At 73.7% G+C, this 49,706-nt stretch carries 42 protein-coding genes and 1 pseudogene (1 of these 43 cut by a window edge); 16 read left to right on the top strand and 27 right to left on the bottom strand.

The features are described 5' to 3' along the window. Together ACZ6O5_RS26320 and ACZ6O5_RS26325 are read left to right on the top strand one after the other, a co-directional pair. A protein-coding gene (locus tag ACZ6O5_RS26320) for a vWA domain-containing protein (RefSeq protein WP_465980395.1) crosses the window boundary here: on the top strand, positions 1 to 396 show its end. It extends 765 nt beyond the left edge of the window; the window shows 396 of its 1,161 coding nt (coding positions 766-1,161); its start codon lies beyond the left edge, outside the window; it ends in the stop codon at positions 394 to 396. Beyond that, a complete protein-coding gene (locus ACZ6O5_RS26325) occupies positions 393 to 2,702 on the top strand; it encodes a CHAT domain-containing protein (RefSeq protein WP_465980396.1) in 2,310 nt (769 codons plus the stop codon). Before ACZ6O5_RS26320 ends, ACZ6O5_RS26325 begins: the two co-directional genes overlap by 4 nt. Here the strand turns inward: ACZ6O5_RS26325 and ACZ6O5_RS26330 are convergent. The 7 genes from ACZ6O5_RS26330 to murD all read right to left on the bottom strand — a co-directional run bounded on the left by ACZ6O5_RS26330 (position 2,695) and on the right by murD (position 9,859). After that, positions 2,695 to 4,068: a hypothetical protein gene (locus ACZ6O5_RS26330; RefSeq protein WP_465980397.1), complete on the bottom strand. Its 1,374-nt coding sequence runs from the start codon at positions 4,066 to 4,068 to the stop codon at positions 2,695 to 2,697. The genes ACZ6O5_RS26325 and ACZ6O5_RS26330 overlap by 8 nt on opposite strands. A gap of 37 nt (positions 4,069 to 4,105) precedes the next feature. After that, positions 4,106 to 5,566, bottom strand: coding sequence for a CATRA conflict system CASPASE/TPR repeat-associated protein (locus ACZ6O5_RS26335; protein WP_465980398.1), 1,461 nt, complete (start codon positions 5,564 to 5,566; stop codon positions 4,106 to 4,108). Beyond that, positions 5,563 to 5,898 carry a CATRA system-associated protein gene (locus ACZ6O5_RS26340; RefSeq protein ID WP_465980399.1) on the bottom strand — a complete coding sequence of 112 codons (336 nt, stop codon included), beginning with the start codon at positions 5,896 to 5,898 and terminating at the stop codon, positions 5,563 to 5,565. The genes ACZ6O5_RS26335 and ACZ6O5_RS26340 overlap by 4 nt, the downstream gene beginning before the upstream one ends. 204 nt (positions 5,899 to 6,102) lie before the next feature. After that, entirely contained in the window at positions 6,103 to 7,116 is a 1,014-nt protein-coding gene (locus ACZ6O5_RS26345; RefSeq protein ID WP_465980400.1) for a UDP-N-acetylmuramate dehydrogenase, read from the bottom strand. Positions 7,117 to 7,175: 59 nt separating this feature from the next. Then, entirely contained in the window at positions 7,176 to 7,556 is a 381-nt protein-coding gene (locus ACZ6O5_RS26350; protein ID WP_465980401.1) for a hypothetical protein, read from the bottom strand. Positions 7,557 to 7,731: 175 nt separating this feature from the next. After that, positions 7,732 to 8,496: a protein phosphatase 2C domain-containing protein gene (locus tag ACZ6O5_RS26355; RefSeq protein ID WP_465980402.1), complete on the bottom strand. Its 765-nt coding sequence runs from the start codon at positions 8,494 to 8,496 to the stop codon at positions 7,732 to 7,734. Between the two features lie 13 nt (positions 8,497 to 8,509). After that, on the bottom strand, positions 8,510 to 9,859 hold the full coding sequence (gene murD, locus ACZ6O5_RS26360) for a UDP-N-acetylmuramoyl-L-alanine--D-glutamate ligase (RefSeq protein ID WP_465980403.1): 1,350 nt from the start codon (positions 9,857 to 9,859) through the stop codon (positions 8,510 to 8,512). A gap of 48 nt (positions 9,860 to 9,907) precedes the next feature. On the opposite strand from murD, the gene ACZ6O5_RS26365 reads away from it, so the two are divergent. Next, positions 9,908 to 11,257, top strand: coding sequence for a MurL-like N-terminal domain-containing (locus ACZ6O5_RS26365; protein WP_465980404.1), 1,350 nt, complete (start codon positions 9,908 to 9,910; stop codon positions 11,255 to 11,257). A 76-nt stretch (positions 11,258 to 11,333) separates the two neighbouring features. Here ACZ6O5_RS26365 and ACZ6O5_RS26370 read toward each other — a convergent pair whose 3' ends face one another. Genes ACZ6O5_RS26370 through ACZ6O5_RS26380 form a run of 3 tightly spaced genes read right to left on the bottom strand, consistent with a single transcriptional unit; the run spans position 11,334 to position 15,532 of the window. After that, the gene (locus ACZ6O5_RS26370) at positions 11,334 to 13,169 is read right to left on the bottom strand and encodes a PucR family transcriptional regulator (RefSeq protein ID WP_465980405.1); all 1,836 of its coding nucleotides are present in this window, start codon (positions 13,167 to 13,169) and stop codon (positions 11,334 to 11,336) included. A 59-nt stretch (positions 13,170 to 13,228) separates the two neighbouring features. Continuing rightward, on the bottom strand, positions 13,229 to 14,680 hold the full coding sequence (gene argG / locus ACZ6O5_RS26375; protein ID WP_465980406.1) for an argininosuccinate synthase: 1,452 nt from the start codon (positions 14,678 to 14,680) through the stop codon (positions 13,229 to 13,231). Between the two features lie 42 nt (positions 14,681 to 14,722). Next, positions 14,723 to 15,532, bottom strand: coding sequence for a TrmH family RNA methyltransferase (locus tag ACZ6O5_RS26380; protein WP_405090325.1), 810 nt, complete (start codon positions 15,530 to 15,532; stop codon positions 14,723 to 14,725). A gap of 111 nt (positions 15,533 to 15,643) precedes the next feature. Here ACZ6O5_RS26380 and ACZ6O5_RS26385 point away from each other — a divergent pair, with 111 nt between their 5' ends. Further along, complete coding sequence (locus tag ACZ6O5_RS26385) at positions 15,644 to 17,482, top strand: thiamine pyrophosphate-requiring protein (protein WP_465980407.1); 1,839 nt, start codon at positions 15,644 to 15,646, stop codon at positions 17,480 to 17,482. Between the two features lie 19 nt (positions 17,483 to 17,501). On the opposite strand, the gene ACZ6O5_RS26390 is transcribed toward ACZ6O5_RS26385, so the two are convergent. Together ACZ6O5_RS26390 and ACZ6O5_RS26395 are read right to left on the bottom strand one after the other, a co-directional pair. Then, the gene (locus ACZ6O5_RS26390; protein ID WP_465980408.1) at positions 17,502 to 18,062 is read right to left on the bottom strand and encodes a dihydrofolate reductase family protein; all 561 of its coding nucleotides are present in this window, start codon (positions 18,060 to 18,062) and stop codon (positions 17,502 to 17,504) included. Positions 18,063 to 18,225: 163 nt separating this feature from the next. Beyond that, positions 18,226 to 20,421, bottom strand: a complete 2,196-nt coding sequence (locus tag ACZ6O5_RS26395) for a transglycosylase domain-containing protein (RefSeq protein WP_465980409.1) — start codon at positions 20,419 to 20,421, stop codon at positions 18,226 to 18,228. Positions 20,422 to 20,652: 231 nt separating this feature from the next. Between ACZ6O5_RS26395 and ACZ6O5_RS26400 the strand changes: the two genes are divergently transcribed. Beyond that, positions 20,653 to 22,353, top strand: a complete 1,701-nt coding sequence (locus tag ACZ6O5_RS26400; RefSeq protein ID WP_465980410.1) for a glycoside hydrolase family 27 protein — start codon at positions 20,653 to 20,655, stop codon at positions 22,351 to 22,353. An 11-nt stretch (positions 22,354 to 22,364) separates the two neighbouring features. Here ACZ6O5_RS26400 and ACZ6O5_RS26405 read toward each other — a convergent pair whose 3' ends face one another. The 3 genes from ACZ6O5_RS26405 to ACZ6O5_RS26415 all read right to left on the bottom strand — a co-directional run bounded on the left by ACZ6O5_RS26405 (position 22,365) and on the right by ACZ6O5_RS26415 (position 24,901). Further along, positions 22,365 to 23,186 (bottom strand): hypothetical protein, encoded by an 822-nt coding sequence (locus tag ACZ6O5_RS26405; RefSeq protein WP_465980411.1) that lies wholly within the window; start codon positions 23,184 to 23,186, stop codon positions 22,365 to 22,367. A 130-nt stretch (positions 23,187 to 23,316) separates the two neighbouring features. Next, positions 23,317 to 24,423, bottom strand: coding sequence for an SPFH domain-containing protein (locus ACZ6O5_RS26410; RefSeq protein WP_465980412.1), 1,107 nt, complete (start codon positions 24,421 to 24,423; stop codon positions 23,317 to 23,319). A gap of 4 nt (positions 24,424 to 24,427) precedes the next feature. Then, positions 24,428 to 24,901, bottom strand: coding sequence for an NfeD family protein (locus ACZ6O5_RS26415; protein ID WP_465980413.1), 474 nt, complete (start codon positions 24,899 to 24,901; stop codon positions 24,428 to 24,430). Between the two features lie 88 nt (positions 24,902 to 24,989). Here ACZ6O5_RS26415 and ACZ6O5_RS26420 point away from each other — a divergent pair, with 88 nt between their 5' ends. Further along, positions 24,990 to 26,300, top strand: coding sequence for a serine hydrolase domain-containing protein (locus ACZ6O5_RS26420; RefSeq protein WP_465980436.1), 1,311 nt, complete (start codon positions 24,990 to 24,992; stop codon positions 26,298 to 26,300). Between the two features lie 214 nt (positions 26,301 to 26,514). On the opposite strand, the gene ACZ6O5_RS26425 is transcribed toward ACZ6O5_RS26420, so the two are convergent. Further along, positions 26,515 to 27,327 (bottom strand): DUF3097 domain-containing protein, encoded by an 813-nt coding sequence (locus ACZ6O5_RS26425; RefSeq protein ID WP_465980414.1) that lies wholly within the window; start codon positions 27,325 to 27,327, stop codon positions 26,515 to 26,517. A gap of 163 nt (positions 27,328 to 27,490) precedes the next feature. Here ACZ6O5_RS26425 and ACZ6O5_RS26430 point away from each other — a divergent pair, with 163 nt between their 5' ends. Further along, the gene (locus ACZ6O5_RS26430; RefSeq protein WP_107156861.1) at positions 27,491 to 28,285 is read left to right on the top strand and encodes a hypothetical protein; all 795 of its coding nucleotides are present in this window, start codon (positions 27,491 to 27,493) and stop codon (positions 28,283 to 28,285) included. A gap of 10 nt (positions 28,286 to 28,295) precedes the next feature. On the opposite strand, the gene ACZ6O5_RS26435 is transcribed toward ACZ6O5_RS26430, so the two are convergent. The 7 genes from ACZ6O5_RS26435 to ACZ6O5_RS26465 form a co-directional block, all read right to left on the bottom strand. Beyond that, a complete protein-coding gene (locus ACZ6O5_RS26435; RefSeq protein WP_405090332.1) occupies positions 28,296 to 29,075 on the bottom strand; it encodes an HAD-IIA family hydrolase in 780 nt (259 codons plus the stop codon). Between the two features lie 38 nt (positions 29,076 to 29,113). Continuing rightward, positions 29,114 to 30,145, bottom strand: coding sequence for a ferrochelatase (locus ACZ6O5_RS26440; RefSeq protein WP_465980415.1), 1,032 nt, complete (start codon positions 30,143 to 30,145; stop codon positions 29,114 to 29,116). A gap of 122 nt (positions 30,146 to 30,267) precedes the next feature. Beyond that, a complete protein-coding gene (gene fabI, locus ACZ6O5_RS26445; RefSeq protein ID WP_465980416.1) occupies positions 30,268 to 31,035 on the bottom strand; it encodes an enoyl-ACP reductase FabI in 768 nt (255 codons plus the stop codon). A 26-nt stretch (positions 31,036 to 31,061) separates the two neighbouring features. Next, positions 31,062 to 31,766 carry a 3-oxoacyl-ACP reductase FabG gene (gene fabG, locus ACZ6O5_RS26450; RefSeq protein WP_465980417.1) on the bottom strand — a complete coding sequence of 235 codons (705 nt, stop codon included), beginning with the start codon at positions 31,764 to 31,766 and terminating at the stop codon, positions 31,062 to 31,064. A 559-nt stretch (positions 31,767 to 32,325) separates the two neighbouring features. Then, the gene (locus ACZ6O5_RS26455) at positions 32,326 to 33,276 is read right to left on the bottom strand and encodes a VWA domain-containing protein (RefSeq protein WP_107156857.1); all 951 of its coding nucleotides are present in this window, start codon (positions 33,274 to 33,276) and stop codon (positions 32,326 to 32,328) included. After that, positions 33,273 to 34,232 carry a DUF58 domain-containing protein gene (locus ACZ6O5_RS26460; RefSeq protein ID WP_465980418.1) on the bottom strand — a complete coding sequence of 320 codons (960 nt, stop codon included), beginning with the start codon at positions 34,230 to 34,232 and terminating at the stop codon, positions 33,273 to 33,275. The genes ACZ6O5_RS26455 and ACZ6O5_RS26460 overlap by 4 nt, the downstream gene beginning before the upstream one ends. Continuing rightward, on the bottom strand, positions 34,211 to 35,317 hold the full coding sequence (locus tag ACZ6O5_RS26465; protein ID WP_465980419.1) for an AAA family ATPase: 1,107 nt from the start codon (positions 35,315 to 35,317) through the stop codon (positions 34,211 to 34,213). The genes ACZ6O5_RS26460 and ACZ6O5_RS26465 overlap by 22 nt, the downstream gene beginning before the upstream one ends. Positions 35,318 to 35,559: 242 nt before the next feature. Here ACZ6O5_RS26465 and ACZ6O5_RS26470 point away from each other — a divergent pair, with 242 nt between their 5' ends. From ACZ6O5_RS26470 to ACZ6O5_RS26480, 3 genes are all read left to right on the top strand, one after another. Then, on the top strand, positions 35,560 to 35,787 hold the full coding sequence (locus tag ACZ6O5_RS26470; RefSeq protein WP_107156855.1) for a hypothetical protein: 228 nt from the start codon (positions 35,560 to 35,562) through the stop codon (positions 35,785 to 35,787). A 52-nt stretch (positions 35,788 to 35,839) separates the two neighbouring features. Continuing rightward, on the top strand, positions 35,840 to 36,367 hold the full coding sequence (locus ACZ6O5_RS26475) for a PH domain-containing protein (RefSeq protein ID WP_396771825.1): 528 nt from the start codon (positions 35,840 to 35,842) through the stop codon (positions 36,365 to 36,367). 136 nt (positions 36,368 to 36,503) lie between these two features. Continuing rightward, positions 36,504 to 37,967 carry a PH domain-containing protein gene (locus tag ACZ6O5_RS26480; protein ID WP_465980420.1) on the top strand — a complete coding sequence of 488 codons (1,464 nt, stop codon included), beginning with the start codon at positions 36,504 to 36,506 and terminating at the stop codon, positions 37,965 to 37,967. Between the two features lie 11 nt (positions 37,968 to 37,978). Here the strand turns inward: ACZ6O5_RS26480 and ACZ6O5_RS26485 are convergent, their stop codons facing one another. After that, positions 37,979 to 39,028, bottom strand: a complete 1,050-nt coding sequence (locus ACZ6O5_RS26485) for a phosphatase PAP2 family protein (protein WP_465980421.1) — start codon at positions 39,026 to 39,028, stop codon at positions 37,979 to 37,981. 116 nt (positions 39,029 to 39,144) lie between these two features. On the opposite strand from ACZ6O5_RS26485, the gene ACZ6O5_RS26490 reads away from it, so the two are divergent. Together ACZ6O5_RS26490 and ACZ6O5_RS26495 are read left to right on the top strand one after the other, a co-directional pair. Then, positions 39,145 to 39,549, top strand: coding sequence for a thioesterase family protein (locus ACZ6O5_RS26490; protein WP_357306580.1), 405 nt, complete (start codon positions 39,145 to 39,147; stop codon positions 39,547 to 39,549). After that, the gene (locus ACZ6O5_RS26495) at positions 39,546 to 40,376 is read left to right on the top strand and encodes an MBL fold metallo-hydrolase (protein ID WP_465980422.1); all 831 of its coding nucleotides are present in this window, start codon (positions 39,546 to 39,548) and stop codon (positions 40,374 to 40,376) included. Before ACZ6O5_RS26490 ends, ACZ6O5_RS26495 begins: the two co-directional genes overlap by 4 nt. A 111-nt stretch (positions 40,377 to 40,487) precedes the next feature. Here the strand turns inward: ACZ6O5_RS26495 and ACZ6O5_RS26500 are convergent, their stop codons facing one another. After that, positions 40,488 to 40,934 (bottom strand): MarR family winged helix-turn-helix transcriptional regulator, encoded by a 447-nt coding sequence (locus ACZ6O5_RS26500; RefSeq protein WP_465980423.1) that lies wholly within the window; start codon positions 40,932 to 40,934, stop codon positions 40,488 to 40,490. Positions 40,935 to 41,014: 80 nt separating this feature from the next. Between ACZ6O5_RS26500 and ACZ6O5_RS26505 the strand changes: the two genes are divergently transcribed. Then, on the top strand, positions 41,015 to 42,238 hold the full coding sequence (locus ACZ6O5_RS26505; protein ID WP_465980424.1) for a multidrug effflux MFS transporter: 1,224 nt from the start codon (positions 41,015 to 41,017) through the stop codon (positions 42,236 to 42,238). Between the two features lie 79 nt (positions 42,239 to 42,317). Here the strand turns inward: ACZ6O5_RS26505 and ACZ6O5_RS26510 are convergent, their stop codons facing one another. Next, positions 42,318 to 43,247, bottom strand: coding sequence for a carbohydrate kinase family protein (locus ACZ6O5_RS26510; RefSeq protein WP_465980425.1), 930 nt, complete (start codon positions 43,245 to 43,247; stop codon positions 42,318 to 42,320). A gap of 329 nt (positions 43,248 to 43,576) precedes the next feature. Here ACZ6O5_RS26510 and ACZ6O5_RS26515 point away from each other — a divergent pair, with 329 nt between their 5' ends. After that, the gene (locus tag ACZ6O5_RS26515; RefSeq protein WP_465980426.1) at positions 43,577 to 44,707 is read left to right on the top strand and encodes a lytic polysaccharide monooxygenase auxiliary activity family 9 protein; all 1,131 of its coding nucleotides are present in this window, start codon (positions 43,577 to 43,579) and stop codon (positions 44,705 to 44,707) included. A 57-nt stretch (positions 44,708 to 44,764) separates the two neighbouring features. Here ACZ6O5_RS26515 and asnB read toward each other — a convergent pair whose 3' ends face one another. After that, on the bottom strand, positions 44,765 to 46,726 hold the full coding sequence (asnB, locus tag ACZ6O5_RS26520; protein ID WP_281938697.1) for an asparagine synthase (glutamine-hydrolyzing): 1,962 nt from the start codon (positions 46,724 to 46,726) through the stop codon (positions 44,765 to 44,767). A gap of 113 nt (positions 46,727 to 46,839) precedes the next feature. Between asnB and ACZ6O5_RS26525 the strand changes: the two genes are divergently transcribed. Together ACZ6O5_RS26525 and ACZ6O5_RS26530 are read left to right on the top strand one after the other, a co-directional pair. After that, entirely contained in the window at positions 46,840 to 48,315 is a 1,476-nt protein-coding gene (locus ACZ6O5_RS26525) for an aminopeptidase P family protein (protein WP_465980427.1), read from the top strand. A 235-nt stretch (positions 48,316 to 48,550) separates the two neighbouring features. Beyond that, positions 48,551 to 49,706: pseudogene (locus ACZ6O5_RS26530) on the top strand (hypothetical protein); the annotation flags it as partial.

A 49,706-nucleotide genomic window follows, 5' to 3' on the forward strand; every position in this document is an offset into this window, starting at 1 on the left:
CTGGCCGCCCGCCGCACGGACTGGGACGCCGGCACCCGGCTCGGGAGCGCCGTCACCGCCTTCGGCCGGGTGTGGGGCGGCCACCGCATCGTGCGCTCAGCGCACCTGGTGATCGTCTCCGACGGGTGGGAGCTGGCCGATCCGACGCCCCTGGTGGCCCAGGTCAGCCGACTGTCCCGGCTGGCCCACACGGTGGTCTGGGGACACCCGAAGGCCGGCGATCCCGGGTTCACCCCGTACGCGCCGGCGCTGGTGGGCAGCCTGCCGTACGTCCACCTGGTCGCCACGCCCGACGCGGCGGCCCTGCGCACCCTCGCCGGCATGCTGGCCTGTCCGAACTGCGGGCCGCGCTGCCGACGTCATCGCGACCACCGGAAGTGGAGTGTCCCGACGTGACCCAGGCCCTCGCCGACGCGGTACGCCGCGCCCTGGCCCGCGACACCATGCTGCGGCTCGCCCACGACGCCGAGCAGGCGTTGGTCATCGTGCGCAAGGACGACCACAAGGCCCGGGTGTTCGACAACGAGGAGGCGTTGCTCCGGATCGCGGTCGAGCGGTACCTGGTGGAGGCGACCACCCGCCGCGAATGGACGGGACAGGTCGACCACGACTGGTCCTTCCGCAGCGACGGCAACGCGAACGCGGCCACCATCCTGCGGTTCTGCGCCTACCTGGGTCATCCGCTGGCCGCGACGCCCGCCGTCGAGGAGCTGTACGGGACGGCGCTCGCCGAGATCCGTCCGGCCGACGGGCCGGTGCGCGACAGGTGGACCGAGGTCACCGTGACCTACCGGCTGATCCGCAGCCTCCGGGCGTCGGGGCGGCCCGCGGACGCGTTGGCCCTGGCGGCGGCCCTGGACCGCGAGTTCTTCTTCGCCAGCGGCGCGGAGCCGTGCGCCGGCGACGTCGACTTCGAGACCGGCGCCTGCCTGCTGGAGCTGGGCCAGGCCGCCGAGGTGCACAGCGCGCTCGGCGAGCTGGCCCAGAGCTACTGGGAGTCGACCGAGGCCAGCTCCTACTCGACCCGGCACCGCTACGGCTTCATCCTGGCGCTGGCCGACCAGGCCGCCGGCGACACCGACGAAGCCGTCACCCGGATGACCGCGGCGCTGGCGCATCTGGAGGAGTTCCGGATCGCCGACCCCCAGCACGACGTCTACGAGTTGTCGCTGGCGCTCACGCTCGCCGAGCTGCTCGCGCTGACCGGGCACGGGAACGATCGCGCGGTCGGGCTCGCGGGGCGGGCGCTGACGGTCGCCGAGGGGATCCGCAGCCGATGGGGGGTGATCTCCCGGGCCCGTACCCCGTTGTCGACGGCGTTCCGCCGGGTCTACGGCGACATCGCGCTGCTGGCCGCGGCCCTGCCCGGTCCGGCCGCCGCCGAGCTGGGGCTGCGCATGTGCCTGGCGGCCAAGCAGACCGGGCTGGCCGCGCAGATGCGGGCCGAGGTGTCGTTGCTGCCCAACCAGCTTCAGGGCCTGATCGACGACGTGCTGAAGGCCGAACGGGACGACCCCCTCGACCACCGGGCGGACGCGGGTGCGGTGCAGGTTCAGCGGGAGGAGCAGAACCGGGAGATCGACGCCCTGCACCGGCGGATCGAGAAGCGGGTGAACCCGATCTTCGCGGAGATGACGCTGCCCACCCCGACGGACCTGACCACCCTGCGCCGCGCGTTGGACGACAGGTACGCGCTCGACTTCGCCGCCCTGCCGGACAGCCTCGCCACGGGGACGAACTGGTTCCGCGCGCTGATCACCCCGGGCGACGGTGTCTTCTTCGAACGGTTCACCCCGGGTGCGCAGCTCGCCGCCTACGTCGCCGGTCGACGGGCCCGGGACCCGCAGGCGCCGATCGACCTCGACCTGGGTGACCCGGACTGGCACCGGCTGGCCCTCGACCTGCTCCCCGCCGAGCTGCGCGGCCGGCTCAACGTGGTGGCCGGGGACCCACTGGAACTGGTGATCTCGGCGCACCAGGAGCTGTGCCTGGTGCCCTGGGCGGCGCTGGTGCTCGACAGCGGGGGCACCCGGCTGGTGCGCCGGGCCGTGCTCACCCACACCCCGGTGCTGACCTGCCTGTCCGGCTCGCCGCCCCCGGTGGTCACCGGCCCGGCGCTGGTCCGGCTGGTGCCGCTGGCCCACGACGGCCCGTCGGACAACCTGGAACGCAGAGCCTGGAACCTGAACCGGGGGGACGTCCCGCTGAGCCGCTGCCCGTTCGACGACCAGGAACCGACGGCCCACGCGTCCCCGCGGATCAGCGTGGCCCTCCGCCGGGGAACGGAGTGCGGACTGCTCCACGTCAAGGCGCACGGCACCGGCCACGGCCTCGGGCAGCACCTGATCCTGCCGGAGGAGACCGACACCGGGGCGCAGTTGTCCGCCGCGTACGCGTTGGCCCTGCGCTGGCCGGCGTCGACGCTGATGGTGTCCTGTCAGGTCGGCGCGGTGACCAACGTGGCGGACATCGAGCCGGTCGGCCTCGTGGTGGCGGTGCTGGCCGGAGGGGGGCGGTCCGTCGCCGCCGCGATCGAGGAGGTGGCGAAACTCCCGGCCAGCCGGATGGCCGCCCATCTCGTGGGGCTCGTCCGGCGGTCCGGGATCCGCCTGGACCACGCGCTCCGGCTCGCCCAACTGCACTACCTGCGGTTGGGCGAGCCGGTGGCGAACTGGGCGCTGTTCAACGCCTACATCAGATAGGGCGGGTCCGGTTCACCGGCCGGCCCAGCACGGCCGACACCCGCCCGGCCCGGCCCGGCTCGTTGGCGTACTTGTCGAGGATGAACCAGCGTGCGCGCCACGCGCGGTAGCCGGGCCGGCCGCCGAACGCGACGCGGCACTCCTCGACGCCGTCGAAGAAGTTGGGCATGACCGAGCCGCCGAACCCGCGCAGGTGGCTGCGCTGCGCCTCGCGGCCCTTCGCGTCGGTGACCGGCTCCGTCAGCCAGGCGGACATGGCTTCCACGGCGTCGTCGTCGAGCACCTCGTGCGCGAGGCACGGCGCGAAGGACAGCGTGCTGGGCAGTCGGTGGCCCGGCATCAGCAGCCCGGCGGCCAACCGGATCTGCACCACGGCGAGCCGGAGGCCGTGCCGCAACTCCTGCGGCTCGCCCCCGCTGGTCAGGATCGGCCTCTCGATCTTGGAGTACGCGTGGTCGAAGCGGGCCGCCAGGGCCTTCCGACTGTCGTCCCAGGACTCGTCGTCGCCGAGCGGGAAGTAGCCGAGCCGCTGCATCTCCGGATACAACCCCAGCATCAGCAGGATGGCCCGGGCGGTCATGATGCCCGGGTTGACGAAGCTGGTGGGCAGCGCCAGCCGCTCCTTCGTCGGCCTGTCGACGAAGCCGTGCTCCGCGACGCGCTCGGCCGCCGTGAGCGCCTCCTCGCCCCGGGTCGCGCCCTCCGCCAGATCACTGAAGATCATCTGTACGCGTTCCTCGCGGCGCTGCCGGTCCGCGTCGTCACCCTCGGCCGCGAACTCCTCCGCCCACCTGTCGATCACCCGCTCGGCGATCCGGCACGCGGTCCCGGTCTCCGCCAGCACCAACTGGAGCAGCATCTCGTCGTAGTGCAGCTCGAACCCGGCGAACGGGGAGGGGACGTTCTTCGGATCCCGGTGGTAGGAGAGACAACTGGCGTGCCGGTTGCGGGCCTTCTGGTGAAAGGACTGCGCGCGGTCGTAGGACGCCTGCGTGTCCTCCTTCGACTCGGCGAGCGCCAACGACCGCAACGCGCCCAACGACCGCGGGGCGTACTCCGGCCACGGCAGGTCGAGGGCGGCGTTCGCGATCCGCAGGATCCACTCGTGATTCCTGTCCCGGTCGCCGTCGCTCCCCCGCCGGTTCGGGATCCGCTCCAGCGCCGACCAGGTCGCCTCGTACATCAGCCAGCCCATCAGCGGCAACAGCTCGGCGACGTCGTCGGGCGGCACCTGGGTACGCGGGTCACGGTCGTACGCCACCACGTCGGCCTCGATGGCGGCCACCAGGTCGTCGTCGCAGGTGATCTCGCCCCGGCGCAGGGCAAGGCAGCGTTCCTCGAGGCGCTCGGCGCTCATCACGGTCACGGATCCTCCTGCGGTCGTCGCACACGGTCGGGATGGGTCATCGCAGTTCACGTCGGGACCGGATCGCCCGGCGGACCAGCCAGCCGGCGAGCGCCACCGCCGCGGCGGCGGCCGACCAGCCGCGGGTGAGCGGTGCGGCGGGCGGATGCGCGGTCTGCCACCGGACCAGCCAGGTCACCACGAACCAGGTCACCGAGGCGGCGAAGCCGGCGGCGGCCAGGCCGACCCAGCGCCGGCGGGTCGACCGGAGCGCCGCGGCGAGCAGCAGGAACAGCCCACCGGCGGCCACCGAGACGATGAACGGCGCCCGCAGCGACGCGTACATCGGCCAGTCGTAGCTGAGCGACTGGGACGCGGCCAGCAGCAGGCCGACGGCGGCGAGGACCGACGTGTGCAGCGCGGTCAGGAACTCGTTGCGTTCGGCGAGGGCACGCAACCGCCGTTCCAGGTCGGCGGCGCCGATCTGCGCCATCGGCTCCGCGTAGGCCACCGTGTCGCGCGCCGTGTCCGCCGCGTCGTCGATCTCGGTCAGCAGCCAGGCCACGTACGCCAGGTCCGCGGCCACCGGCCCGGCCAGGCCCTCGCTCCAGGCGTGGCGGTCCGGCCCCGCGAGGGTGTCCGCCCAGTCCCGCAGCCAGATCCGGGCGTTGTGCTCCTCGGCCGTGACCGTCCGGGACATGATGCGCAGGTCGGCCTCGTCGGCGGCGCCCAACGCCGTCTCCCGCCGGAGTTTCCGGAGCCGCTCCTCCCGCGCCTCGGTCGGTTCGGGGTCGGCCCGCTCGCTGTCCTCGACGCGGGACGCGAGGTCGTACAACCGGGCCTGTCGGTCCTGCGAGCGGCGCTCCGCGAACCGGCGGGCCTCGTGGCGGACCTTGGCCATCTCCCAGAGGTAGCCGGGCAGCGGCCGGAGTCGCGCGTCACCGTCCGGCCACACCCAGGCGTCGCTCAGCGACTCGCCGGCGGTGGGCGCCAGCAGCACGAGGACGCGTTCCAGGCGATCCGGGTCGGGCGACGGCACCTCCCACAGCCAGGTGCCGGGCACCGGCTCGGCCGGTTCCGCCCCGCGCAGGTCCGCGCCGGCCGGCAGCGCGGCCTCCGCGGCGGCGGCGAGCCGGTCGGTGTCGCCGTCGCCGTCGCCGTCGTACAGCGCGTAGAACAGCCGCACCCGACCGGTGCAGTCCTCGTCGGCCGTCGCGCCCACCGCCGTCCGCCACGTCCGGTCGAGGTCGCGCCAGTCCGCGGTGCCGTCGACCGGCGCCAGGCAGACCAGGAACGCGTCGAGGCGGGCCGTGGTGTACCGCAGCGCCTGCCGGGTGCCCTCGCCCGGGGCGGTAAGGAACTGCCGGGCCCGCAGGCCGTCGCCGCGCACGAGCGGCACCCGGTCGGGCTCCCGCATGCCGAGGCCGCGGCAGGCGGCGGTGATCCGGGTCGCGATGCCGGTGTCCCGGAGGCCGTCGAAATAGGTGTACGCGTTGAGCGCGTACGCGTGCAGTCTCATCGGCCCCGGCCGTCCGGTTTCGACCCGTCCCCCTTCTCCCGGCGCAGCCGGTCGGTCAGCCGATCGGCCTGCCCCCGCAGCGGCACCGACTGCCGAACGTCCCTGGTGAGGTCCGCCTTGGCGCCCAACAGATTCTCGAGCGCCTCGATCCGTTGCCGGCACCGGTTGACGGCGACCAGGTCGCGCCGATCCAGTGCCTCATTCATCAGCACCAGACAACTGCGGAACTGTTCCCATTTCTCCGTCGGGAGCGTCGCCTCACGGATGTCGGCCAACGCGTCGATGGCGTATTGCAGGATGTCGTCGGGGTCGGGCGCACCGGTCTCGTTCATCGACAGTCACCATAGGCGAGGACACCTGTGGGGAAGTCGCCCGTCGGAGGCGTACCGACACCGGAACGGTCGCCCGACGCTCATCCGATCCGGTCGCGAATTGCCGGACGTTCAGCCCTTCGACCAGTTCGACCGCAATCACCGCGGCCACTTCGCATCGATGCCGGCACATTGTCGGCTAACCGACACGCCGAGAAAGGCCGATCAGAAGGAACAGTTGACCAGGTCGCATTCGGGACCCAGCCGGATACCGAAACGCGCCTCGACGCCCGCGCGGATGTGCGCCGCGAACTTCATCACCTCGGCCGTGGTGGCGCCCCCCCGGTTGGTCACCGCGAGCGCGTGCCGGCTGGACAGCGCCACCGTGCCGTTGCCCCAGTCGTGACCGTAGCCCCGGGGGAAGCCGGCCCGCTCGATCAACCAGGCGGCCGGCAGCTTGGTGCCCTTGACGTCCGGATAGCGGGGGCACTCCCGGGCCTGCTCCGGCACCTCGGCGAGGACCGGGTTGATGAAGAACGACCCGACGCTCCAGGTGTCGTGATCGTCCGGATCGAGGACCATGGCGCGGCTGCGCCGCAGCGCGAGCACGGCCTCGCGGACGTCCGCCGGCGCGGCGGTGCCGCCGACGTCGATGCCCAGCCGCTTCGCCAGTTCCACGTACTCGATCGGCCGCGACTGGTCACTGCGGCGCAGCCGGTACGTCACCTCCACCACGACCCACCTGTCGCTGTGCTTGAAGACGGACTGCCGGTGGCTGCCGAAGCCGCAGCGCTCCGGCGTCCACCGTTCCAGACCGCCGGTCCGCCGGTCGTAGACGGCGAGCGAGTCGAGCACGTCCGAGGTCACCGTGCCGAACGCGCCGACGTTCTGCACCGGCGTGCCGCCCACCAGGCCGGGGATGCCGGACAACGCCTCCAGGCCGGCGAGCCCCGCGTCGACGGTGGCCGCCACCAGGCGGTCCCACTCGACGCCGGCCGCCGCGGTCACCAACTCCCCGTCGACGCGGAACTCCGAGGTCGCCAACCTGACGACCGTCCCGTCCCAGCCGACGTCGCCCACCACCAGGTTGGAACCGCCGCCCATGACCAGCAACGGATCCCCGGCGGCGGTGGTCCGGCGCAGCAGGTCGAGCAGATCGGGGGTGGTCTCCGGCACGTACAGGCGACCGATCGGACCACCGACCCGCATCGTGGTCAGGTCAGCAAACGTGGTTGTCACCGTGCCAGCCTACTGACCGGCTCCCCGCCGCCCGCGGCTTCCTCGGCGCGACCCGTCGGTCAGCCGCCGGCGGTCGACCGGAGCCGCCGGGCCGCGATCTGCACCGCGCGCTCGCAGATCGCGTGCCGGTCGGCGGCCGGGGTCCGGCGCAGGACGAGGCCCGCCAGGATGTTCACCGGCCAGGCGGCGAGATCCTCCGGCGGCCGGCCGTTGACCTCGAGGAACAGCTCCACGTCGTGCTCGCCCGAGGTCTGCGCCAGGTAGTCCTGCACCACGGCGAGGAGGGCGTCGGCGAGGGCCTGGGCCGGCGCGCGGCCGTCACTGACGTCGACGCCGGGACCGGCCGCCGTGAGGATCCGGTCCTGCAACGTCTTGGCGTCCATGGCCGCCGTCCGGTACAGGTCCTCGGAGGACATCGGACCGCCCGTCTCCTCGATCACGGCTGGCACCTTCCGTCGAACCGGCCGCCCGTCCGTGGAACCGGTGCGGTGACGCCTGGCGATGCGTCCTCGGCGCGGGCGAGAACGGCAGTATTGAACAGTCGCCCGTCCGGCGGGACAAGACCACCGTCGGGATTCCGTCACCGCGCGGCGCCCCGGGGCCCCGGTGGCCGGCTCAGGGGCGGGCAAGCAGCACGGCGAGCGTCGCGTCGTCGTGCTGCTTGACCGGGCCCCGCCCCGGCCGCGCCAACAGCTCCGGCCGGCCGGTCTCGTGGCGGCGGACGGTGTCGATGACGGCGCCGGGCCCGGACCGCTCGGCGATCCCGAACACCTCCGCCCAGTCGAGCGCGAAGAACTCGGTCAGCCGGGAGACGCCGTCGGTGCAGAGCAGCAGCCGACGCAGCCCGGACCGGGCCACCCGGCCGGTCACCGCCTCGGCCGCCGCCGCCGGATCGGTCGACGCCACCCAGAAGCCGCCCGGCCGGTTGCGCAGCCGGGCCACCGTGTGCCGGTCGTACGCCGGCAGGGTGTCGGTGCGGTCGTCGTGCACGACCGTGCGGCCGTCCGCGTTCTCGAACACCACCGACGAGTCGCACAGCACCAGATAGTCCACCTGGTCGTCCGCGGCCCGGACCACGGCGACTGTCGACGACGGACTGTGCGGGTTGGACAGGTCGCAGCGGCCCCCGTGGCGGCCCCGCAACCGGCCGATGGCGGTGGCCAGGACCCGGTCGAGCGGTGCCGCCGGAGCGGCCGTCAGCGCGCCCACCAGGCAGTCGCCCAACTGCCGCACCAGCCAGGCCGGACCGTGTACGCAGCCGGTGTCGAGCCCGGGCGGCCGGGTGACGCCGTCCAGCACGAACGCCCAGTCGGCCGACACCACGACGTGGTCCTCGTTGGGCCGGTCCGATCCGGGCGCGGTGGCGAAGGCGAAGTCCACTGTCGCGGCCGGCTCAGCCGGCCATGGTCTCCGCGATGGCCTCGCGGAACGCCTCCGACCGGTGCTCGAAGTTGCGGAACCGGCCGTAGCTGGGCGCGGCCGGCGACAACAGCACGACCCCGCCGGTCGGGGTGATCTTGCGGGCCCGGCGCACCGCGTCGGACAGGTCGTCGACGATCTCGCACCGCACGCCCGGCAGCCCGGTCAGCGCCTCGATGATCCGCGGTCCGCTGTCCGGAATGCCGATCACGGTGATCTCCCGCTCGGCCAGGTGGTCGCGGAGCGGCGCGTAGTCCACCCCCCGGTCGGTGCCGCCCAGGATGACCGTCAACGGCCGCCCGTCGTACGCGTCGATGGCGTGCATGGCCGCGTACGGGCTGGTGGCGAGCGTGTCGTCGACGAAGGTCAGCCCGGACGGGTCGGGGATCTCGGTGAGCCGGTGGGCCAGCCCCTGGAACTCCGCGACCGCGACGGCCAGCGTGTCCTTGTGCGCCGCCACATCCACGCCGAGCACGTCGAGCACGGCGAGCGCGACGCAGAGGTTACCCTCGTTGTGCCGGCCGACGAGCGGCAGCACCGCGCGGGGGAAGAGCGGCGTGTCCCGCAGGTGGAACCAGGGTGCGCCGTCCGGGCCGGTCGCCACGTGGGTGGTGTCAGGCGAGCCGGCGCGGACCGCCGCCCGGTCGCCGAGCTCCACGGCGAGCCGGGGGTCCGCCCCGTTGACCACCACGGCGTGCGGGCCGTGCGCCAGCAGGTTCAGCTTGTCCCGGTAGTACTCCCGCTCCCCGCCGTGCGCGTCCAGGTGCTCCGGGAACAACGCGGTGACCACGGAGATCCGCGGCGAGTCGGTCAGGTCGCTGCACTGGTAGCTGGAGAGTTCCAGCACGTACAGCTCCGCGTCGGGCAGCTCCAGCGTGGGCACGCCGATGTTGCCGCCGAACACGTTCGGCCGGCCGACGGCGACCAGCAGATGGCTGATCAGGCTGGAGGTGGTGCTCTTGCCCTTGCTGCCGGTCACCCCGATGGTCCGGTCGGCGTGGTCGGCCATCCACAGCGCGGTGCCCTGCGTCACCGGGACGCCGCGCTGCCGCAGCTCGATCATCCACGTGTGGGTCTGCGGCACGCCCGGCGAACGGACCACCACGTCGGCGGCGGCGAGCGCGTGCAACCCCTGCTCGCCGGTGACCAGCGGGGCGGCCTCGGCCAGCGCGCCCTCCCAGGGCAGCGACAGGAAGTTCGCCCGGTCGTCCACCGCGACGAGACCGGCCGGACCGTGCGCGGCGACCGCTCGGGCGGCGGCCATGCCCTCACGCCCCGTGCCCCAGATCGCCACAGAGCGTCCGCGCAGGTCAGACAGGCGCACGTTGGATCTCCTCGCTCGCGTCCCGGTGGGTCCGGACTAGTATGACCTGTGCTTAACGGACAGCTCGGACGGATGGCCGCCTTCACCTTCCCGTCCTACTCGATCGACTTCGCCACCGGTGAGGTTCTGTTCGACTACGCCCTGACCGGCCCCGACGGCGACCAGCGGTTCACCGAGGTGATCACGCTTCCGCTGCCGGCGGAGCCGGTCTCCGACGCCACCGCGACGCGGCTGGCCCGGGTCCTGGAGCTGCTGCACGTGGTCGCCGGCGTCAGCTACTACAAGGCCGCCGCGCCGCCCCGGCTGGTGCTGCCGGCGCCGCTGGGGTCCGCCGCCGTCGAGCTGGTCACCGCCGTCTACACCAAGGGCCTCGCCGAGTACGCGTACCGCAACGCGCTGCCGCACGTGTTGACGCTGCGCCCGGAGGTCCCGGCCGGTTCCGTCGAGACGGCGGCGCCGTGGGACAACTCCGACCGGCGTCCGCTGTCGGCAGTGGGCGGCGGCAAGGACTCCATCGTCACGCTGGAGGCGCTGCGCCGGGCCGGCCTCGACCCGGTGCCGTTCTCGGTCAACCCGAACCACGTGATCGTCTCGGTGAACGAGGCGTCCGACCTGGTGCCGCTCGCCGCCCGGCGGCGACTCGACCCGGTGCTGTTCGAGCTGAACCGGGCCGGGGCCCGCAACGGGCACATCCCGGTCACCGCGATCAACTCGCTGATCGCGGTCGCCACCGCCGTGCTGCACGACCTCGGGCCGGTGGTGATGTCGAACGAGCGCTCCGCGTCCGACCCGAACCTGGTCTGGCAGGGCCACGAGATCAACCACCAGTGGTCCAAGGGCGTCGAGGCGGAGGGGCTGCTGCGGGCCGCGCTGGCCGAGCACGCCGGGCTCACCGAGCCGTACTTCTCGCTCCTGCGTTCCCTGTCCGAGCTGCACATCGCCCGGCTGTTCGCCGAGATCGACAGGTATGACGCGGTGGTGACGAGCTGCAACGCCGCGTTCAAGCTGCACGACCCGAGCGAGCGCTGGTGCCGGAACTGCCCGAAGTGCCGCTTCGTGTTCCTGGCCATGGCCCCGTTCATGCCCCGCGAGCGGCTCACCGGCATCTTCGGCGGTGACCTGCTGGCCGACGAGTCCCAGGTTCCCGGCTACCGGGAGCTGCTCGGCGTGGACGGGCACAAGCCGTTCGAGTGCGTCGGCGAGGTGGAGGAGTCGGTGGTGGCGCTGAGCCTGCTCGCGCAGCAGGACCAGTGGCGGGACGCCCCCGTGGTGCGCGCCCTGGTCGCGGCGCTGCCGGACACCGCCTGGCAGGCCGCCACCACCTCCGACGTCTTCACCCCCGCCGGTCCGAACTTCGTCCCCACCCCCTACGCCAAAACCCTCCAGTCCCTCACCTGACCTCAACTGCCGTTGATCAAGGAGTTTGCGTCATCACGGCGCGAATATCTGACGCAAACTCCTTGATCAACTCGGGCTAGGGGGTGCGGACGGCGTCCAGGGCCAGCAGGGCCACGTGCAGGGAGAGGCACTGGTCGACCGAGTCGAGGTCGGCGTCGAGGATGCGGCCGATGCGGGCCAGCCGCTCGTAGAACGCCGGCCGGGACAGGTGCGCGGCCACCGCGCCCGCCGACTTGTTGCGGCCCTGCTCCAGGTACGCCCGCAAGGTGCCGAGCAGCTGCTCCCGGGGATGCTGCGCGTCGTACGTCAGCAGCGGGCCGAGTTCCCGCTCCACGAACGTCTGCAACCGGGGTTCGTCCCGCAGCAGGTGCAGCAGGCCGGCCAGCCCGACGTGCGGCAGCCGGAAGCAGGGCAGGTCGCGCGGGTCCCGCCGGGCCGCCTCGGCGATCTGCCGCGCCTCGACCAGCGACCGGCGTGCCTCGCGCAGGCTGCTCACCCCCGAGCCGGCCGCCACGACGACCGCCGGACGGGCCGACACGTCGACCGGCCGCACGACCCCCGGGGCACCGCCCCGGCCGGTCCCGTCGACCGGGCGCACGCCCCCGGTGGCCGCAGGCCGGCCGGCCCCGTCCGTCGGGCGGCCCGGGCGGGGGGCCGGCGGGCGGGGCGGGGCGGCGTCGAGGCGTACCCGACGCAACGCGGCGGCGAACGCGGCGAGCGCCCTCTCCTCGGCGGCCGGGTCGGGCAGCGCCAGCAGCGCGCCGACCGCGTGGTCGTCGACGGCGCTGGTCAGCGCCGTCAGGTTGGCCTCGCGCACGGCCTGGCCGACCGCCTCGGCGAGATCGCGGAGCCGGGCCGGACCGGCCTCCGGGCCGACGGACTCCGGATCACGGCGACGCGCCGCACCGGGATCGTCGTGGCCGTCCGGTCCGGCGTCCCCGGCCGGGTCGTCGCTGCGGTGCCGGACCACCACGCCGACCAGGTGCCGGCGGTCCAGGGTGACGCCGAGCGCCTTGGCCCGCAGCGCCACCTCGTCCACCGGGCGGGAGTGGTCGATGAGCGCGGTCAGCAGCGTCCGGTGGATCTGTCGTTCCAGGCCCTCGGCGTCGCGGCGGATCAGCCGGCCCAGGGCGAGCGTGGAGGCGGCCCGCTCGATCAGGATGGTGAGCCGGGTGGGCGGCGCGGCCTCGGCCGCCGGCCAGCGCAGCAGCAGCCGACCCCAGTCCTGCCCCCGCGCGCCGACGGTGGTGACCAGCCAGCCGCTGTCCGGGTCGTACGCGGTCCGCCCGGCCGGCCGGATCCGGCGGGAGTGCTGCTCCCAGCCGTCCAGCAGCAGTTCCGCGTTCTCCCCCGCCGGGTCGTACGCGAGCACCTGCCGGGACAGGTTCTCCAGCACCACCGGGCAGCCGGCCAGCTCGGCGGCCTGCCGCAGCACCTCGGCCGGCTCGGCGCCCTCCACGGACAGCTCGGTGAACCGCTGGTGGATCTCCTCGGTGGCCCGCAGTTCGGTGAGCTGGGCGTCGACGATCAGCGCGTGCACCGCCTCGGTGATCCGCACGAACGGGGTGGCCCGGCGCAGCTCGACCAGCGGCAGTCCGCGCCGTTCGGCGGCGGCGGCCATCACCCGGGGCACGCCGCCGACGTAGCGGCGGCCCAGCTCGACGACCAGCCCGGAGACCCCGACGTCGGCCAGGTCGCCGACGAACGCGCGCAGCCCGGCGTCGTCGGCGGGCAGCCCGATGCCGGTGGTCAGCACCAGCTCGCCGCCGCCGAGCAGGGTGGCGATGTCCGGCACCTCGGTGACGTGCACCCACCGCACCGGGCGGTCCAGCCCGGCGTCGCCGGCGACCAGGCGCGGCGCGCCGTGGCGCACCGGCACCAGGCCGAGCACCTCACGCACGGTAGGGAACACGGGCGACACGCTACCCTGCGTCACCACCGGAACCGAAGCCCCGTCCGTGCGGTCCCGGTTCAGTCGACGCCGAACTCCATCGCGGCGCGGTCGAGCCACTCGTCCTCCGCGGAGGGGACGCCCCGGGAGGCGATGGCCTCCGCGCCGCCCTCGGGCATCGCGCCGATCAGGCCGGTCGAGGCCGCCTGCGCGGCGCCGACCATCCGCTGCGGGGCGGTGCCGCCGACCATGCCGAGCGAGGCGTACTGCTCCAGCTTGGCCCGCGAGTCGGCGATGTCCAGGTTGCGCATGGTGAGCTGGCCGATCCGGTCCGACGGGCCGAACGCCGAGTCCTCGGTGCGTTCCATGGACAGCTTGTCCGGGTGGTAGCTGAACGCCGGGCCGGTGGTGTCCAGGATCGAGTAGTCCTCGCCCCGGCGCAGCCGCATCGTCACCTCGCCGGTGACCGCCGTGCCGACCCAGCGCTGCAACGACTCGCGCAGCATCAGCGCCTGCGGGTCGAGCCAGCGGCCCTCGTACATCAGCCGGCCGAGGCGGCGGCCCTCGGTGTGGTAGTTGGCCAGGGTGTCCTCGTTGTGGATGGCGTTGACCAGCCGCTCGTACGCGGCGTGCAGCAGCGCCATGCCGGGCGCCTCGTAGATGCCCCGGCTCTTCGCCTCGATGATCCGGTTCTCGATCTGGTCGGACATGCCCAGGCCGTGCCGGCCGCCGATGGCGTTGGCCTCCAGCACCAGGTCGACCGGGCTGCCGAACTCCTTGCCGTTGATGGTCACCGGGCGACCCTGGTCGAAGCCGATCGTGACGTCCTCGGTGGGGATCTCCACCGTCGGGTCCCAGAACCGGACGCCCATGATCGGGCTGACCGTCTCGATGCCGGTGTCCAGGTGCTCAAGCGTCTTCGCCTCGTGGGTGGCGCCCCAGATGTTGGCGTCGGTGGAGTACGCCTTCTCGGTGCTGTCCCGGTAGGGCAGGTCGCGGTCGAGCAGCCACTCCGACATCTCCTTGCGCCCACCGAGTTCGGTGACGAAGGCGGTGTCGAGCCACGGCTTGTAGATGCGCAACTGCGGGTTGGCCAGCAGGCCGTACCGGTAGAACCGCTCGATGTCGTTGCCCTTGAACGTCGAGCCGTCGCCCCAGATCTGGACGTCGTCGGCGACCATCGCCCGCACCAGCAGCGTGCCGGTGACGGCCCGGCCGAGCGGGGTGGTGTTGAAGTAGGCCCGCCCGCCCGAGCGGATGTGGAACGCCCCGCAGGTCAGCGCCGCGAGACCTTCCTCGACCAGGGCGGCTCGGCAGTCGACCAGCCGGGCGATCTCGGCGCCGTAGCTGAGCGCGCGGCCGGGCACCGAGGCGATGTCGGGCTCGTCGTACTGGCCGATGTCGGCGGTGTAGGCGCAGGGCACGGCGCCCTTGTCGCGCATCCACGCGACCGCGACCGAGGTGTCGAGGCCGCCGGAGAAGGCGATGCCGACACGTTCGCCGGTGGGCAGGGAGGTGAGGACCTTGGACACAGGAAGATTATGCACCAAGCCGCATGGTCATGCAAGCGACAGTCACAGTGGGTCGTCGCGGCCGAGTTCCCAGCAGGCCACCGCGGTTGCGGCGGCGACGTTCAGCGAATCCACGCCCCGACGCATCGGGATCACCACGCGTACGTCGCTGGCGGCCATCGCCGCCGCCGTCAGCCCGGCGCCCTCCGCGCCCAGCAGCAGCGCCGCGCGGGCCCGCTGGTCGCCGGTCAGCCGCTGGATCGGCACCGCGTCCGGCGCCGGCGTCAGGGCCAGCACCGTGAAGCCGGCCGCGCGGACCCGGTCCAGCCCGCCCGGCCAGGGCTCCAGCTTCGCGTACGGCACCGCGAACACCTCGCCCATGCTGACCCGGACGCTGCGCCGGTAGAGCGGGTCGGCGCAGGTCGGCGACAGCAGCACGGCGTCCACCCCGAGCGCCGCCACGGCCCGGAAGATCGCGCCCAGGTTGGTGTGGTTGTTGACGTCCTCCAGCACCACCACCCGCCGGGCGGCGGCCAGCACCTCGTCCGTCGACGGCAGCGGCTTGCGGTGGAATGAGGCCAGCACGCCCCGGTGCACGTGGAAGCCGGTGGCCCGCTGGAGCACCGCCGGCGTGGCCGCGTACACCGGCGCGTCGCCGGTGTCGAGGTCGGCGAGCTGGTCCGCCCGCTTCGCGTCGACCAGGTACGACCGGGCCGGGTAACCGGCCCGCAGCGCCCGCCGCAGCACCAGCTCCCCCTCGGCGATGAACAGTCCGTGCGGGGGCTCCCAACGGGTCCGCAGCTCCACGTCGGTCAACGCGCGGTAGTCGGCGATCCGGTCGTCGTCGGGGTCGGTGATCTCGTGGACGGGCACCCGACGATTCTGCCCGGTGCCCCGACCCGTCCCCCGGCGCGGGCCGGGTTTCCGCCGCCCGAGGCGGGGAACGGAGCCGGGGAAGCGGACACCGACGGAGGGACCACCACGATGGGCGCGGACCACCCCGACGACGGCCGGCTGCCCCGCGGCGCCACCGTGGCCGATCACATCGTGGCCCGGCTCGCCGAGTGGGGCGTGCACCGCTACTACGGCTATCCCGGGGACGGCATCAACGGCCTGACGTCGGCGCTACAACGCGCCGAGGGGCGCGCCCGGTTCATCCAGGTACGCCACGAGGAGACCGCCGGCTTCGCCGCCGGCGCGCACGTCAAGTACGGCGGCGGCCCGCTCGGCTGCGTGGTGGTGACAAGCGGTCCGGGGGCGATCCACGCGCTCAACGGCCTCTACGACGCCAAGCTCGACCACCAGCCGGTGGTGGCGTTGCTCGGGCACACCGCGCTGCCCGCCGAGGGCGGCGGCTACTACCAGGAGGTGGACCTGCTCTCGCTCTACAAGGACGTGGCCGGTGGCTTCCTGGCCCAGCTCGACGACCCGTCCCAGGTCCGGCACCTGGTGGACCGGGCCTGCCGCACGGCGCTCGCACGGCGTACCGTGACCGCCCTGGTCCTCCCCTCCGACGTGCAGGACGAGCCGGCGGTGCCGCAGCCGCCGCACGCGCACGGCTACTACCACACCAGCGCGGTGCCGAGCAGCCCGCCGACCGTGCCGCCGGAGGCCGACGTACGCCTCGCGGCCGAGACGCTGCGCGGCGGCGAGCGGGTGGCCATGCTGGTCGGGCAGGGCGCGCTCGGCGCGGAGAACGAGGTACGCCGGATCGCCGACCGGCTCGGCGCCGGGGTGGCCACCGCGCTGCTCGGCTTCGCCGCCGTGGACCACCGGCAGCCCTGGGTGACCGGCGCGATCGGCCTGCTCGGCACGCGTCCGAGCTGGCAGCTCATGCAGGAGTGCGACCGGCTGCTGATCGTCGGCAGCCAGATGCCGTACTCGGAGTTCTATCCGCCCGAGGGGCAGGCCCGGGCGGTGCAGATCGACCTCGACGGCAGCCGGATGGGGCTGCGCTACCCGACCGAGGTGAACCTGACCGGCGACGCCGGGCCGACGCTGCGGGCCCTCCTGGACGAGCTGGGCCCCGGCCCGGCGCCGACCGCCTGGCGGGCCACCATCGCCGACGCCACGGGCAAGTGGCGGGCCGCCCAGCGGGAGCTGGCCGGGCAGCCGGCCGACCCGGTCAACCCGCAGTCGCTGTTCGCCACGCTCGACGACGCGCTGCCCGACGACGCCATGCTCGCCGTGGACTGCGGCACGGCCACCGCCTGGTACGCCCGGCACCTGCGGGTCCGGCCCGGCATGCTGGCCAGCCTCTCCGGCACGCTGCTGTCCATGGGCGGCGGCCTGCCGTACGCGCTGGCGGCGAAGTTCGCCCACCCGGACCGCCCGGTCATCGCGCTGCTCGGCGACGGTGCGATGCAGATGAACGGCGTCAACGAGCTGATCACGGTGGCGAAGTACTGGCGGGAGTGGGCGGACCCCCGGTTCGTGGTGCTGGTGCTCAACAACCGGGACCTGTCGTTCGTGAGCTGGGAGCAGCGCTCCGGCGAGGGCACGCCGCGGTTCCCGGACAGCCAGGACCTGCCGGACGTGGCGTACCACAGGTGGGCGGAGGTGCTGGGGCTCGGCGGCGAGCTGGTCGACGCGCCCGAGCAGGTGCCCGACCTGTGGCCACGGGTGCTCGGCGCGGACCGGCCGGTGGTGGTCAACGCGGTGGTCGACCCGGCGGAGCTGATGCTGCCGCCGCACTTCACCGCCGAGCAGGCCCGCAAGACGGCCGCCGCGCTGCTGCGCAGCGACAGCGACCGGGCGGGCATCCTCCGGCGTGGCCTGCCCGCCACCGTGGCCACCTACCGACCCCGCCGGCGCGGTCGCTGACCGGCCGGGACCCTGCCCGTCACGCCCGCTCGTAGCGCAGCAGCACCGCGCGGCCGTCGAACGGGCGCGTCCCGACCAGCCGGAGTTCCTGGCGGGCGAGGTCGGGCAGCACCTGCTTCCCGCCGCCGAGCACCACCGGATGCACAATCACCTGGTACTCGTCGACCAGGCCGCGCGCGGCCAGCGCCGTCGCTGCGCCGGTCCCGCCGGTGACCAGCAGGTCACCGTCGTACCGCGTCCGCACCCCACCCAGGTCCTCGGCCAAGTCGCCGCCGCCGATCACCAGCGCGCCGTGGCCGGCGTCGGCGAGCGTGCGGGAGACGACCACCTTCGGGGTACGCCGCCAGATCGGCGCGAACGCCAGGTCGTGCGGGTGGTCCGAGATCGACTCGACCTGCGGCCAGTAGCCGGCCATCAGCTCCCACACCCGCCGTCCGTAGACGAACGCCGCGGCACGCTCGGACAACCCGATCGAGTACGCGGACAGCTCCGCCCCCATCGCCGGCCAGTCGAACTCGCCCTTCGGCCCCTCGATGAAGCCGTCGACCGACTGGTGCACCCAGTAAATGACCTTGCCCATAGCGGGTTCCTCGCCTCACCGGTGCGCCCGGGTCCGGGCGCGCTCACCGACAGGTCGGAGCCGCTGCGCCGGATCCGACACACCGCTCCCGATCTCCCGGGGTGAGTGTTAACAGGGGCCCCCTCCTCTACCGGGGGCGTTAAGCGGGGGCCCCTCCTTGCACCTAGTTGCGGTTCTGGAGCCAGCGGAGGATGTCCGCGGGGAGGTTGTCCCGGGTGTCGGGGCGGGGCTGGGTGGGCTGCGGGCGCGGCTGGGGGCGCTGCGGGTCGCCGGCCAGCTCGCGGCTCGGGGCGGTGAAGTCCTTCACCGGCTTGCCGGCGACCGCCGCCTTGATGGTCCGGGCCACCGCGTCGATCACCTTCGCCTGCACCGCGGAGCCGACCAGGTCGGTCGCGTCGTCCGGGTTGGCCGCGATGCCGGCCACGGCCACCTGCGGGGTGAACCCGACGAACGTCTCGGTGGCGTTCCGCTCCGAGCTGCCCGTCTTGCCGGCCACCGGCCGGTCGACGATCCCGTCGACGCCGGTGGCGGTGCCGCCGTTGCACTGCCCGTACGCCGACTGCTGGCCCACCGGGCAGCGGGCCGCGTCGGTGGCCGCCCGCGCCACGTCGGGTTCGAGCACCTGCTTGCAGTTCGGCTGTCCCACGTCGACCGCGTCGCCGTCGGGCGCGGTGACCGAGACCACCGGCAGCGGCGTGCAGTACGTGCCCTCGGCGGCCACCGTCGCGTACGCGTTGGCCAGGTCGAGCGGGGTGGTGGCGGCCACGCCGAGCGTGAACGCGCCCCAGTTGGCGGCGTCGTTCCGGGCGAACGCGGCGTCGGAGTCGGCCCGGAACGTGATGCCCAGGCGCTGCGCCATCTCCACCACCTTGTCCTCGCCGACCTGCTCGGCCAGCCAGACGAAGTACGTGTTGACGGAGCGGCCGAAGCCGTCCCACATCATCCGGTAGCCGTCCATCCACTCCGGGTTGGCGTTGCTCGGGCACCACATGCCGGCGCAGTTGCCCTCGGCGTCGGAGGCGTACCGGGTGGGCAGCTTGGCCGGCGCGTCGAAGCCGGTGGCGAGCGGCTTGCCGGCCTCCAGCGCGGCCAGCATGGTGAACAGCTTGAACGTCGAGCCGGCCTGGTAGCCGTCCACGCTCGCGCCGCCGGAGATCAGCGGGTTGACCGTGTTCGGGTGGTTGGCCTGCCCGTCCGGGTTGTCGGCGAGGCTGTAGTGCCGGTTGACCGCCATGGCGAGCACCCGACCGGTGCCGGGCTCGACCGCCGCGATCGGCAGCGCGCGCTTGTCGTCGTACCCGTAGACCTTGGTGGCCTGCGCCTGCGCGGTCTGCTGGACCTTCGGGTCGAGCGTGGTGACGACCCGGTAGCCGCCGCGGCGCAGCGCCTGCTCGCGCTCGTCGGCGGTGTCCCCGAACGCCGGCTGGGCGAGCCACCACTGGCGCAGGTAGTCGCAGAAGAAGCCCCAGTCGTCGTGGCCCTGCGCGGTCGCCGTGCAGCCGTTGGGCTGGGCGGTCGGGCGCAGCCTCAGCGGTTCGGCCTTGGCCGTCGCCGCCTGCGCGGCGGTGACCGCGCCGGTCTCGGCCATCGAGTCGAGCACGTACGCCCGGCGGGCCAGCGCCGCGTCCTTGTCGCCGTCGATCGGGCTGTACTCGTCGGGCGACTGGACCAGGCCGGCGAGCAGCGCCGCCTCGCCGAGCGTCAGGTCCGCCGGCGCCGTGCCGAAGTAGCGCTGGCTCGCGGCGGCGACGCCGTACGCGCCGGAGCCGAAGTACGCGATGTTGAGGTAGCGGTTGAGGATCTCGTCCTTGGACAGCGACTGCTCCAGCGCGTTCGCGTACCGGATCTCCTGGAGCTTGCGCCCGACGGTCTGCTCGGTGGCGGCCTGCCGTTCCTCGGCGGTGCGGGTGGGGTCGGTCTTGAGCACGTTGCGGACGTACTGCATGGTCAGCGTGGAGCCGCCCTGCTCGGTGCCGCCGCCCTTCACGTTGGCCACCAGCGCGCGGGCGATGCCGCGCAGGTCGGCGCCGCCGTGCGAGTAGAACCGCCGGTCCTCGGCCGAGATGATCGCCTGGCGCATCACCGGCGCGATCTCGGCCAGCGGCACGTCGGTGCGGTTCACGTCGTAGAACGTGGTGATAAGCGTCTTGCCGTCGTTGGCGTAGAGGTAGGAGCGCTGCGGCTGCGCGGGGGTGCGCAGCGCGTCGGGCAGCTCCGCGTACGCGCCGAGGCTCGCCTTGGCGACGAACCCGCCGAGCAGGCCGGTCGGGAGCGCGGCGAGCGCCAGGACGAGCCCGGCGAGCAGGCCCGCGAGCAGCACGGTGAACAGCCGCGACAGTGGCGACCGGGGAGACGGCATGGAGCCAAGGATTGCCACGAAAGTCGCGATCCGACCACCTCCGGTGACGGGTTGTCAGCTAATTCACCGGGGACTGCCAGCGGGTTCGCGGCGTCGGGTGGGCCTCTGGGGGGCGTTGTCCGGTCCGGGACCGGACAACGCGGACAGCAATTGACAGACAGCGATGTTAACGCTAACACTGACGGGGTGCGCACCGGACGGCAACATCCCCGAAACGGAAGGCGACATCAGATGAGAGCAGTCAGCGGGCCGGCCGTACGGGCGGTGGTGGCCGTGGCCCTGGCGCTGGCCTCGACGGTGGCCGGCGGGACCACGCCGGCCAGCGCCTCGGCGGGCGCGACCCGGGCGACGACCGACGAGACCCCGGCGGCGGAAGCCGCGGCGGACCCGGTGGTCAGCCGGCCACCCATGGGGTGGGCGTCGTGGAACACGTTCGCCGCGAAGATCAATTACAACGTGATCAAGGCGCAGGTCGACAGCCTCGTGTCCAGCGGCCTGGCCGCCGCCGGCTACCAGTACGTGAACATCGACGAGGGCTGGTGGCAGGGCACCCGGGACGCGGCCGGGAACATCACCGTGGACACCGCCGAGTGGCCCGGCGGCATGACGGCCATCGCGGACTACATCCACAGCAAGGGACTGAAAGCGGGCATCTACACCGACGCCGGCCGGGACGGCTGCGGGTACTACTACCCCACCGGCCGGCCCGCCGCCCCCGGATCGGGCAGCGAGGGACACTACGACCAGGACTTCCTGGCGTTCTCCCGGTGGGGCTTCGACTTCGTCAAGGTCGACTGGTGCGGCGGCGCCGCCGAAGGGCTCAACCCCCGGACCGCGTACCAGGCCATCAGCGACTCGATCAGCCGGGCCACCGCGCAGACCGGCCGGCCGATGGTGCTGTCGGTCTGCAACTGGGGCGTGCAGAACCCGTGGGACTGGGCCCCCGGCATGTCCACCATGTGGCGCACCAGCGGGGACATCATCTACTACGGCCAGCAGCCGTCGATGGACCGCGTGCTGGCCAACTTCGACTCCGCGCAGCACCCCGCCGCCCAGAGCGTCGGCCACTACAACGACCCGGACATGCTGGTCGCCGGGATGCCCGGATTCAGCGCGGCCCAGAACCGCACCCACCTGAGCCTGTGGGCGATCTCCGGCGCCCCGCTGCTCGCCGGCAACAACCTCACCACCATGTCCGCGGAGACCCGGGCCATCCTGGGCAACCCGGAGGTCGTCGCCATCGACCAGGACCCGCTGAGCCGGCAGGGCGTCAAGGTCGCCGAGGAGGCCGCCGGCCTCCAGGTCTACAGCAAGGTGCTCGCCGGCACCGGCCGGCGGGCGGTCCTGCTGCTCAACCGCACCGGCGCCGCCGCCAACGTCACGACCCGCTTCGCCGACCTCGGGCTCGGCGCCAGCGCGACCGTGCGCAACGTGTGGAGCGCCGCCGACCTGGGGACCCGGACGACCAGCTACACCGCGAGCGTGCCCGCCCGCGAGGCCGTCCTGCTCGTCGTCACCGGCACCGAGAACCCCGGCGGCGGCAACCGCACCGGAACGCTCGTCGGCCGGCAGTCCGGCCGCTGCCTGGACGTCAACAACTTCGCCACCGCCAACGGCACCCAGGCCCAACTGTGGGACTGCACCGGCGCGAACAACCAGACCTGGACGTACACCACCGGCCGGCAGCTCATGGTCTACGGCAACAAGTGCCTGGACGCGTACGGCGCCGGCACCGCGAACGGCACGAGGGTGGTCATCTGGGACTGCAACGGTCAGGCGAACCAGCAGTGGACCGTCAACAGCGACGGAACGATCCGGGGCGTGCAGTCCGGTCTCTGCGTCGACGCGTCGGGGGCGGCCACCGCCAACGGCACGAAGATCGTGCTCTGGGCCTGCGGCTCCGCCGACAACCAGCGGTGGAACTGGCGCTAGGCAGCGCCCGGTCAGCCGGCGGCGAGCGGGCCGCCGCCGGCCCCGGGGGCCGCGCCGCCCCCACCCGGCCCGGCGGGCGTGGCGACGCTGGCGCTGGCGGCGTCGCGGGCGATGGTCTCCGGGACCAACCGGCCGCTGCGGTAGCCGATGCCGATGCCGGCGACCAGCACGAAGATCGCGCCGAACGTCTGCAACGAGCCGATCAGCGCGCCGCCCAGGCCGAGCAGCGGCGCGGCGATCATCAGCATGGTGCCGTCGCCGTAGGAGAACATCCCGGAGCGGGCCACCGACCAACCGGTGAGCAACCAGCCCGCGCTGTAGCAGGTGGCCCCGAACAGCACGATGCCGCGCGCGGTCAGGCCGAACACCGGTGTCTGCTCGGCAAGCCCGGCGAACGGCAGCATCAGCACCATGCCGCCGATGCTGGCCAGCAGCCCGGCCAACGCGACGCGGCGGCAGCGGGTGGCCGCGAGCAGGCCGGTGAGCGCGAGCAGGGCCAGCAACCCCAGCCAGACCGCCAGCACCCAGCCCACCAGGTAGAGCGGCTGGCCGTCGGCCGGGTAGGGGTCGTTGCCCACCCCGCCGTCACTGGCCATCGCCACCACGCCGTAGAGGACCGCGTACGCCGGGAGCAGCCAGACCGCCGCGCGGGCGAACCGCCGGACGGACCAGGCCCAGCTCGCGTCCGTGGCCGGGGCCCCCGGCCCCGGTTCGGAGACGAACGGCAGCACCCGGAACCCCCCACCGGTGCGCCGGGAGCCGAGCGGTCCGCCGGGGTCGTGCGCGCCGGGGACCGGGGTACGGGAGAAGATCCGGTTCGCCGGTTCCGTCATGCGCCACCTCGCTCGCGCCACGGGTGGCCCGGTACGCGCAACGACGCCCCGGCCCTGGTCACCACCCGTCCCTGAGACCGATGGTGGCAGGCGCCGGGGCGCCGGATGAGCGATTCTCGGATTTGCCGGGTCAGCCCCGTTCGCGCTGGTCCACCGGATCGTTGAGCAGGGATTCCGGGGCCACCGGCTCCGGGGCCGGCAGGCCCTTCGCCGTGGTGCCGCCGGTGGCCTGCGCCTCCGCCACGCGTACCTCGTCGTGGATCTCCTGGGCGGCGACGGCCGCGGCCTGGGCCGCCTCGGCGGCCTCGCGCTCGACCTCGCCGGCGGTCCGGGCGGCCTCCGGGGACGGCTGGTCGCCGACCATGTTCGCCAGCCCGCCCAACGCGCCGCCCATGCCCTCCAGGGCCCGGGTCAGCTCGGTCGGCACGATCCAGACCTTGTTGGCGGTGCCGTTGGCGATCTGCGGCAGCGCCTGGAGGTACTGGTAGGCCAGCACCTTCTGGCTCGGGTTGGCGGTGTGGATCGCGTCGAAGACGGTGCGGATCGCCTTCGCCTGACCCTCCGCCTGGAGGATCCGGGCCTGCCGGTCACCGTCGGCGCGCAGCACCGCGGCCTGCTTCTCACCCTCGGCGGTGAGGATCTGGGACTGCTTGTGCCCCTCGGCGTTGAGGATGGCGGCGCGGCGGTCCCGCTCGGCGCGCATCTGCTTCTCCATCGAGTCGCGGATGCTCGGCGGCGGCTCGATCGCCTTGATCTCGACCCGGGTCACCTTGATGCCCCAGCGGCCGGTGGTCTCGTCCAGCACGCCGGACAGGTGCCGGTTGATCTCCTCGCGGCTGGTCAGCGCGCGCTCCAGGTCCAGCGAACCGATCACGTTACGCAACGTGGTGACGGTGAGCTGCTCGATCGCCTGGAGGAAGTTGGAGATCTCGTAGGTGGCCCGGACCGAGTCGACCACCTTGAAGTAGAGGACCGTGTCGATCGAGACGACCAGGTTGTCCGAGGTGATCACCGGCTGCGGCGGGAAGCTGACCACCTGCTCGCGCATGTCGACCTTGGTGCGCACCGCGTCGACGAACGGCACCAGCAGGTTCAGGCCGGGGCTCAGGGTGCGCTTGTACTTGCCGAGCCGCTCCACCACGTCCTGGCGCTGCTGCGGCACGATCCGCACCGCCTTGGCCAGCGTGACCACCACGATCAGCGCCACGGCGATCAACAGGACCGCTGCAAACTCCATATCTTCACCCTCTCGCTTCGGGCAGCTCGCCCGGGGCGGAAATGTCGTCCTGCCAGACCAGGGCGGTCGCGCCCCGGACCTTTATCACCTGCACCCGCTGCCCCACGGCGTACGTCTGCGTCGCGTCGAACGAGCGGGCCGTCCACAGCTCACCATCGATCTTGACCATGCCGCGGTCGGCGTCCACCGGCTCCAGCACCACCGCACTGGACCCCTCGATGGCCTCGACGCCGAACGGCTGCTCACCGTTCTCCAGCGCCGACCGGGCGTTGCGGCGGATCGCCGGCCGGGCCAGCGCCAGGGACAGCGCCGACACCACCGCGAAGATCACCGCCTGGAGCGCCACCGGCGCGCCGAGCGCGGCGGCGCCGGCCGCGGCGAACGCCCCGACCCCGAACATGATCAGGAAGAGCGTCGTCGTGAAGATCTCGGCGACCGCCAATACCACACCCAGAACGATCCAGAACACGGCGTCCACGTGGCCAATCGTGACACGTCGGAGCACGTGTCATCGAACTGTCATGATCGCTAGGCTGGCCGGGCCGGACGGCGACGAGGAGGACGAGATGGCTCTGCTGCCCGAGACCGCACGCCAGGTGGACCTGCTGGTCGCCCACGCCCAGGCGGACGGACGCGGGCCGTCGGTCGCCCTCGGCGTGGTCCGCGACGGCGAGCTGGCACACGTGTCGCTCGCCGGCGAACAGCCCCGCCCCCACGTCGACACGCAGTACCGGATCGGCTCGATCACCAAGACCATGACCGCCGTGCTGGTGATGCAGCAGCGCGACGCCGGGCGGCTGACCCTCGACGACCCGCTCGACAAGCACCTGCCCGGCACCCCGGTCGGCGCGCTCACCGTGCGCCAGCTCCTCGGGCACGCCAGCGGGCTGCAACGCGAGCCGGACGGCGGATGGTGGGAACGCGCCGACGGCACCGACCTCGACACACTGCTCGCCGGGCTGACCCCGGCCAAGATCGCCTACCCGCCGCACCGGGTCTACCACTACTCCAACCTGGCGTACGGGCTGCTCGGCGGCGTGCTGGAACGGATCACCGGCACCCCGTGGCGCGCGTTGCTGACCGAGCGGCTGCTGACGCCGCTCGGCATGCGTCGCACCACCGTGCTGCCGACCGAGCCGTACGCCCGCGGCTTCGTCGTGCACCCGTGGCACCAGACGCTGCGGGAGGAGCCGCTGACCGACACCGGGGCGATGGCGCCGGCCGGGCAGCTCTGGTCGACGGTCGAGGACCTGGCCCGCTGGGCGGCGTTCCTCGCCGACCCGGACCCGGCGCTGCTCGACCCGGCCACGCTGACCGAGATGTGCGTCCCGGTGGCGATCAGCGACCTGGACTCGTGGACCGGCGGCCACGGCCTCGGTGTGGAGCTCTACCGGGTCGGCGACCGGGTGTACGTGGGCCACGGCGGGTCGATGCCCGGCTTCGTCGCCGGCCTGGTGGTGCACCGCCCCACCCGGACCGCGGTGGTGGACTTCGCCAACGCGTACGGGCTGCGCGGGCACCACATCGTGGGGATGGCCCGCGACGTGCTCACCCGGGTGCTGGACGCCGAGCCGCCCGCGCCCGCCCCGTGGCGTCCGGCCGCTCCCCCCGCCGCCGACGCGGCCGAGCTGACCGGCCGCTGGTGGTGGATGGGCATCGAGTACGAGTTCCGCGCCGATCCGGCCGGTGACCTGGTGGGTGGGCCGATGGGCGGCCCGCCGCTCCGCTTCACCCCGCAGGGGCCGGACCACTGGCGGGGCCGGTCCGGCCCGCAGGACGGGGAGGTCCTCACCGTCGTCCGCGACTCCGCCGGCACGCCGGTCGCGCTCGACATCGCCACCTTCGTCCTGACCCGCTCCCCCGACCAGGCCCCCTGACCCCGAGCGCCTACCAACTTGAGGGCGTGGACGACTCACCCCCCGACCCGTCCACGCCATCAACTTCGTAGCGCCCCGACAGCCCCACCCCCGCACCGGAACCGAGCCACGAATCCGGCGCACGACGGGGCCGGGGGCGACCGTGACCGGCGCAGGGATCAAGCCTGACCGCCCGGAGCCGGGCACGGTCGCCCCCGGCCCCGACCGCAACCACTCACACGGGCGAGGTGACGAAATCGATCAACCGCTCCATCGCGTTGATCAACGGCGTCTCCACGTCCGCGAAACTGTCCACCCGGGACAGGATGTGCCGCCACATGTCGGCCGGCTCGGCCACCCCGAGCGCGGCGCAGACGCCCTCCTTCCAGGGCTGCCCCGGCGGCACCACCGGCCACGCCGCGATGCCCAGCGCCGCCGGCCGCACCGCCTGCCACACGTCCACGTAGGGGTGACCGGTGACCAGCACGTGGGGTGAGGTCACCCGGGCCACGATCCGGCTCTCCTTCGAACCGGGGACGAGGTGGTCGACAAGCACCCCGAGCCGGCGGCCCGGCCCGGGCGCGAACGCGCGCACCTCGTCGGCGAGCGCGTCGATGCCGTCGAGCGGCTCCACCACCACGCCCTCGATCCGCAGGTCGTCGCCCCAGATCCGCTCGACGAGCGCGGCGTCGTGCACACCCTCCACCCAGATCCGGCTGGCCTTGGCGACCTGCGCCCGTACGCCGTTCACGGCGACCGAGCCGGAGGCGGTGCGACGCCGGGCGGCCGGGACCGGGGCGCGGACCGGGCGGCGCAGCGTGACCGGCCGGCCGTCGAGCAGGAACGCGGCGGGCAGCAGCGGGAAGTTGCGCCGCCGACCGTGCCGGTCCTCCAGCACCACGGCGCCCGAGTCGAAACCGACCACCGCGCCGCAGAACCCGGAGTCGGCGTCCTCGACCACCAGGTCGGGCTCGGCGTCGACCTCGGGGGTCACCTTCCGCCTCCGCCAGTCGCCCGCCAGCACGTCCCCGTCGTATCGCCCCGCCATGACGATCACGCTAGTCATCGGGCCGGCGGCTCGCCCGCCGACGCGCCGGTCCGGGCACCGCCCGAGGGCATACGAAACGGTGCGAACGGGGTAGTTGGGGGCAGGCCACGCCACCCGTGCGGCAGCCGAGACAGCAGCGGCGGCCACCACGTACCCTTTCCGCATGTCCTCCCCCGCAACGGGCGCGGCCACGCTGGCTGCGCGCCGGTCAAGCCGCTTCGTCGCCTGGGTACGCGCCTGGCGCGCCGGCCTGGTGCCGTTCGACGAGGTCGCCGACGCCATCGCCGGCGACGAGGAGCACCTCGTCGCGGACGCGCCCGGCACCTGGACCGACGTGTCGCTGCGGGAGGCGCTGCCCAGCCTGGCCAAGCACTCCCCGGACGAGATCCGCCTGGTCCTGCCCGCACCGGGCGACCCGCGCGGGCTGCCCGGGCCCGGCGCGTTCGCCGGGGCGGCGCTGCTGGCCGGCGAGGCGGTGGTGGCCAGCGGGCTCGGGCTGGTGCCCGAGGTCCGCACGCACACCTCCGGCTCCGGGATGACCTGGGAGACGGTGCTGTGGCGGGTCCACGCGCTGCCGCCGGACGCGCCGAAGGCGTCCCTGACCGCGCCGGGCGCGGCGGAGGCCGAAGCCGAACTGGCCACCGCGCTGGCCGAGACGACCGCGGCACTGACCCGGCTGGACGTCGCCCAGTGGCGGCCCGAGCTGGCCGGCGCGCTCGCCGCACTGCGTCGTCCCGACGGCGCCACCGACCTGCCACCCGGCTTCGACCCCCGGTCCCGCCGGCTGTTCGCCCGCGCCGCCGTGCTGGACCGGGTGCTCGCCCTGGCCGGCGAGAGCGCCCCGGGCGGGGCGGTGAACACCCACGAGGCACAGCAGCGGGACGCGGCGCTCCGACCGCTGACCACCGCCTGCCGGCAGGCGCTGGTGGCCGCCTGCAACGCCCCGCTGCGGCTCTAGACCCGCCGGCTCAGAGCTCGTCGATCAGGTCGGCCACCGAGTCGACGATCCGGGACGGCCGGTAGGGATAGCGTTCCGCCTCGGCCCGGGTGCTGATGCCGGTGAGCACCAGGATGGTCTCCAGCCCGGCCTCCAGCCCGCACAGGATGTCGGTGTCCATCCGGTCGCCGATCATCGCGGTGGACTCCGAGTGGGCGTCGATGGTGTTCAACGCGGAACGCATCATCATCGGATTGGGCTTGCCGACGAAGTAGGGCTCCACCCCGGTCGCCTTGGAGATCATCGCGGCCACCGAGCCGGCCGCCGGCAGCGCGCCCTCCACCGAGGGGCCGGTGGCGTCCGGGTTGGTGCAGATGAACCGCGCGCCGTCGTCGATCAGCCGGATCGCCTTGGTGATCGCCTCGAAGCTGTAGGTGCGGGTCTCCCCCAGCACCACGTAGTCCGGGGCGAAGTCGCTGAGCACGTACCCCACCGCGTGCAACGCCGTGGTCAGGCCGGCCTCGCCGATCACGTACGCGGTCCCGCCCGGCCGCTGGTCGGCCAGGAACTGGGCGGTCGCCAGCGCGGACGACCAGATCGCCTCCTCCGGCACGTCCAGCCCCATCCGGGCCAGCCGGGCCTGGAGGTCGCGCGGGGTGTAGATGGAGTTGTTCGTCAGCACCAGGAACGGCTTGCCCGAGGCGCGCAGCTTCTTGACGAACTCCGGGGCGCCGGGCACCGGCTGCCCCTCGTGCACCAGCACGCCGTCCATGTCGGTGAGCCAGCTCTGCACCGGCTTGCGGTCATGCATCGTGTCGTCCCCAGGGATGTGTCGGTGGTCGGTCGGGCTCAGGGCCGGCGGGCCGCGGGCACACAGCACAGCGCCGGGCAGGTGTCCCAGGCCGGCAACTCGCCGAGCCGGCGGCGCAGCCGCTCCCCGTCCGGGGCGGTGCGCTCCAGGACCAGCTCCCGGACCATCGCCACGAAGCGCGGGTCGGTGCCCGGGGTGCCGGCGCGGACGAAGTCCAGGCCGAGCTGCTTGGCCGTCTCCAGCGCCTCGGTGTCCAGGTCCCAGACCACCTCCAGGTGATCGGAGACGAACCCGATCGGGCTCACCACCACAGCGGTCACGCCCTGCTCGGCCAGGCTGGTCAGGTGGTCGTTGACGTCCGGCTCCAGCCACGGCACCTGCGGCGGGCCGGACCGGCTCTGCCAGACCAGGTCGTACGGCAGGTCCGGCGCGGCGGCGGCGTGCACCAGCCGGGCGGTCTCCTCCATCTGGGCGGTGTACCGGCCGCCGTGCGGGCCGGCGGTGGCGGCCGCCGAGGCCGGGATCGAGTGCGCGGTGAACACCAGCCGGGTGCTGTCCCGCCGGGCCGGGTCGAGCTGGGCCAGCGCGGCGCGGACCGCGTCGACGTGCGGCTCGACGAAACCCGGATGGTCCCAGAACTGGCGCAGCTTCTCGATCAGCGGCGCGTCCGCACCGACCGCGGCCCGCGCCGACGCGATGTCCTCCTGGTACTGCCGGCAGGAGGAGTAGCCGCCGTACGCGCTGGTGACGAACGCCAGCGCGCGGGTGACCCCGTCGTCGCGCATCTGCGCCACCGTGTCGGCGAGCATCGGGTCCCAGTTGCGGTTGCCCCAGTAGACCGGCAGGTCGACGCCGTTGGCGGCGAAGTCCGCCCGGATCGCGGCCAGCAGGTCGCGGCACTGCTGGTTGATCGGGGACACGCCACCGAAGTGCAGGTAGTGCTCGGCGACCTCGGCCAGCCGCTCCGGCGGCACCCCCCGGCCGCGGGTCACGTTCTGGAGGAAGGGAAGCACGTCCTCGGGCCGCTCCGGGCCACCGAAGGAGACCAGCACCAACGCGTCGTACGCCATGGCCCCATTCTTCCCCGCCCGCCGTGACGCGCGTGCGACGCCCCCTGCTCAGCGCGGTAACGGATGTTAGGCGGGGCCCCTTCTTATGCAGGATGCGTTAAGAAGGGGCCCCGCCTTGCACCTCAGGCGCCGAGGGCGTGGTAGCCGCCGTCGACGTGCACGATCTCGCCGGTGGTGGCCGGGAACCAGTCGGACAGCAGCGCCAGGCAGGCCCGGGCGGCCGGCTCGGAGTCGGACAGGTCCCAGCCCAGCGGCGCGCGCGCGGACCAGGCGTCCTCGAACTGGCTGAAGCCGGGGATCGACTTGGCGGCCATGGTGCGCAGCGGGCCGGCGGCCACCAGGTTGCTGCGGATGCCCTGCTTGCCCAGGTGCAGCGCCAGGTAGCGGGAGGCGGACTCCAGCCCGGCCTTGGCCACGCCCATCCAGTCGTAGACCGGCCAGGCCTTGGTGGCGTCGAAGGTGAGGCCGACCACGGCGCCGCCGGCGGACATCAGCGGCAACGCCGCCATGGCGAGGGACTTGTAGGAGAACGTGGAGACCTGCAACGCGGTAGCCACGTCGGCCCACGGCGCGTCGAGGAACCCGCCGCCGAGGCAGCTCTGCGGCGCGAACCCGATCGAGTGCACCACCCCGTCCAGGCCGTCGACGTGCTCGCGCACCTTGTCGGCCAGCCCGGCCAGGTGCTCGTCGTTGCTGACGTCCAGCTCGATCACCGGCGCCGGCTCGGGCAGCCGCTTGGCGATCCGCTCCACCAGGGAGAGGCGGCCGAAGCCGGTGAGCACGACCTGGGCGCCGTTCTCCTGGGCGAGCTTCGCCACGGAGAACGCGATCGAGGCGTCGGTGATGACGCCGGTGACCAGCAGCCGCTTACCGGCCAGGAGTCCGGACATGCGCATTTCCTCCGTGCTCTCGTCAGTCAGTGACCCATGCCCAGGCCGCCGTCGACCGGGATGACGGCGCCGGAGATGTACCCGGCCGCGTCCGAGGCCAGCCAGGTGACCACGTCGGCCACCTCCGCCGGCTGCGCGAACCGGCCGGCCGGGATGGCCTTGCGGTATTCGGTGCGGCGCTCCTCGGGCAGCGCCGCGGTCATGTCGGTGTCGATGAAGCCGGGCGCCACCACGTTCGCGGTGATGTTGCGCCCGCCCAGCTCACGGGTGATCGAGCGGGCCACCCCGACCAGGCCGGCCTTGCTCGCGGCGTAGTTGACCTGGCCGGCGCCGCCGTAGAGGCCGACCACCGAGGAGATGAAGATCATCCGGCCCCACTTGGCCCGGAGCATCTTCGTCGAGGCCCGCTTGGCGACCCGGAAGGAGCCGGCCAGATTGGTGTCGAGCACGCGGGTGAACTGCTCGTCGGACATCCGCATGATCAGCGTGTCGTCGGTGATGCCGGCGTTGGCGACGAGCACCTCCACCGGGCCCAGCTCGGCCTCCACCGTGGCGAACGCGGCGTCCACCGACTCGGCGTCGGTCACGTCGCACCGCACCCCGAACAGCCCCTCCGGCGCGTCCCCGCTCCGGTGGGTCACCGCCACCCGGTCACCCTGCTGGGCGAAGGCCTGCGCGATGGCCAGACCGATGCCGCGGTTTCCGCCGGTCACCAGCACGGTACGGGCCACGGGTCCCCCTGAAGCTCGGTCTGATCTCTTGGTCGGTGGCGAGCCTAGGGGTTACCGACAGGTAAGCGCTAACCCGCCCAGCTCAGCGGGCAGGCCGCGCCCTCCCGCCCGGCCCGGCGCGCGACACCGCGACCCCCGGTGTACGCTGATCACTGTCTGCGGGCCGGTCTGCGCCCGCGCTCCGGGCTCCGCCGACCGCAGGAGGTGATCGCTGTGCGAGATAGCGATCCTCCCAGTCGTGGCCGGGCCCACCGTCAGCCCCGCTGAGCCACGGCTCGGTCGACGCGGCTGACCCGCTTCCCGCCCTCCGCACCGCACCCGCTCTCCGGCGCTCCACCGCCGGGGGTGGCCCTGCCGCGCGGCGGAGCACCCGGTCACGACTTCGTGTGTGTCCCTCCCGGTCCCCCGCACGGCCCGCCTCACCGGGCCGAAGTCGCCACGGAGCACAACCATGAGCCGTTACGCCGCACCGCTGGGCTTCACCCTCGCCGCCGTCTGGGTGGCCGTCCTGTTCGTACTGGCCGGCGGCGGTCACTGACCACCGCCGGCCCGGACCGGCTCAGATCAGCCGGGACGTCCACAGCAGACTCAACGCCCCGGCGCAGAGCGCCAGCAGCAACGCGACCCCCGCGTACCACTGGGTGACCTCGCGCGGCTCGGTGCGGTAGCCGATCGAGCTGCCCATGTCCTGGTAGACCTGCTTCAGCTCGCTCACCGAGGCGGCCTCGTAGAAGAAGCCCTGGGTGGTCTCCGCGAGCTGGGACAGCGCGCTGCGGTCCACCGGCACCCGCTGGAGCTGGCCGCCGATGTCCACCTGGCCGGAGTCGGTGCCGAACGCGATGGTGGAGACCGGCACGTTGGCCGCCTGCGCCGCCGCGGCCGCCTCCTCCACGGAGCGGCCCGACGTGCGGTAACCGTCGGAGAGCAGCACGATCCGGGCCGGCGGGATGCCGGCGGCGCCGTCGGCCGGCACCGACCGGATCGCCTCCAGGCAGGTGAACACCGCCTCCCCGGTGGCGGTCGCCTCGGCCAGCACCAGCCCGTCGATGGCGGTGGTCACCGCGCCCCGGTCCTTGGTGGGCGGCACCAGCACGTTCGCCGACTTGGCGAACGACACCAGGCCGAGGTTGTAGCTCTCCGGCAGCTCGCCGACGAACTGCTTGGCCGCCTCCTGCGCGGCCTCCAGCCGGTTCGGCGCCACGTCGTCGGCCTGCATGGACAACGACACGTCGATGGCGAGCATCACGGTCGCGCGTTCCAGCGGCTCCCGGGTGTCGATCGCCGGCCGGGCCAGCCCGGTGGCCAGCACCAGCAGGCAGAGCAGGAACGCGGTCGCCGCCGCGTGTCGCCGCCAGCCGAGCCCCTTGGGCGCGACGGTACGCAGCAGGTCGACGGTGGTGAAGCGCAGCGCGTACTGCCGGCGGTGCAACTGCCGCCAGACGTACGCGGCGGCGAGCGCCAGCACCGGCAGCACGGCCAGCAGCCACCACGGTTGCAGAAAACGGATCATCGGGTCGTCCCTCGGGTACGGGCGTGCCGCTGCGCGGCGACGAAACGCACCATGTCCAGCAGCCAGTCTCGGTCGGTACGCAGGCGCAGGTGGGCCGCGCCGGCGGCGCGCATCTCGGCGGCGATCGCCCCGCGCTGGGCGGCCGCCGCCTCGGCGTACCGGCGGCGCAGTCCCGGATCGGCGGTCTGCACCTCGTGCAGTTCCCCGGTCTCCGGATCGACCACCGGCAGCACCCCCACGTCGGGCAGTTCGAGTTCCCGCGGGTCGACCACCTCGACGGCCAGCACGTCGTGGCGGACCCGCAGCTTACGCAGCGGCCGGCCCCACTGCGCCGGCGGCGACAGGAAGTCGGAGATCACCACCGCCACGCCGCGCCGCCGGGGCGGCCGGTTGAGCGCGTCCACCAGCACGCCGAGGTCGCTGCGCCCGGGGCGGATCTCGGTGCCGGCGACGGCGCGCAGCAGCCCCTGCGCCTCCTTGCGTCCGCCCCGGGCGGGCAGCCGCAGCAGCGTCCCCGGCGCACCGGTGGTCGCGCCGGTGCCGACCACCGCGCCGATCCGGTTGCCACCGCGCACGGTGAGGTGGGCCAGCGCGGCCACCGCGGCGACCGCCACGTCCCGCTTGAGCCACCGCCCGGTGCCGAAGTCGAGGCTGGCGGAGAGGTCGACCGCCAGCCACGTCTCCAGCTCGCGGTCGGCCACCGTACGCCGTACGTGCGGCATGGTGGTGCGGGCGGTCACCGGCCAGTCCATCCGGCGCACGTCGTCGCCGGGCCGGTACTCCCGGGACTCCCCCGCCTCGCTGCCCGGGCCGGGCAGCAGGCCGGCGTAGTCGCCCTGGAGCAGCCCGTCCAGCTTGCGGGTGACCATGAGCTGGAGCCGGGCCAGCACGGCGCCGGAGCGCTCGCCGGCGGCCGGCAGCCGGGTGGGCGGCGTCACGGGCGCTGCCCGGGCCACCCGTTGTGCGGCACGGCCGGTGGCGGTGGTGTGGCCTGCTGACGGGGCGCCACCGCGGGCAGCGGGATGGTCGACATCACCCGGTGCACGATGTGGTCGGCCGGCACCTCGTCGGCGAGCGCGTCGTAGCTGAGCACCAGCCGGTGGCGCAGGATGTCCGGCGCGATGTCCTGCACGTCCTGCGGCAGCGCGTAGTCCCGGCCGCGCAGCAGCGCCAGCGCGCGGGTGGCCCGGACCAGGCCGAGCGAGGCGCGCGGGCTGGCACCGTACTGGATGAGCTGGGCCACGTCGGGCATCCCGTGCTCGGCCGGGGCGCGGGTGGCCAGCACCAGCCGGACCGCGTAGTCGACGAGCGCGTTGTGCACGAAGACCTGGTCGGCCTTGCGCTGGAGCGCGATCAGGTCGGGGGTGTCGAACACCCGGGCCGGCTCGGGCGGGGCCACGCCCATCCGGTAGACGATCTCCCGCTCCTCGGCGTCGGTCGGGTAGCCCACCACGATCTTCATCAGGAACCGGTCCCGCTGCGCCTCGGGCAGCGGGTAGACGCCCTCCTGCTCGATCGGGTTCTGGGTGGCCATCACCAGGAACGGGTCGGGCACCCGGTGCGACTCGCCGCCGATGGAGACCTGCCGCTCGCTCATCACCTCGAGCAGCGCCGACTGCACCTTCGCCGGCGCCCGGTTGATCTCGTCGGCGAGCAGGAAGTTCACGAAGACCGGGCCCAGCTCGACGTCGAACTTCTCGCTTGACTGCCGGTAGATCCGGGTGCCCATGATGTCGGCGGGCACCAGGTCGGGGGTGAACTGGACGCGGGCGAAGGACCCGCCGACGACCCGGGCGAGCGTCTCCACCGCGAGCGTCTTGGCCACCCCGGGCACCCCCTCCAGCAGGCAGTGCCCACGGGCCAGCAGCGCGACGAACATCCGCTCGACCATCCGGTCCTGCCCGACGATCACCCGTTTGATCTCGAACAGCGCGCGTTCCAGCAGCGTGGCGTCCTGCGCCGGGGTGGTGACGGCCGCGGGCGGCGGGTCCGGCGTCGCCTCGGTCGGGTTCGGCACGTCGGGCGTGGTCGGCTGGGCCACCGGTCCTCCACAGCTGGGTAGTCGTCGCGGCGTGGTGCGTGTCAAGACTGTCATGCCTTGCTGAGAGCCGAGGGTGGGAGAGGCACGATTTTCGCCACGCCGTCGGAGTCCGGTGGAAAACGCTGAACACGGGTGGACAACAAGGGGTCCGGCGCGTGTACGATTCACCCCGTCGCCGGGCGGCTCCCCCCGTGGCCGCCCGGCGCTAAAACTCCCCGGTGTGCGGCTCTAGACTCGCCCCGGTGACCACTCCCCGCCCTGATGACGCGCCGATCTGCTCGGCGCGGGGGTGTCGCGCCCCCGCGGTGTTCCAGTTGCGCTGGCGTAACCCCCGCCTACACGCGCCCGACCGGCGCAAGACCTGGCTGGCCTGCCCGGCGCACCGCGCCTCGCTGGGTGACTTCCTCGACGCGCGCGGCTTCCTGCGCGAGGTGGTGCCGCTGCCCGGATCGCCTACGCTCGAAGCGTGAGCGCGCAGACGATCGGATTCCGCGCCGCCGGTGGACGCGGCGGTTCCCCCCGGTGAGCGCCGACGGCCCCGCCGGCCGGCCGGCGTCCCCGCCCGGCCCGTTGGAGCCCTGGCCGGACACGGTCCGCTGGCAGCCGATCTCCCGCGACCTGATCTGGGTGGAGCTGATCCGGCTCGGCATCGGTCTCGCCGTGGCGCTCGTGGTGCTCGGCACGGCCTGGGCGCTCTCCGGGCACTGGCTGCTGGGCGCCGCCGTCGCGGTGGCGCTGCTGCTGTCCGCGTGGCGGGTGGTCACCATCGTGCGCGCGGTCCGGGCCTGGGGGTACGCCGAGCGCGCCGACGACCTGCTGGTGCGCCACGGCCTGCTGGTGCGGCGGCTCTCCATCGTCCCGTATTCGCGGATGCAGTTCGTCGACGTGAGCGCCGGTCCGCTGGAGCGCGCCTTCGACCTGGCCACCGTGCAGTTGCACACCGCCGCGGCGGCCAGCGACGCCCGGGTGCCCGGCCTGCGGCCGGCCGAGGCGTCGCGGCTGCGCGACCGGCTCACCGCGCTGGGCGAGGACCGGGCGGAGGGCCTGTGAGCGCGAGGAGCGAGCCGGTCCTGCGGGCCCCGCAGTCGCGAACGAAGGACGGCACCGTGAGCGCGAGGAGCGAGCCGGTCCTGCGAGCCCCGCAGCCGCGAACGAAGGACGGCACCGCGAGCGCGAGGAGCGAGCCGTGACGAACGGGCAGTCGTGGCCGCCACCGCCGGGCCACGGTCCACCGCCCGACCATGCCCCACCGCCCGACCCGGGTCCGTGGGCCGACCCGGGTCCGCAGCCGGTGCCGCCGCCTCCCGGAGCGTGGGTGCCGGCGCCCTGGGGGCCGCCGGGCGAGACGGAGCCGCGACAGCGGCTGCACCCGTTGAGTCCCGCGCTGCACGGCGCGAAGTCGCTGGTCGTGGTGATCGCCGGGCTCTCTTGGTCGACCCTGTCCCGGGTCGGGTTCGGCTGGTTCGCCGTGCTGGTCGCGGTCTTCGTCCTCGGCGCCACCGTGCTGTCCGTGGTGAGCTGGTGGAACACCGGTTACCACGTGGTCGGCCGGGAGCTGCGGGTGTACGAGGGGCTGCTGTGGCGGCGTACCCGGGCCATCCCGCTGGAGCGGTTGCAGGCGGTGGAGGTGGTCCGGCCGCTGCTGGCCCAGCTCACCGGGCTGGCGGAGCTGCGGCTGGAGGTGGTCGGCGGCGGCAAGACCGAGGCGCCGCTGGCGTACCTCGGGGTGGCCGAGGCCGCCGCGCTGCGCCAGCGGCTGCTCGCCGTCGCCGGCCGCGCCCCGGCGTCCGCGCCGGCCACGGTCGGCGCGCCACCCACGCCCGCCCCGGCCGGCCGGCGGCTGCACGCCGTACGCAATCAGGATCTGCTGGTCAGCCAGTTGCTCACGCCGCAGGCGTTCCTGCTGCCGTTCGGTGTGGCGTTCGTGGTGGCGCAGTTCCTGTCCGAGGGTTCCTGGTCGTTCATCGCGGTGGCCAGCACGCTGACCGCGATGGCCGGCGTGCTGCTGCAACCGGTGCGCCGGGTGCTCGACGACTGGAGCTTCCGGCTGGACGCCGACGGCGACACGCTCCGGGTGCACAACGGGCTGCTGGAGACGCGGGTGCAGACCGTGCCGCTGCACCGGGTGCAGACCGTCGGGGTGACCTGGCCGCTGCTCTGGCGGATGAAGGGCTGGTTGCGGCTGCGGCTGGAGGTGGCCGGCTACTCGGCCGGCGAGCCGGACGACCGGAACCGCCCGGACCGGCTGCTGCCGGTCGGCGACGCCGGCACCGGCGAGCGGGTGGTGGCGGAGGTGCTGCCCGGCGTGCGGCTGGACGCGCTGCCCGGCACGCCGCCGCCGCGCCGGGCCCGCTGGCTGCGCCCGCTGAGTCGGGCCGTGGTCGGCGTCGGCCTCGACGAGCGGGTCTTCGTGGCCCGATCCGGGTTGCTGACGCGCTCGGTGACGCTGGTGCCGTACGCCCGGATCCAGAGCGTGCGGGTCACCCAGGGGCCGGCGCAGCGCCGGCTGCGGCTGGCCACCGTGCACGCGGACACCGCCGGTGGGGCGGGCGCGGCGGCGGTCGACCGGGATTTGGCCGACGCGTGGGAGCTGGCCGCGGAGCTGACCGCGCGGGCGCAGGCCGCGCGGGCGGCCGACCGGAGCCGCTGACCCGGCACCGGTCAGCGGCGGTCGGCGGGCACCGTGTCCTGGTCGGCGGCGAGCGTGGTGTCCGGGCCGGCGGCCGGCGCGGTGACGCCGGTCACGGCGGCCGGCGTCCCGTCCCGCCGGGCCCGCCACCAGTGCTCGGCCAGGCCGACCACGAGGAACGTCATTCCCACGTACGCCCAGCCGACCAGCACGTCGATCAGGTAGTGCTCGCCGCTGTACATCAGCGTGAACGTCATGGCCAGCGGGTACGCCAGCAGCAGTGGCCACCACCGCCTGCGCACCGAGCGGAGGAAGAACAGCACCACGAACAGCGCGAACGCGGTGTGCAGCGACGGCATGGCGGCCACCGGGTTGGAGGCGATCTGCCCGGCGTTGAGCAGGTTGCCCGCGCCGTGCATGCCGATCTCCTTCCAGCCCCGGGTGGAGATCCGGGCGACCTCGGTCAGCAGCCCGTTCTGGGCCGCCCACCACGGCGGGGCGGCCGGGTAGACGAAGTAGGTGACCAGCCCGGCCGCGCACAGGAAGCCCCACCGGGCCATGTACCCGATCCAGCGCTGCCGGTTGCGCATCCAGAGCACCGCGGCGGCGGCCAGCGTGGCCACGAAGTGCGAGAAGTAGATCCAGCTCACCAGCACGTCCCACCAGCGCACCTGGCTCGGGTCGTAGAGGCGCTGCTGGAGCCAGACGGTCGGCACCTCACCGCCGGTGGCCCATCCGGTGAGGAACCGGTCGGCGACGATCAGCTCCATGGCGTGCGGGGTCGCGCCGTTGTCGGCGAACCCGCGGGACAGGTTGTACGCGGCGAGCAGCAGCACCACCGGGATCCAGTCCCGGGCGAAGCGCAGGTGGCTGCGCCACGGGCGGCTCGAGTTCCACGCGACGGTGCCGGCCCAGATCCACAGGAACGCGTACGCCGGGTCGGTGGGCAGGCCGATGGCGAGCCAGGTGGCGACGAAGGCGACGCTCCAGACAGCCATCGCGATCACGCGACGGCGCCCGCCGTCGGGGGAGGCGGTGGGTCCGGCGGGGGCGGGGGGCGGGGGATCTGTCAGCACGGCCATCGCCGACAAGGTTAACGGCGGGCGTCCGGCCGGCCGACGCCGACCGTCCGGGGAACGGTCCGGGCGGCCACCCGGACGCGGTACGACTCGGACCGCGCTGCACTAGGCTCGGCCGCATGCAGGAGCAGTCGGAGTCGCCCTTCGCACCGGGCCTGACCGCCCGCGTCGAGCTGACCGTCACGGACGCGGACACCGCCGAGGCGGTGGGTTCCGGAGACGTACCGGTGCTCGGCACGCCCCGGGTGGTGGCGCTGGCCGAGGCGGCGACCGTGGCGGCCGTCGCGGCCCGGCTGCCGGCCGGGTCGACCACGGTCGGCGTCCGGGTCGAGCTGGAGCACCGGACGGCCACCCCGGTCGGGCGGACCGTGTCCGCGCACGCCGAGCTGGTGAAGGTGGACGGCCGCCGGCTGGTCTTCGAGGTGACCGTCACGGACGGGCCCGCGGTGGCCGCGCAGGGGCGGGTGGAGCGGGCGCTCGTCGACCGGCGGCGCTTCGTCGAGCGGGCCGGGCGCACGCCGTGACCGTCCGCTTCACCGAGATCGCCGCCGGTGTGCACCTGCTGCGCGAGCCGCTGCTGCGGGTCAACGTGGTGCTGGTGGTCGGTGACGGCGCCGCGCTGTTGGTGGACACGCTCTCCACCGCCGGGCAGGCGCGGGAGCTGGCGTCGGCCGCCCGGGCGGTGACGCCGCACCCGTGGGTGATCGTCAACACCCACCACCACTTCGACCACTGTTTCGGCAACGCCACGCTGGCCGCCGAGCCGGGCACCGAGGTGTACGCGCACGCCCAGGCCGTCGCGGCGTTGCGCGACCAGCCCGACGCGCTGCGTCGGGCGGCGTACGAGGAGATGCGCGCCGAGCAGCCGGCGTTGGCCGAGGAGCTGGCGCGCACCGAACTGCGGACGCCGACGCACGAGGTCCGCGAGGAGACGGTGCTGGACGTCGGCGGGCGGCGGGTGGTGCTGCGCCATCCCGGGCACGGGCACACCGACGCCGACCTGGTGGTGCACGTGCCGGACGCGGACGTGCTGGTGGCGGGCGACCTGGTGGAGCAGAGCGGGCCGCCGGCGTTCGAGGAGTCGTACCCGTTGCAGTGGCCGGACGCGGTGGCCGACCTGCTGCGGCTGACCACGCCGGCCACCGTGGTGGTGCCGGGTCACGGCGAGCCGGTCGACGTGGCGTTCGTGCGCGAGCAGCACGCCCAACTCGCCCGGCAGGCGTGGCTGATCCGGGCCGGTCACACCGGCAGCGCCCCGCCGGAGCGGGTGGCGGCGGAGTCGCCGTTCGGCGCCCGGCCCGGCCTGATCGCGGCCCGGCGCGGCTACGCCGACCTCGACGGCACGGCCTGATCGCCGCCCGGCTCGGCCCGGTCTCGACGGCACGGCCGGAGGCGGTCCGCCGGTCCCCGGCCCCGGCCCCGGCCCCGGCCCCGGCCCCGGTCCCCGATCCCCGGCCCCGGGTCAGGGGCGGGCGCGCAGCGCGGTGAGCAGCGCGTCGAGGTGCGGGGCGGCGGCCAGCACGGCGGTCCGGGCCACCGGGTCCAGCTCGGCGAGCGCCTCGGCGAGCAGCGCGGCGCGGTGGACCTCGTGGTCGGCCATCCGTCGGCGGGCGGCCTCGGTGAGGCCCAGCCGGACAACCCGGCGGTCGGCGGGGTCGCGGTCGCGGACCAGCAGCCCGGCGTCGGTGAGGTCGCGGACGAGTGTGCTGACCGTGTTCGGCGCGGTGCCGAGCCGCCGGGCCACCTCCTTGCCGCTGATCCCCGGCGTGGCCCGGACCAGCAGGAGCACCTCCACCTGCGCCTCGGGCAGCGGCTCCCGGTCGGCGCGGGCGACGGTCCGGCGGCGCAGCAGCCGGTGCAGCTCCCCCAGCCCCGCGCCGAGCCGCGCGATCTCCTCGTCGCCCGTCACCGAGTCACCTGCTTCACATCGCAACAGTTCTGACTACAGAGATAAGGTAACCCGGACCACCGGATCCAGGGGGACCTCTCGTGCACCAGACCGTGCGGCCCGCCGCGCGCCCACCCGTCGACCGACCCGCCGGACGGGGCGGCGGCGTGAGCCTGCTGGTGCTGCTCGGCACGCTCACCGCGATCGGCCCGCTCTCGCTGGACATGTACCTCCCGGCGTTCCCGGCGATGACCCGCGAACTCGACGCCGACCAGGCCGGCATCCAGCTCTCGTTGACCACCTGCCTGATCGGCCTGGCGCTGGGTCAACTGGTCACCGGCCCGCTCAGCGACCGCTGGGGGCGACGCCGGCCGGTCCTGGTCGGCGTCGTCGCGTACGCCGTGCTGGCGCTGGCCTGCGCCGCGGCGCCGAGCGCCCCGCTGCTGGCCGCCGCGCGGTTCGCCCAAGGGCTGGCCGGCGGCACGGGCATCGTGGTGGCCCGCGCGGTCGTCCGTGACCTCTACGCCGGTCGGGACGCCGCGAAGTACTTCTCCCGGCTCACCCTGGTCTTCGGGGTGGCGCCGGTGGCCGCGCCGGGCGTCGGCAGCCTGGTGCTCCGGTTCGGCTCCTGGCGGGCGGTCTTCCTCACCCTGGCCGTCATCGGGGCGGTGCTCGCCGTGGCGGTCGCGCGGCGCCTGCCGGAGACGCTGCCGGCCGAGCGCCGCAGCACCGGCGGCCTCGCCGCCACCGCGCGGACCATGCGGGCGCTGGCCGGCGACCGGGTCTACCTCGGGTACGCGCTGACCCAGGGCTTCGCGTTCGCCGGCCTGTTCGCGTACATCTCGGGGTCGTCGTTCGTGTTCCAGGACGTCTTCGGCGTCTCGGCGGTCGGGTTCGCCGTGGTCTTCGGCGTCAACTCGCTCGCGCTGATCGCCACCGGCCAGGCGAACGCCCGGCTGCTCGACCGGTTCAGCCCGCGCCGGCTACTGGTCACCACGCTCGCGGTCAGCCTGGTCGCCGCGCTCGGCGTGCTGACCGGCGCGCTCACCGGCAGCCTCGCCGGCACCGCGGTGGCGCTGTTCGTGTTCGTCGGCTCGCTGGGCATGGTGATGCCGAACAGCACCGCGCTGGCGCTGGACGCGCACGCCCGGCACGCCGGCACCGCCGCCGCGCTGATGGGCGGCATCCAGTCGGTGGTCGGCGCGCTCGCCGCGCCCCTGGTCGGGCTCGGCGGCGAGGGCAGCGCCCTCCCGATGGCCGTGGTCCTGACCGGCGCCGCCGCGCTCGCCCTGCTGGCCGTCCGCACGCTCGCCCGGCCCCGCTGACCTCCGGCGCGGGCCGCCCAGCCCGGCGTTAACAGGGGGCCCCGCCTCTACCGGAGGCGTTAACAGGGGGCCCGGCCTTTCACGCGAAGCGGGCCGTGACGGCGGCGCGGGTGGGCATGGCGGTGGCGCCGCCGGGGGACTCGCAGACCAGCGCGGCGACCCGCAGGGCGAACGCCACGCGGTCCTGCCAGCCGCGCGCGTCGGCCGGCTCTCCGGCGGCGAGCAGCTCCGCCACCAGCGCGCCCATCACCGAGTCACCAGCGCCGGTGGCGTCCACCGCGTCGACGGTCGGCGCGGGCACGCGTACCACGTCGTCGGCGGCGGCGACCAGCGCGCCGTCCGCGCCGAGCGTGACCACGACGGTGGCCGCGCCCAGTTCCCGCAGGTACGCGGCGACACCCTCGACCGGCTCGTCCGGGTAGAGCACCCGGGCGTCCGCGCTGCTCAGCTTGACCAGGTGCGCCGCGGCGGCGAACTCGGCGACCACCCCGCGCAGCCCGTCCAGCGCGCCGGGCGCGGTGAGCAGGCTCGGGCGCACGTTCGGGTCGAACACGCGCAGCCCGCCGGCGATCGACCAGGCCCGACGCGCGGCGGCCAGCACCGGCGGGTCGAGCAGCACGATCGAGCCGCAGTAGAGCACGTCCGCGCCATCGACCAGGGCCACGTCGAGGTCGTCCGGGCCGAGCAGGGCGTACGAGCGCGGCTCGCCGTAGAAGCGGAACTCCGGCTCGGGGCCGGCGAAGGTGGCCACGGCCAGCGCGGTCGGGGCCGGCACGGTCACCGCCCCGGCCACGCCCACCCCGGCGTCGGTGAGGAAGGCGCGGACCCGGCCGGCGAGCGCGTCGTCGCCGAGCGAGCCGACGAACTGCACGTCCCCGCCGAGCCGGGCGATCGCCACCGACACGTTGAGCGGCCCGCCGCCGACCGCCTGCCGGTAGACGGGCGCCCCATCGTGCTCGGCGTCGAGCAGGTCGACGAGCGCCTCGCCGAGCACCACCGCGTACCCCATGCTGGCTCCTCCCGGTTGTCCTCCCCCGATCCTGGCGCATGCCGGGAGCCGACGCGACGGAACCCCCGCGCATCGACCGGCGGCTATTGCGTGCGGCGGTCGGACGTGATGGGATTGCGCTGACGGGAGGGCGCGGTGGGCTGCCGCGCCGCCGGGTCGAGCCGACGCGAGGGGCATCCGCGGTCCGTGACACGGACCGCAGGCAGTGCGCGTTCCCCGACGGCCCCGGCCGCACGCCGACCGCCGGGCGCGGGCACCGCGATCGTCGCATCCGCTCGTCGCAGCGGGGCAGGCCGAGGGTGGGCCGCTCCGCGAGTCAGGAGATCCCCGTGCACCGATCCCGTACGGCCGCGCTCGTCACCGCGGCCCTCACCCTGGCCGTGGGCGCGTTCGCCCTGGCCAGCGGGCCCGACCCGGCCGCCGCGCACGGCGCGGCGATGACGCCGGGCGCCCGCACCTACCTGTGTTGGAAGGACGGCCTCACCGGCACCGGTGAGATCCGGCCGAACAACCCCGCCTGTTCCGCGGCGGTCGCCCAGAACGGGGCGAACTCGCTCTACAACTGGTTCAGCGTGCTGCGCTCCGACGCGGGCGGCCGGACCACCGGGTTCATCCCCGACGGCAAGCTGTGCAGCGGCGGCAACCCGAACTTCAGCGGCTACGACGCGGCCCGCAACGACTGGCCGGTCACGCACCTGACGGCCGGGCGGTCGATGGAGTTCCGCTACAGCAACTGGGCGCACCACCCGGGCACGTTCTACTTCTACGTCACCAAGGACAGCTGGAGCCCGACCCGGGCGCTGGCCTGGAGCGACCTGGAGGAGCAGCCGTTCCTGCAGGTGACCAACCCGCCGCAGAGCGGCGCGGTCGGCACCAACGACGGGCACTACTACTTCAACGGCACGCTGCCGAGCAACAAGAGCGGCCGGCACATCATCTACTCGCGGTGGGTCCGCTCGGACAGCCAGGAGAACTTCTTCGGCTGCTCGGACGTGACGTTCGACGGCGGCAACGGCGAGGTGACCGGCATCGGCTCGGGCAACAACCCGACGCCGACGCCGACCAACCCGACCCCGACCCCGACCAACCCGACGCCGACGCCCACCAGCCCGACGCCGACGCCGACCGGCCCCACGCCGACGCCGACCATGCCGGCCGGCAACTGCATGGCGGTCTACAAGGTGGTCAGCGCCTGGGGCGGCGGCTTCCAGGGCGAGGTCATGATCATGAACCACAGCACCCGCACGTACAGCGGGTGGACCGCGAGTTGGACCTGGCCCAGCGGCCAGACCATCAACCAGGTGTGGAACGGCACGCTGAGCGGAAGCGGGTCGTCGGTGACGGTCACCAACGCCGCCTACAACGGCAGTGTCGCGCCGGAGGGCACCACCACGTTCGGCTTCACCGCGAACTTCTCGGGCCAGAACACCCTGCCCACGGTCACCTGCACCGGCCGGTGACACCGCGGTAGCGAAGGGCCCCCGGCAGCGCGCCGGGGGCCCTTCGTCACGCCTGGATCAGCGGACCATGCTGCCCACGACCGGCTTGGTGAGCAGCGCCGACTGGTTGCGCTGGATGCCCGGGTCGAGCGTCTTCGCCACGAAGATCGCGTGCCAGACGCAGAAGATCAGCACGGTCCACACCTTGCGGGAGTGGTCGGCCTCCTCCCGCTTGTGCTCGTCGAGCAGGCGCATCGCGTACGACAGGTCGATCAGGTCGCCGGCGCCGGAGGTGGCCAGCACGTGCCGGGCCCACTCGTACATCTCGCCGCGCAGCCAGACCCGGGTGGGGGTCGGGAAGCCCAGCTTCTTGCGGTTGACGATGGCCGGCGGCACGACGCCCTGCAACGCCTGGCGCATGGCGTACTTGGTGGCCTCGGAGCGCGGCGGCAGCTTCAGGTCGACCGGGATGCCGGCGGCGACGTTGAACACCTCCCGGTCCAGGAACGGCACCCGGACCTCCAGCGAGTGCGCCATCGAGATCCGGTCCGCCTTGACCAGGATGTCGCCGCGCAGCCAGGTGTAGAGGTCGACGTACTGCATCTTGGTGACGTCGTCCAGCTCGGTGCACTCGGCGTAGATCGGGGCGGTGACGTCGGTGTAGCGCACCGACGGGTCGTAGCGGCGCAGCAGGTGCTGCTTCTCCTCCTCGGTGAACATCCGGGCGTTGCCGTAGTAGCGCTGCTCGATCGGCGTGGTGCCGCGCTCCAGGAAGCTCTTGCCCTTGACGCCCTGCGGGATGGCCTTGGAGACGGCCCGCAGGCCCTTCTGCACGCCGTCCGGGAGACCGTTGACCGAACTGAGCGAGAGCGGCTCCCGATAGATCGTGTAGCCGCCGAAGAACTCGTCCGCGCCCTCGCCGGAGAGCACCACGGTGACGTGCTCGGCGGCCTTCTTCGCCACGAAGTAGAGCGGCACCAGGGCCGGGTCGGCCACCGGGTCGTCCAGGTGCCAGACGATCTTCGGCAACGCGTCGATCATGTCCTGCGGCCCGATCTTGGTCGGGATGGTGGTCACGTCGAGGTGCCGGGCCGAGTCCTGGGCCACGTCGATCTCGGAGTAGCCGGGCACGTCGTACCCGACCGTGAAGGTGAGGATGTTCGGGTTGAACTCGCGGGCCAGCGCCACCACGGCGGTGGAGTCGATGCCGCTGGACAGGAACGAGCCGACCGGCACGTCCGAGCGCATGTGCATCCGGACGCTCTCCCGCAGCGTCTCCCGGATCTCGTGGTAGAGCTTCTGCTCGTCGGTGACCGGGGCCGGGCGGAACACCGGCCGGTACCAGCGGCGCACGTCGATCCGGCCGTCCGGGGTCCAGGTGAGGTACTCCCCCGACCCGATCCGGCTGATCCCCTTGTGCAGCGTGCCCGGCTCCGGGACGTACTGGAGGGTCAGGTAGTGGCTCAGGTTCGCCGTGTCGATCCCGGCGTCGCCCTGGTAGGCGGAGTGCGCGAACGGCAGCAGCGCCTTCTTCTCCGAGGCGAGGTAGAGGCCGTCGGCGGTCTGGAGGTAGTGCAGCGGCTTGATGCCGAAGTAGTCGCGGGCGCCGAAGGCCCGCCGCTCCTGCCGGTCCCAGATCACGAACGCGAACATGCCGCGCAGCTTGGTGAGCACCCGCTCACCCCAGTAGTGGTAGCCGGCGACGATCACCTCGCCGTCGCCGTTGGTGGCGAACTGGGCGCCGTAGTCGCGGATCAGCTCGTCGCGCAGCTCGATGTAGTTGTAGATCTCGCCGTTGAACGTGAGCAGGTAACGACCGCCCGCGTAGGGCAGGGGTTCGTGGCTGAGCGCCACGTCGATGATCGCCAGCCGCTTGTGCGCGAACACACCGTCCGCGTACCGGCCGGAGGCGTCGCCGACCACCTCGACCCCGGTCTCGTCCGGGCCTCGGTGGTGCAGGCACTCCAGTGCGCCGGCGATGTTGTCGCGGTGGGCGGCGGCGTCACCGCGCGCGCTGAAGAAGGCCAGGAGTCCGCACATGCCGGCCATCTTTCCACGCGCCGGAAGCCGCCGTCGCGGCACCGCAGGCACTCCCCGCCGACGTGTGCGCGGTACCGTCGGGACCAGCGATGGGGCTCAGGGAGGGGCGGATCATGACCGAGGAGCGGACGCAACAGGGCAAAGCGGCGGACGGCACGGAGTCGCACGACCCCGACTTCCCGGAGGCGTTCCTGACGTTCATGCGGCAGGGCTGGCGGGACACCGAACTGCCGGTCGCACCCCGCCCGGAGGTGCCCAACCACGCCAAACGACGGGCCGCGCTGGCCGAGGCGTTCCCGGGCGAGACGCTCGTCATCCCCACCGGCAACGAGAAGGTCCGCGCCAACGACACCGAGCACCGGTTCCGGCCGGGCAGCGACTTCGCGTACCTGACCGGCGACCTGGAGCCCGACAGCGTCCTCGTGCTGCGGCCGGGCGGCGAGGCCACGCTCTACATGCGGCCCCGGTCGTCCCGGGTGACCGACGAGTTCTTCCGCAGCCGCCACGGCGAGCTGTGGGTGGGTCGCCGGCCGACCCTGCGCGAGAAGTCGACCGAGCTGGGCCTGCCGACCGCCGACCTGAGCGAGCTGGACGCGGCGCTGGCCGAGCTGGCCCCGGGGCGCACCCGGGTGCTGCGCGGCTTCGACGCCCGGGTGGACGCCGCCGTGCGCCGGTACGACGGCGCGCGCGCCGAGGGCCAGCCGGGCCGCGACCGGGAGTTGGCCATCGCGATCTCCGAGCAGAAGCTGGTCAAGGACGAGTGGGAGATCGCCCAGCTCCAGGAGGCGTGCGACGCCACGGTGCGCGGCTTCGAGGATGTGGCCCGCGCGCTGCCGGCCGACCGGCCGATCTCCGAGCGGCTGCTGGAGGGGCTGTTCGCGCTGCGGGCCCGGCACGACGGCAACGACGTCGGCTACGGCTCGATCGTCGGGGCCGGCGAGCACGCCACGATCCTGCACTGGGTGCACAACCACGGCGCCACCCGCCCGGGTGACCTGCTGCTGATGGACATGGGCGTGGAGAACCGCAACCTCTACACCGCCGACGTCACCCGGGTGCTGCCGGTCGACGGCCGCTTCACGCCGCTGCAACGTCAGGTCTACGACGCGGTCCACGCCGCCCAGCAGGCCGGCATCGACATGTGCAAGCCGGGGGTGGGGTTCCGCGACGTCCACCTGGCGTCGATGCGGGTGCTCGCCGAGGCGCTCAAGGACCTGGGGCTGCTGCCGGTGAGCGTGGACGAGGCGATGGATCCGGCCTCCACGGTCTACCGCCGCTGGACGCTGCACGGCACCAGCCACATGCTGGGCATCGACGTGCACGACTGCGCGAACGCGCGCAAGGAGACGTACCGCGACGGGCCGCTCGGCGAGGGGTACGTGCTCACCGTCGAGCCCGGTCTCTACTTCCAGCCGGAGGACGAGCTGGTCCCCGAGGAGCTGCGCGGCATCGGCGTCCGGATCGAGGACGACATCCTGGTCACCGCCGACGGCCCGGTGAACCTCTCGGCCGGGCTGCCGCGGGCCTCGGGCGAGGTGGAGACCTGGCTGGCCGAGCAGCGCGAGGCGGGCCCGCGCCTGCCAGGCTGACCCCCCGACCGTTCGTCTCATCGGCCCCGTGACGCCAGCCGCGTCGCGGGGCCGATGCCGTTGGTGTCACCGCCGTCCTTCCACGCCCTTTATGCGGGCTTTCTTCGGATACGTGCTTCTCGCGAGGATCCTTCTCCTACGGTGTGGTTCAGGGGCAGCAACCGTTTTGCAGCCTTTCGTGCGGCTCATAGCGGTACGACCCGTTCGAGGAGACTCCGAAGGGTGGAGGGCGCGCATGTCCAACGACACAACGGCACCCGATCGCGGGGCGCCGATCGTGGCCCCGCCGGCGAACCGACGGCGGGCACTCCGGGTCGCCACCGGCGTGGCCGGGCTGACCGGGGTCGTCGGGCTGGCGGCGCTGGGTGGCCTCGCCGCCCGAAACGACAGGGCCGGCGATCCGGAACGGGTGGCGGAGAACCGCCCCGCCGCGCCGCGGGAGGCCGGCGACCACCCGTCCGCCGCCGACCCGAGGGGTGGGGACGGGCCCGGCGGGGAGCGTCGGGCCCGGGGCGAGTGGGGCGGCGAGGACGAGCACGGCAGGGACCGCGAGGTTCCCTGCGACGACGACGCCCTGGTCGACGCGCTCGAACTGACCAACCGCGACCACGGCGGCACCCTCCATCTCGCCGAGAACTGCACCTACGAACTCGGCGTCCAGGACCGCAAGGTCGGCGGCGGCCTGCCCGAGATCACCCGGGACGTCGCCATCAAGGGCAACGGCTCCACCATCAGGCGCGACGCCGAGGACACCTTCCGCATCTTCCGCGTCGCCGCCGGCGGCCACCTCACCCTTGAAGACCTGACCGTCTCCGGCGGAAACGCCTCGGTGTCCGAGTACCCGGATCGACAGGCGACGACGGGCCCGGCGGACGCGGACGGAGACCGGGGCGCCGGTGACGGCGGCGCGTTGCTTGTCGAGCGCGGCGGCAAGGCCCACCTCCGGCGGGTCGATCTCACCCGCAACAACGCCGAGCACGACGGCGGCGCGGTGGCCAACTTCGGCCGGGTGTGGCTCACCGACAGCACGGTCCGGCGCAACCACGCGCGGGGCGACGGTGGCGGCGTCTTCAACCGGGGCCTTCTGACCATCGAGAAGTCGCAGGTCGACGACAACACCGCCGCCGGCAGCGGCGGCGGCGTCGCCAACGGCAACGACGTCGGCGTGCGGCACGGTACGGGCCGCGCCGGGACGCCGACCGGTCCCGGCCGCGACCGCGGCGTCGTGGAGATCGCCGGGGCGTGGGGCGGCAAGGAGGGCCAGGGCTCCTCGCTGTCGGACAACCGCGCCGGGAGGAACGGCGGCGGCCTGTTCAGCAGCGGCGGCTACGTCACCGTCTCCTTCACCCACATCACCGGCAACACCGCCTGCGAGAACGGCGGCGGCATCT

The sequence above is a fragment of the Micromonospora sp. NPDC049201 genome, from assembly GCF_055586805.1.

Coding starts and splice junctions, on each gene's coding strand:
- ACZ6O5_RS26395 (WP_465980409.1), bottom strand. CDS start 20,421: ATGCCGTCTCCCCGGTCGCCACTGTCGCGGCTGTTCACCGTGCTGCTC.
- ACZ6O5_RS26425 (WP_465980414.1), bottom strand. CDS start 27,327: ATGGCGGGGCGATACGACGGGGACGTGCTGGCGGGCGACTGGCGGAGG.
- ACZ6O5_RS26490 (WP_357306580.1), top strand. CDS start 39,145: ATGCAGGAGCAGTCGGAGTCGCCCTTCGCACCGGGCCTGACCGCCCGC.
- ACZ6O5_RS26340 (WP_465980399.1), bottom strand. CDS start 5,898: ATGAACGAGACCGGTGCGCCCGACCCCGACGACATCCTGCAATACGCC.
- ACZ6O5_RS26385 (WP_465980407.1), top strand. CDS start 15,644: ATGGGCGCGGACCACCCCGACGACGGCCGGCTGCCCCGCGGCGCCACC.
- ACZ6O5_RS26410 (WP_465980412.1), bottom strand. CDS start 24,423: ATGGAGTTTGCAGCGGTCCTGTTGATCGCCGTGGCGCTGATCGTGGTG.
- ACZ6O5_RS26335 (WP_465980398.1), bottom strand. CDS start 5,566: ATGAGACTGCACGCGTACGCGCTCAACGCGTACACCTATTTCGACGGC.
- ACZ6O5_RS26405 (WP_465980411.1), bottom strand. CDS start 23,186: ATGACGGAACCGGCGAACCGGATCTTCTCCCGTACCCCGGTCCCCGGC.
- ACZ6O5_RS26510 (WP_465980425.1), bottom strand. CDS start 43,247: ATGGGGTACGCGGTGGTGCTCGGCGAGGCGCTCGTCGACCTGCTCGAC.
- ACZ6O5_RS26430 (WP_107156861.1), top strand. CDS start 27,491: ATGTCCTCCCCCGCAACGGGCGCGGCCACGCTGGCTGCGCGCCGGTCA.
- ACZ6O5_RS26390 (WP_465980408.1), bottom strand. CDS start 18,062: ATGGGCAAGGTCATTTACTGGGTGCACCAGTCGGTCGACGGCTTCATC.
- ACZ6O5_RS26440 (WP_465980415.1), bottom strand. CDS start 30,145: ATGGCGTACGACGCGTTGGTGCTGGTCTCCTTCGGTGGCCCGGAGCGG.
- fabI (WP_465980416.1), bottom strand. CDS start 31,035: ATGTCCGGACTCCTGGCCGGTAAGCGGCTGCTGGTCACCGGCGTCATC.
- ACZ6O5_RS26455 (WP_107156857.1), bottom strand. CDS start 33,276: ATGATCCGTTTTCTGCAACCGTGGTGGCTGCTGGCCGTGCTGCCGGTG.
- ACZ6O5_RS26485 (WP_465980421.1), bottom strand. CDS start 39,028: ATGGCCGTGCTGACAGATCCCCCGCCCCCCGCCCCCGCCGGACCCACC.
- asnB (WP_281938697.1), bottom strand. CDS start 46,726: ATGTGCGGACTCCTGGCCTTCTTCAGCGCGCGCGGTGACGCCGCCGCC.
- ACZ6O5_RS26525 (WP_465980427.1), top strand. CDS start 46,840: ATGACCGAGGAGCGGACGCAACAGGGCAAAGCGGCGGACGGCACGGAG.
- ACZ6O5_RS26435 (WP_405090332.1), bottom strand. CDS start 29,075: ATGCATGACCGCAAGCCGGTGCAGAGCTGGCTCACCGACATGGACGGC.
- ACZ6O5_RS26420 (WP_465980436.1), top strand. CDS start 24,990: ATGGCTCTGCTGCCCGAGACCGCACGCCAGGTGGACCTGCTGGTCGCC.
- ACZ6O5_RS26400 (WP_465980410.1), top strand. CDS start 20,653: ATGAGAGCAGTCAGCGGGCCGGCCGTACGGGCGGTGGTGGCCGTGGCC.